The organism is Pseudomonas iranensis (assembly GCF_014268585.2).
In the GTDB taxonomy this organism is placed as follows: domain Bacteria; phylum Pseudomonadota; class Gammaproteobacteria; order Pseudomonadales; family Pseudomonadaceae; genus Aquipseudomonas; species Aquipseudomonas iranensis.
Window position 1 is genome coordinate 2,913,742 of the sequence record NZ_CP077092.1, and the last position, 57,671, is coordinate 2,971,412.

General features: G+C 59.2%; 49 protein-coding genes and 3 tRNA genes (2 of these 52 only partly in view). 23 read left to right on the forward strand and 29 right to left on the reverse strand.

The annotated features are described in order from the left end of the window. Both HU724_RS13055 and HU724_RS13060 read left to right on the forward strand, forming a co-directional pair. On the forward strand, positions 1–919 hold the 3' portion of the coding sequence (locus HU724_RS13055) for a PilT/PilU family type 4a pilus ATPase (protein ID WP_186567153.1). It extends 191 nt beyond the left edge of the window; 919 of the gene's 1,110 nt are visible here — the last part of the coding sequence; the start codon falls outside the window, past its left edge; its stop codon occupies positions 917–919. Positions 920–1,050: 131 nt separating this feature from the next. Next, positions 1,051–4,806, forward strand: a complete 3,756-nt coding sequence (locus HU724_RS13060) for a hypothetical protein (RefSeq protein ID WP_186567151.1) — start codon at positions 1,051–1,053, stop codon at positions 4,804–4,806. A 48-nt stretch (positions 4,807–4,854) separates the two neighbouring features. Here HU724_RS13060 and HU724_RS13065 read toward each other — a convergent pair whose 3' ends face one another. The 10 genes from HU724_RS13065 to HU724_RS13110 all read right to left on the reverse strand — a co-directional run bounded on the left by HU724_RS13065 (position 4,855) and on the right by HU724_RS13110 (position 17,872). Then, positions 4,855–6,810 carry an acetoacetate--CoA ligase gene (locus tag HU724_RS13065; RefSeq protein ID WP_186567149.1) on the reverse strand — a complete coding sequence of 652 codons (1,956 nt, stop codon included), beginning with the start codon at positions 6,808–6,810 and terminating at the stop codon, positions 4,855–4,857. A gap of 150 nt (positions 6,811–6,960) precedes the next feature. Next, positions 6,961–7,734 carry a 3-hydroxybutyrate dehydrogenase gene (gene hbdH, locus HU724_RS13070; RefSeq protein WP_186567147.1) on the reverse strand — a complete coding sequence of 258 codons (774 nt, stop codon included), beginning with the start codon at positions 7,732–7,734 and terminating at the stop codon, positions 6,961–6,963. 7 nt (positions 7,735–7,741) lie between these two features. Then, positions 7,742–9,133, reverse strand: coding sequence for a GntP family permease (locus HU724_RS13075; protein WP_016774505.1), 1,392 nt, complete (start codon positions 9,131–9,133; stop codon positions 7,742–7,744). 265 nt (positions 9,134–9,398) lie between these two features. Continuing rightward, entirely contained in the window at positions 9,399–10,826 is a 1,428-nt protein-coding gene (locus HU724_RS13080; RefSeq protein WP_186567145.1) for a sigma-54 interaction domain-containing protein, read from the reverse strand. A 132-nt stretch (positions 10,827–10,958) separates the two neighbouring features. Then, positions 10,959–12,533, reverse strand: coding sequence for an ABC transporter ATP-binding protein (locus HU724_RS13085; protein WP_186567143.1), 1,575 nt, complete (start codon positions 12,531–12,533; stop codon positions 10,959–10,961). A 9-nt stretch (positions 12,534–12,542) separates the two neighbouring features. After that, positions 12,543–13,565: an ABC transporter permease gene (locus HU724_RS13090; RefSeq protein WP_122610514.1), complete on the reverse strand. Its 1,023-nt coding sequence runs from the start codon at positions 13,563–13,565 to the stop codon at positions 12,543–12,545. Beyond that, positions 13,565–14,626, reverse strand: coding sequence for a microcin C ABC transporter permease YejB (locus HU724_RS13095; RefSeq protein WP_071172270.1), 1,062 nt, complete (start codon positions 14,624–14,626; stop codon positions 13,565–13,567). Before HU724_RS13095 ends, HU724_RS13090 begins: the two co-directional genes overlap by 1 nt. Further along, positions 14,626–16,494: an extracellular solute-binding protein gene (locus HU724_RS13100; RefSeq protein WP_125926814.1), complete on the reverse strand. Its 1,869-nt coding sequence runs from the start codon at positions 16,492–16,494 to the stop codon at positions 14,626–14,628. The genes HU724_RS13095 and HU724_RS13100 overlap by 1 nt, the downstream gene beginning before the upstream one ends. A 131-nt stretch (positions 16,495–16,625) precedes the next feature. Further along, the gene (locus HU724_RS13105) at positions 16,626–16,907 is read right to left on the reverse strand and encodes a peptidylprolyl isomerase (protein ID WP_016774509.1); all 282 of its coding nucleotides are present in this window, start codon (positions 16,905–16,907) and stop codon (positions 16,626–16,628) included. A 95-nt stretch (positions 16,908–17,002) separates the two neighbouring features. Further along, positions 17,003–17,872, reverse strand: a complete 870-nt coding sequence (locus HU724_RS13110; RefSeq protein ID WP_186567231.1) for an esterase/lipase family protein — start codon at positions 17,870–17,872, stop codon at positions 17,003–17,005. A 334-nt stretch (positions 17,873–18,206) separates the two neighbouring features. Between HU724_RS13110 and HU724_RS13115 the strand changes: the two genes are divergently transcribed. Then, positions 18,207–19,319, forward strand: a complete 1,113-nt coding sequence (locus tag HU724_RS13115) for a hypothetical protein (protein WP_186567141.1) — start codon at positions 18,207–18,209, stop codon at positions 19,317–19,319. A gap of 17 nt (positions 19,320–19,336) precedes the next feature. Here the strand turns inward: HU724_RS13115 and HU724_RS13120 are convergent, their stop codons facing one another. Beyond that, the gene (locus tag HU724_RS13120) at positions 19,337–20,410 is read right to left on the reverse strand and encodes a 3-deoxy-7-phosphoheptulonate synthase (RefSeq protein WP_186567139.1); all 1,074 of its coding nucleotides are present in this window, start codon (positions 20,408–20,410) and stop codon (positions 19,337–19,339) included. A 605-nt stretch (positions 20,411–21,015) separates the two neighbouring features. On the opposite strand from HU724_RS13120, the gene HU724_RS13125 reads away from it, so the two are divergent. From HU724_RS13125 to HU724_RS13150, 6 genes are all read left to right on the forward strand, one after another. Beyond that, on the forward strand, positions 21,016–21,459 hold the full coding sequence (locus tag HU724_RS13125) for a GNAT family N-acetyltransferase (protein ID WP_186567137.1): 444 nt from the start codon (positions 21,016–21,018) through the stop codon (positions 21,457–21,459). 127 nt (positions 21,460–21,586) lie between these two features. Beyond that, a complete protein-coding gene (gacA, locus tag HU724_RS13130) occupies positions 21,587–22,228 on the forward strand; it encodes a response regulator transcription factor GacA (protein WP_024012761.1) in 642 nt (213 codons plus the stop codon). A 2-nt stretch (positions 22,229–22,230) separates the two neighbouring features. Further along, on the forward strand, positions 22,231–24,054 hold the full coding sequence (gene uvrC / locus HU724_RS13135; protein WP_186567135.1) for an excinuclease ABC subunit UvrC: 1,824 nt from the start codon (positions 22,231–22,233) through the stop codon (positions 24,052–24,054). A gap of 32 nt (positions 24,055–24,086) precedes the next feature. Then, positions 24,087–24,647: a CDP-diacylglycerol--glycerol-3-phosphate 3-phosphatidyltransferase gene (gene pgsA, locus HU724_RS13140; RefSeq protein ID WP_016774513.1), complete on the forward strand. Its 561-nt coding sequence runs from the start codon at positions 24,087–24,089 to the stop codon at positions 24,645–24,647. Positions 24,648–24,707: 60 nt separating this feature from the next. After that, positions 24,708–24,783: transfer RNA gene (locus HU724_RS13145), tRNA-Gly, on the forward strand. Between the two features lie 46 nt (positions 24,784–24,829). Continuing rightward, a tRNA-Cys gene (locus HU724_RS13150) sits at positions 24,830–24,903 on the forward strand. An 83-nt stretch (positions 24,904–24,986) separates the two neighbouring features. Here HU724_RS13150 and HU724_RS13155 read toward each other — a convergent pair. Next, positions 24,987–25,520 (reverse strand): GAF domain-containing protein, encoded by a 534-nt coding sequence (locus HU724_RS13155; protein ID WP_163012213.1) that lies wholly within the window; start codon positions 25,518–25,520, stop codon positions 24,987–24,989. 493 nt (positions 25,521–26,013) lie between these two features. On the opposite strand from HU724_RS13155, the gene HU724_RS13160 reads away from it, so the two are divergent. After that, positions 26,014–26,100: transfer RNA gene (locus HU724_RS13160), tRNA-Leu, on the forward strand. A 163-nt stretch (positions 26,101–26,263) separates the two neighbouring features. Continuing rightward, on the forward strand, positions 26,264–26,392 hold the full coding sequence (locus tag HU724_RS27765) for a hypothetical protein (protein ID WP_024012797.1): 129 nt from the start codon (positions 26,264–26,266) through the stop codon (positions 26,390–26,392). A gap of 7 nt (positions 26,393–26,399) precedes the next feature. On the opposite strand, the gene HU724_RS13165 is transcribed toward HU724_RS27765, so the two are convergent. The 5 genes from HU724_RS13165 to HU724_RS13185 all read right to left on the reverse strand — a co-directional run bounded on the left by HU724_RS13165 (position 26,400) and on the right by HU724_RS13185 (position 32,950). Beyond that, on the reverse strand, positions 26,400–27,737 hold the full coding sequence (locus tag HU724_RS13165) for an MFS transporter (RefSeq protein ID WP_367617205.1): 1,338 nt from the start codon (positions 27,735–27,737) through the stop codon (positions 26,400–26,402). Positions 27,738–27,944: 207 nt separating this feature from the next. Next, positions 27,945–29,096, reverse strand: coding sequence for an MFS transporter (locus HU724_RS13170; protein WP_186567131.1), 1,152 nt, complete (start codon positions 29,094–29,096; stop codon positions 27,945–27,947). Positions 29,097–29,111: 15 nt separating this feature from the next. Continuing rightward, complete coding sequence (locus HU724_RS13175; protein WP_186567129.1) at positions 29,112–30,347, reverse strand: aromatic ring-hydroxylating oxygenase subunit alpha; 1,236 nt, start codon at positions 30,345–30,347, stop codon at positions 29,112–29,114. Positions 30,348–30,502: 155 nt separating this feature from the next. After that, positions 30,503–31,849, reverse strand: coding sequence for an MmgE/PrpD family protein (locus HU724_RS13180; protein ID WP_186567127.1), 1,347 nt, complete (start codon positions 31,847–31,849; stop codon positions 30,503–30,505). Between the two features lie 141 nt (positions 31,850–31,990). Beyond that, on the reverse strand, positions 31,991–32,950 hold the full coding sequence (locus HU724_RS13185) for a LysR family transcriptional regulator (protein WP_122602018.1): 960 nt from the start codon (positions 32,948–32,950) through the stop codon (positions 31,991–31,993). 368 nt (positions 32,951–33,318) lie between these two features. Between HU724_RS13185 and HU724_RS13190 the strand changes: the two genes are divergently transcribed. The 7 genes from HU724_RS13190 (at position 33,319) to HU724_RS13220 (ending at position 41,444) form a co-directional block, all read left to right on the forward strand. Further along, positions 33,319–34,353 carry a quaternary amine ABC transporter ATP-binding protein gene (locus tag HU724_RS13190; protein WP_122602017.1) on the forward strand — a complete coding sequence of 345 codons (1,035 nt, stop codon included), beginning with the start codon at positions 33,319–33,321 and terminating at the stop codon, positions 34,351–34,353. 51 nt (positions 34,354–34,404) lie between these two features. Continuing rightward, positions 34,405–35,358, forward strand: a complete 954-nt coding sequence (gene proW / locus HU724_RS13195; protein ID WP_122610471.1) for a glycine betaine/L-proline ABC transporter permease ProW — start codon at positions 34,405–34,407, stop codon at positions 35,356–35,358. Positions 35,359–35,430: 72 nt separating this feature from the next. Next, positions 35,431–36,411: a glycine betaine/L-proline ABC transporter substrate-binding protein ProX gene (gene proX, locus HU724_RS13200; RefSeq protein ID WP_437180358.1), complete on the forward strand. Its 981-nt coding sequence runs from the start codon at positions 35,431–35,433 to the stop codon at positions 36,409–36,411. 87 nt (positions 36,412–36,498) lie between these two features. Further along, positions 36,499–37,560, forward strand: coding sequence for a GlxA family transcriptional regulator (locus HU724_RS13205; RefSeq protein ID WP_186567123.1), 1,062 nt, complete (start codon positions 36,499–36,501; stop codon positions 37,558–37,560). Positions 37,561–37,684: 124 nt separating this feature from the next. Then, the gene (locus HU724_RS13210; RefSeq protein WP_122610469.1) at positions 37,685–39,001 is read left to right on the forward strand and encodes an NAD(P)/FAD-dependent oxidoreductase; all 1,317 of its coding nucleotides are present in this window, start codon (positions 37,685–37,687) and stop codon (positions 38,999–39,001) included. Between the two features lie 48 nt (positions 39,002–39,049). Further along, a complete protein-coding gene (locus HU724_RS13215) occupies positions 39,050–39,952 on the forward strand; it encodes a dihydrodipicolinate synthase family protein (protein WP_186567121.1) in 903 nt (300 codons plus the stop codon). Position 39,953: 1 nt separating this feature from the next. Then, on the forward strand, positions 39,954–41,444 hold the full coding sequence (locus HU724_RS13220; protein WP_186567119.1) for an aldehyde dehydrogenase: 1,491 nt from the start codon (positions 39,954–39,956) through the stop codon (positions 41,442–41,444). 67 nt (positions 41,445–41,511) lie between these two features. On the opposite strand, the gene HU724_RS13225 is transcribed toward HU724_RS13220, so the two are convergent. Genes HU724_RS13225 through cyoA form a run of 9 tightly spaced genes read right to left on the reverse strand, consistent with a single transcriptional unit; the run spans position 41,512 to position 48,818 of the window. Then, on the reverse strand, positions 41,512–42,186 hold the full coding sequence (locus HU724_RS13225; RefSeq protein WP_122699293.1) for a polysaccharide lyase family 7 protein: 675 nt from the start codon (positions 42,184–42,186) through the stop codon (positions 41,512–41,514). Between the two features lie 27 nt (positions 42,187–42,213). Further along, a complete protein-coding gene (locus HU724_RS13230; protein WP_186567117.1) occupies positions 42,214–43,389 on the reverse strand; it encodes an MFS transporter in 1,176 nt (391 codons plus the stop codon). A 40-nt stretch (positions 43,390–43,429) separates the two neighbouring features. Next, positions 43,430–43,672: a DUF2934 domain-containing protein gene (locus tag HU724_RS13235; protein ID WP_130888087.1), complete on the reverse strand. Its 243-nt coding sequence runs from the start codon at positions 43,670–43,672 to the stop codon at positions 43,430–43,432. A 46-nt stretch (positions 43,673–43,718) separates the two neighbouring features. Continuing rightward, entirely contained in the window at positions 43,719–43,979 is a 261-nt protein-coding gene (locus tag HU724_RS13240; RefSeq protein WP_186567115.1) for a metallothionein, read from the reverse strand. Beyond that, positions 43,972–44,997 carry a heme o synthase gene (gene cyoE / locus HU724_RS13245; RefSeq protein WP_186567113.1) on the reverse strand — a complete coding sequence of 342 codons (1,026 nt, stop codon included), beginning with the start codon at positions 44,995–44,997 and terminating at the stop codon, positions 43,972–43,974. Before cyoE ends, HU724_RS13240 begins: the two co-directional genes overlap by 8 nt. Continuing rightward, on the reverse strand, positions 44,955–45,293 hold the full coding sequence (gene cyoD / locus HU724_RS13250; protein WP_130926569.1) for a cytochrome o ubiquinol oxidase subunit IV: 339 nt from the start codon (positions 45,291–45,293) through the stop codon (positions 44,955–44,957). The genes cyoE and cyoD overlap by 43 nt, the downstream gene beginning before the upstream one ends. A gap of 1 nt (position 45,294) precedes the next feature. Next, positions 45,295–45,909 (reverse strand): cytochrome o ubiquinol oxidase subunit III, encoded by a 615-nt coding sequence (locus tag HU724_RS13255; protein WP_186567111.1) that lies wholly within the window; start codon positions 45,907–45,909, stop codon positions 45,295–45,297. 2 nt (positions 45,910–45,911) lie between these two features. Then, the gene (gene cyoB, locus HU724_RS13260) at positions 45,912–47,885 is read right to left on the reverse strand and encodes a cytochrome o ubiquinol oxidase subunit I (RefSeq protein ID WP_039760284.1); all 1,974 of its coding nucleotides are present in this window, start codon (positions 47,883–47,885) and stop codon (positions 45,912–45,914) included. A 3-nt stretch (positions 47,886–47,888) separates the two neighbouring features. Further along, a complete protein-coding gene (gene cyoA / locus HU724_RS13265; RefSeq protein ID WP_186567109.1) occupies positions 47,889–48,818 on the reverse strand; it encodes a ubiquinol oxidase subunit II in 930 nt (309 codons plus the stop codon). Positions 48,819–49,138: 320 nt separating this feature from the next. On the opposite strand from cyoA, the gene HU724_RS13270 reads away from it, so the two are divergent. Then, a complete protein-coding gene (locus tag HU724_RS13270; protein ID WP_016774554.1) occupies positions 49,139–49,453 on the forward strand; it encodes a hypothetical protein in 315 nt (104 codons plus the stop codon). 13 nt (positions 49,454–49,466) lie between these two features. Here the strand turns inward: HU724_RS13270 and galE (HU724_RS13275) are convergent, their stop codons facing one another. Beyond that, entirely contained in the window at positions 49,467–50,492 is a 1,026-nt protein-coding gene (galE, locus tag HU724_RS13275) for a UDP-glucose 4-epimerase GalE (protein WP_186567229.1), read from the reverse strand. 318 nt (positions 50,493–50,810) lie between these two features. On the opposite strand from galE (HU724_RS13275), the gene HU724_RS13280 reads away from it, so the two are divergent. Genes HU724_RS13280 through HU724_RS13295 form a run of 4 tightly spaced genes read left to right on the forward strand, consistent with a single transcriptional unit; the run spans position 50,811 to position 56,087 of the window. After that, positions 50,811–51,980: a glycosyltransferase family 1 protein gene (locus tag HU724_RS13280; protein WP_186567107.1), complete on the forward strand. Its 1,170-nt coding sequence runs from the start codon at positions 50,811–50,813 to the stop codon at positions 51,978–51,980. Further along, on the forward strand, positions 51,968–53,140 hold the full coding sequence (gene glf, locus HU724_RS13285; protein ID WP_186567105.1) for a UDP-galactopyranose mutase: 1,173 nt from the start codon (positions 51,968–51,970) through the stop codon (positions 53,138–53,140). The genes HU724_RS13280 and glf overlap by 13 nt, the downstream gene beginning before the upstream one ends. Next, a complete protein-coding gene (locus HU724_RS13290; RefSeq protein ID WP_186567103.1) occupies positions 53,137–54,330 on the forward strand; it encodes a glycoside hydrolase family 1 protein in 1,194 nt (397 codons plus the stop codon). The genes glf and HU724_RS13290 overlap by 4 nt, the downstream gene beginning before the upstream one ends. Next, the gene (locus tag HU724_RS13295; RefSeq protein WP_186567101.1) at positions 54,327–56,087 is read left to right on the forward strand and encodes an ABC transporter ATP-binding protein; all 1,761 of its coding nucleotides are present in this window, start codon (positions 54,327–54,329) and stop codon (positions 56,085–56,087) included. Before HU724_RS13290 ends, HU724_RS13295 begins: the two co-directional genes overlap by 4 nt. Before the next feature lie 8 nt (positions 56,088–56,095). Here the strand turns inward: HU724_RS13295 and HU724_RS13300 are convergent, their stop codons facing one another. Continuing rightward, a complete protein-coding gene (locus tag HU724_RS13300; protein ID WP_186567099.1) occupies positions 56,096–57,571 on the reverse strand; it encodes a family 16 glycosylhydrolase in 1,476 nt (491 codons plus the stop codon). 30 nt (positions 57,572–57,601) lie between these two features. Next, positions 57,602–57,671 carry the final stretch of a UDP-glucose 4-epimerase GalE gene (galE, locus tag HU724_RS13305; RefSeq protein WP_186567097.1) on the reverse strand. The gene runs 986 nt beyond the window's last position, so the window shows 70 of its 1,056 coding nt (coding positions 987–1,056); the start codon falls outside the window, past its right edge; its stop codon occupies positions 57,602–57,604.

Consider the following 57,671-nt stretch of genomic DNA (forward strand, 5'->3'; position numbering starts at 1 on the left):
CCGGGATCTGGAAATGAACCTGGCAATCTCCCGAACGGGCGTCGGGCGGTTCCGGGTGAACATTTTCAAGCAGCGCAACGACGTTTCGATCGTGATCCGCAACGTCAAGGTCGACATCCCGCGATTCGAAGACCTGAAGCTGCCGCCGGTGCTGCTGGAAACGGTGATGCTCAAACGTGGCCTGATTCTTTTTGTCGGCGCGACCAGTTCAGGCAAGTCGACTTCACTGGCGGCGCTCATCGATCACCGTAACCGCCACAGCGCCGGACACATCGTGACGATCGAAGACCCGATCGAATATATCCATCGACACAAGCGCTCGATCATCAATCAGCGTGAAGTCGGCGTAGATACCCGAAGCTTTCATGCGGCTTTGAAGAACACTCTGCGCCAGGCTCCGGATGTTGTATTGATTGGTGAGATCCGTGACCGCGAAACCATGGAGCATGCGCTGTCATTCGCTGATACCGGCCATCTTGTGTTGTCGACGCTGCATGCGACCAACGCCAATCAGGCGCTGGATCGAATCATCAATATGTTTCCCGAGGAGAAGCGCGAACAGCTTTTGCAGACATTGGGCAACAACTTGAAAGCCTTTGTCTCGCAGCGCCTGGTGCGTACCGCTGATGGTCAAAGGCGGGCGGCAGTCGAAGTTCTCCTGGGCTCACCGACCATCGCTGATCTGGTCCGACGCGGTCAGTTCGAAGAGCTCAAGCCGATGATGGAAAAGTCAGCCGAACTCGGTATGCAGACATTTGACGCGGCACTGTTTGCGTTGTATGCAGAAGGCGCAATCAGCGAGCAGGAAGCCCTGAAGAATGCCGATTCGGTGAATAACCTCAAGTTGCGAATCAAACTTCAGGGCGATCAAAAAGGGGCAGGCGATTCAACTTCAGGAGAATGGGGTTTGATCGACTGACGAGTAGCTTGCAGCGATTCAAGTTGCATGTCGCAACACTGCTTTATATTTATTCTATGGATCGCTAGCGTCGAACTGGATAAAACCTCATCAGGCTGAATGGTCAGCCAGTTGGTTTGATGAGGCTTTTAATGATTGACTTGAAGAAAGACAAGATATTCCGCCCTGCAAAAGTTACTTTGGCAGGCTGGCAATATCAATCCGCAGCAGATGCGATTGAGCGTGAACAGGTATTGATGCATCTTGAGCAAGCGCTGGATGAACATAGCGATGATCAAATAATCAACTGGTATGCGCGAGAAGTAGAACTGCAGCCGGGCTCTTCACTTCAGGATATCTATAACCCCGGCAGGCTTCTGCTTGCGGAGTTGCTCGAAACTGGCCCGGTCGTCGGTGCACTTGCCCGCGAAGAGGCGCGCGATCATGACGGACTGATACGAGTATCGGCAGAGGGCAAGATGGAAGTCCGCGCCGAAAGAGGTTGGGTAGATCTGGTCGCGGCGCGTCACTTTGAATTCAGTCAGCCGACACAATCTGCATTGGCGGTAATTTCGGATATAGCAAAAGTAGCCGGCGGTTTTATATGGCCCGACTTGGCTGTAACTCTCGATCAATGGTTCAAGTTTCACGAGATCGACTTGCCTGAAAACAACGCCAAGGTCAGGAATCTGATCGGCCTGTTCAGATTCGCACCTGAAGTCAAAGAGCCGGGAGATTACTGGGAATACTTTCAAAAGACTAATGATGTGTTGGCGGCATTAACCGAAGAGCAGTTCGCGGAAATTCGCAAGGCTACGACGAAGTTGATGCCAAAGCGCAAACTGCTGACGGCTTTATACAATGTGTCCGGCCGCCCCGTTATATCGCCTGATAATGCAGCGCAGCGAATTGCTGAATGCGTGGAACATCCGATCGCGCTCAGACTGGCTGGAAGTTATCTTGAAGCGCTGGGTTGGTATGGCGTCAATGAGGGGCAGTCGGTCTCCGAAGATACCCTTCGCCAGTTGTTGATAACCGCGGTGTTGCTCGACCTCGACCCATCCATTGGCAACAACCAATTGATCAACCGCCGTGATCTGTATTCGCCTGCCAACCTTGAACGTCATCCGTCAGAGATTCGCAACGAATACGCCGAATTTGTAAGGAACAAGCGCTGGGTTGATCGGGGCCTGGCGCCCTTGGTCGCACACCTGCTTCTGGCTCGGAGCGCGCCGGAGTTTCTCGTCAGGGAGGTGCCGGCCACGGTCACGCTCGGCTCGATTGCCTGGATCAACCTTACTCGTGCGGTGGTGCTGGTTGAAGCAGCGAAGGCCGGAGCTTCGCGGGTCATGACCCATGCGCAGATCATTGCCTATGGCGAGCTGGAGGCAGTCAGTGAAGCGCAGAAACATTTGCGGGATCTGGCGATGATCGACCCGGTTGTCGATTGGGCATTGCTGAACCGGATTATTGCCCGGGCTGAACTCGAACAATCAGAAGAGGCCTGTACAAAGCTTGCACTGCAGGCCTTCGAGCAACATTCGGAGCAATTCGCCCAGGTAGCCCGGGCATTCTCAGCACCGTTGCCCAATCGTGCAGAAATAGCCCGGACTCAACTGAAAAAAGCCGCGCCAGGTTGCGCCACCCTCGACGAGAAAGCGCTTTCCGAGCAAGGCGGGCAGCAAATCATGTCGATGGTCGATCTGCATCAATCGGGCGACATGGTGACTGGCCTGTGGGACAGACGCACTGTGCGACTGATCGTCAACGGATTGCCGCAACCGGCCATCAACTACAATCCTTCAGGTGTCAGTCTTTATCAGCGTTATCCGGGGCTGCTAACGCTTGAATCCTGTGAAGAAGAAATGGAGCGCCAACTGGCGGCGCATTTCAAAGAGCTGAACAGCGGGATGCTGACTGCCGTCAAACTGGCGTTGGCGCACATGCCGGAAGCAGATCTGCAGGTGTTCATGAATGCCGACATACATTTTTTCACCGTGCGCGGATCTGCATCCTATGTCACTACGCGTCGAGCCGGCGGCCCTTTGAGTTTGGGGCTCGAACAAGAAACACAACACAGCAGAGATGCCGCCACAGGACGCTTCGGCATTGTGATGTATGCGTCCCATGAAAACGCTGAGCTCTGTTATGAGTTATTCACCTCGCGTGCGGAAACCCGAAAAAATGACGCCCTGGGAGCTCTCATCAAACGCGAGCGCAAGCTCCTGCAGCGCTCGCGGATGAGTGCCAGCGCCAACATGATGCTGCCCCTGAGTCGCACCGCAACTCAAAGCCTGCCGTTGAACATCAAACGCTATACCCACGCAGCAGCCGAAGACACTTTGGCTACCAGCAGCATGGCGATCATCGATTACTTCGGTGAACTAGAAGCGCCGATGCATTTTTCGGCACCGAAGCCCGGCTTCTACCAGAAATTCAATGATCCGGCGATCGCGCGCATCGCAGGGTTTCTGGTGCATAACCGTCCGTTCCTGAAAAGCAGCGAACTAACAGAACTCGTGCGCATACCGACTGCACTCGAACTTTCCAAAGACGAGGGCGAGCGACTGTTGACGTACTTCATCGACCTGCTCGTACCGTTCAAGAAATGCATCGAGGACATTGTCTCGGGCGACCACAACAAAATGGTCGACGGGTTTTACGGTTGTCTGATGGATGGCATCGGGCTGGTGGGAACTGTCGCTGGCGCCAGCTCGAAAGTGCTGAGTATTTCCGCCAAGGCCATTTCCACTACCGCCAGGGCCGCGCGCTTCACCCGCCTGGCGCTGACTTCGGCCATCTCGCTTTTCAATCCCTTCGACGGCGTGCCATCCGGCCTGCAGGCCGGCGGCAAACTGGTGCACAAAGGGTTGCTGCGGTTCAATAAAAACAGCCACGACCTTATCCTCAAAGCCAACGCGCAGTTGCACAAGATCAGTGGCCGCCGGCAATCCTGGGATCTGCTGGAGGCTGCCGATAATGTGCAACTGGGGCTCGGGAGCTGGCGACCCCGCGCAACCGCTGATGCCGTTGGCGTACTTGCTGCCCGCCGTGGTGACAAATGGTATGCACTGAACCGACGCGGCAACCTCTGGGGCAAGCCTCTGAATGGTTTCGCGTATCACGCTCCCGTGCAGTTGCCCTATTCGCCACGCACATTGCCGCTCAGCTATACGCGCAAGTTCATCGAGCGAAGTCTGCCGCGCGCGCGGACCAAGATCGATAACGCGATCGAAGTCTTCAACCGTCATGATTTCAAACGCGATCGCGAGTCGCTGATGAAGATTGTGTTCGGCAGTGCCTCAGAGGTTTCCACTGATCGCCTGGTCAACTATCTGCGTTTGATCCGCTTCGACTTTGCGGGTTTTTCGATGAGTAACATGATTCTGGATGGCCTGAAAATCAACGATACGCTCGCCTCGTTCGATGCCGACAACTACCAGCGCTGGAAAGATGCCGATGCGGGCGACAAGTCTGAAATCGCCTTCGTCGAAATCTACACGCGAAACCTCAACAGACATTTCGTCAGCATGGGCTTCAACCACGACGTGATTGCCGACGACCTGATTCATGAGCTGTTCCACGCCAGTGCGCAAACCGATGATGTCGGCTATGCCAGCGATGCCGTGCACACAAGTGACGATGGCCAGCGCCTGGACGTGACGGCACTGCTGAATCTGGCTGCCGGCTGCCTGCGTGAGTCGGACACCGGGACAGACTGCCACGCGCCGTCCAGAGCCTTCGAAAACGCCGACTCGCTGGCCTTGGCGACCTCGCTGTTGAGTCAGTTGGCTACCGATAAAGCTACATTCGATCAAAACATGACGATCCTGCGCGGCGCGCTCGACGCCAGTGCAGGCAAAGCCATTGACGAGCCAGTCGTCATTACCCTGAACAAACCTCGCTGATGAAAAGCACTGCCGCCAACCTGTTGGATGGAGGCGCCAGTGCCGTTTTCAATCAACAAGCTCTGGCCGGTCCCGAAACTGTTCCAGCGCTTCGGGATTGGCCAGCGCATCGGTGTTCTTGACCTGTTCGCCGTGCACCACGTTACGCACGGCCAGTTCCACGACTTTGCCGCTGATGGTCCGCGGTATGTCCGTCACGGCAACGATCCGCGCCGGGACATGCCTCGGCGTGGTATTGGCGCGGATGACATCGCGGATGCGCTGCTCAAGCCTTTGATCGAGTTCGACGTTGTCGCGCAAACGCACGAACAGCACGACCCGCACATCATCCTGCCATAGCTGACCGATGGCGACGCTGTCCAGCACCTCGGTGATTTTCTCGACCTGACGATAGATTTCCGCCGTGCCGATGCGCACGCCGCCCGGGTTCAGTACCGCATCCGAGCGGCCATGGATCATCATCGCGCCGTGGGGCAACTGTTCGGCGTAATCACCTTGTGCCCAGACGCCGGGGAACAGGCTGAACCAGGACTGGCGGAGTTTTGAGCCGTCGGGATCATTCCACAAGCCGATCGGCATCGCCGGGAAATGCCGTATGCAGACCAGTTCACCTTTCTCACCGAACACCGGCTGGCCAGCGTCGTTCCAGACCTCAACGGCCATGCCCAGGCTCTTGCCCATGATTTCTCCGCGACGTACCGCTGACAGCGGGTTGCCATTGACGAAGCACGAGACGATGTCGGTACCACCGGACATTGAAGCCAGGCACACATCGGTTTTGAAGTCGCGGTAAACAAAATCGTAGCTTTGCGGTGACAAAGCAGAGCCTGTGCACAGCAGGGTTTTCAAACTGCCCAGTTCATGGCTTTCTCGGGGCTTGGTGCCGTTGCTTTCCAGAGTCGCGAGGAACTTGGGGCTGGTGCCAAACACGCTGATGCGCTCGTCGTCGATCAGGTCTAGCAAGCGCTGGTGATCCGGATGAAACGGCGAGCCGTCGTAGAGCACCACGGCGCTGCCCACTGCGAGCGCCGAAACCAGCCAGTTCCACATCATCCAGCCGCAGGTCGTGTAGTAGAACAAGCGGTCGCCGGGACCGAGGTCACAGTGCAATCCGTGCTCTTTGACGTGTTGCAGCAGCACACCGCCGGTGCTGTGGACGATGCATTTCGGCACGCCAGTGGTGCCGCTGGAGTACAGCACGTAGAGCGGATGATTGAACGGCACCGGGGTGAAATCCGGTTCGCCGCCGGGTTGATAAAATTCCTCCCAGAAGGAGACATCGGCTAAGGTTTGGTAATCCTCGATGCGCGCTTGCGGGCGAGCGTACGGGACGATGATCAACTGCTGCAGCGACGGCAGCTGTATCAGGATTTCGTTGAGCTTGGATGTCTGATCCAGGGTTTTTCCGGCGTATTGATAACCGGCACAGGTGAGCAGCACCTTCGGTTCGATCTGGCCAAAGCGATCGATCACGCCGTGAGTGCCGAAGTCCGGCGACGAGCAGGACCAGATCGCGCCGAGGCTGGTGGTGGCCAACATCGCCACCAGAGTTTGCCAGGTGTTGGGCATGCACGCGGCTACGCGATCACCCCGGCCAACGCCCGCCGCGCGCAGGCTCGCCTGAAAACCGGCGACGTGTTCGGCCAGTTCGGCCCAAGTCAATTGTTCGCGCTGGCCGTTTTCCGCCACAGCAACCACCGCCACGGCATCGTCGCGGCGGCGCAGCAGGTGTTCGGCGAAGTTCAGCGTCGCCCCCGGAAACCACTCGGCGCTGGGCATTTCTGCACCTTCACGCAAAACGGCGTCAGGCTGAGTATGAAAGCGGATGTCGAAGAAATCGACGATCGCCTGCCAGAACGCCGGGCGCTGATCGATGCTCCATTGGTGCAGGGCCGGGTAGCCGTCGAGCTCAAGCGAATGCCGCTGATTGATTTCGCGCCGGAAAATGTCCATCCGCGAACGGTCGATACGCTGGGCGTCGGGTTGCCAGAGGATGTCGGACATGGGTTTGCCTCTTCTTATCTGATTCGTACAGGCCAGGGAGATCATTCCCTGCGGGAGCGAGCCTGCTCGTGAAAGCGTTGTGTCAGTACCCCGAACTGTGTCTGATAAACCGCATTCTCGAGCAGGCTCGCTCCCACAATGGCCAGGTGTTTATTGCGCCAGCCACCCACCATCAATATTCCACGCCGCGCCGCGCACCTGGCTGCCGGCTTCACTGCACAAGAACAACACCAGCTCACCCAGATGCTGCGGTGTGACGAACTCCAGCGACGGCTGTTTCTCGGCGAGCAGATCATGCTGCGCCTGCTGCGGGTCGACGCCTTTGCCCGCGCGATCATCGATCTGCTTCTGCACCAGCGGCGTCAACACCCAGCCGGGGCAGATTGCGTTACAAGTCACCTGACTGGTCGCAGTTTCCAGCCCGACCACTTTGGTCAGGCCGATCACGCCATGCTTGGCGGCGACATACGCGGCTTTGCCGGTAGAGCCGACCTGGCCATGCACCGAGGCGATATTGATGATGCGCCCCCAGTTCTTGCGGCGCATGCCCGGCAGGCTCAACCGCGTGCTGTGGAATACCGATGACAGGTTGATCGCGATGATCGAATCCCAGCGCTCAACAGGAAACTCTTCTACGGCCGCAACGTGCTGAATGCCGGCGTTGTTGACCAGAATGTCGACGCCGCCAAACTCGCGCTCGGCGTAGGCGACCATGTCGGCAATCTGTGCCGGGTCGCTGACATCGGCGGGATGATGGCCGACCTTGCCGCCGTACTGAGCGACGTCGGCGGTCACCTTCGAGGAGTCGCCGAAGCCATTGAGAATCAGGTTGGCGCCCGCTTTCGCGAGAGTCAGCGCGATGCCCAGGCCGATGCCGCTGGTGGAGCCGGTTACCAACGCTGTCTTGCCGGAAAGAGTGGTCATGAATACCTCACACAATGCCAGTGGCGTAGAAAGTGCCGATCACCACGAAAACCGCGAGGGTCTTGATCAGCGTAATACAGAAAATGTCTTTGTAGGCTTCGCGGTGGGTCAACCCGGTCACCGCCAGCAGGGTGATCACCGCGCCGTTGTGCGGCAGGGTGTCCATGCCGCCGCTGGCCATCGCGGCCACGCGGTGCAGCACTTCCAGCGGGATATTCGCCGCGTGCGCTGCACTGATGAACTGCTCGGACATCGCCGCCAGCGCGATGCTCATGCCGCCCGACGCCGATCCGGTAATGCCGGCGAGCAGTGTCACGGTAATCGCTTCGTTGACCAACGGATTGGGAATCTGCTTGAGCCAGTCGGCCAGCACCAAAAAGCCCGGCAGCGAAGCGATTACCGCACCAAAGCCGTATTCAGACGCGGTGTTCATGGCCGCGAGCAACGCACCGCTGACCGCACTTTTGCTGCCTTCGGCGAGCTTGCTTTTAATCGCCTTGAAGCCGAACGCCAGCACCATGAGGATGCCGACCAGCAACGCCGCCTGCACCGCCCAGATCGCCGTGAGCTTGGCGATTTCGGTAGTGACCGGCGCGGCCATGCCCGGCAGCGCTAGGCTGTGGGTCTTGCCGTACCACTGCGGAATCCACTGGGTGAAGAGCAGGTTCATGATGCCCACCGCCAGCAATGGCGACAGGGCAATCCACGGGTTGGGCAGCTTCAGGTCTTCGGCGGTTTCCGGTTCGTTGCGCAGTTCAGTGCCGTAACCTTCGCCGGCACGTTGCGCCTTGTTGCGTTGGCGCTGCAGAAACAGCATGCCGGCGCAGAACACGAAAATCGTGCCGATCACCCCCAGCCACGGCGCCGCCCATGCGGTGGTGTTGAAGAAGGTGCTGGGGATGATGTTCTGGATCTGCGGCGTGCCGGGCAGGGCGTCCATGGTGAACGAGAATGCGCCGAGGGCAATGGTCGCCGGGATCAGGCGTTTGGGAATATTGCTCTGGCGGAACATCTCCGCTGCAAACGGGTAAACAGCGAAGACGACGACGAACAACGACACGCCGCCGTAGGTGAGCAGGGCACACACCAGCACGATCACCAGCATCGCTTGTTTGGTGCCAAGCAGGCGAATCGCAGCGGCGACGATCGAGCGCGAGAAACCGGACAGTTCGATGAGCTTGCCGAACACCGCGCCGAGCAGGAATACCGGGAAATAGAGCTTGATGAAACCGACCATTTTGTCCATGAACACCCCGGTGAAAGCAGGGGCAACGGCGGACGGATCGGTGAGCAGGACCGCGCCGAGGGCGGCGATCGGGGCAAAGAGGATGACGCTGTAGCCACGGTAGGCGGCGAGCATCAGCAGCGTCAGGGCTGCCAAGGCAATGATCACACTCATGGTGTGTCTCTCCAGGATTGTTATTTTTGTGCGTGGAACGGGTGCGGAGAGTGGGTTAGCGAGATTTGTGCCAATCTTCTAACTGTTTGAAATATAAGGAAATTAGATCAGAGTCGCCTACCGGGAGCTGTTTTTGTCTCTTAGTTGAGATTTTCTTTGAATGGGCCGGCGCCTTCGCGAGCAGGCTCGCTCCCACATTGGTCATGCATTCCCCTGTGGGAGCGAGCCTGCTCGCGAAGCTTTTGCTCTAGTCTTAAAATGGAGATCAGATGTCTCTATATGTAGACTCTGCGATCCCCAGCGCAGCCATTTTCTTGTACAGCGTCGACCGCCCCAGCCCCAGCCGAACCGCCGCCTCCGGCACTTTCCCCGCGCACTGCGCCAGGGTCGACTCGATCAACTGCCGATCAAACCGCGCCCGCGCCTGTGCAAATGTCTCCCCAGCGGAGGCTTGCATGCTCGGCTCGGACGTCCGCTCAACCGGAGTAAAGGTGCCAATCGCGCCGCGAATATCCTGCTCGGTCAGCATCAGATCATCACTGAGCAACGCCGCCCGCTCCAGCACGTTGCGCAACTCACGGATGTTGCCCGGCCAGGCATGCTGGCCGAGCAACGCCAGCGCATCGCGGTGCAATTCATGCTGGCTGCGCAGTTCTTCGAGAATCGCCTCGCTCAGCGCCGGCAGATCATCGAGACGTTCACGCAGCGGCGGCACCTGGATTGGCAATACGTTGAGGCGGTAGTACAAATCGGCGCGAAATTCGCCGCGCTTGATCGCAGCCTGCAAATCCGTCGACGTCGCGGCGATTACCCGCACATCGCTCTGAATCACTTCATTGGAGCCGACCGGCTCGAACTCCTTTTCCTGCAACACGCGCAGCAGTTTGCTTTGCAGCGGCAGCGGCATATCGCCGATCTCATCGAGAAACAGCGTGCCGCCCTGAGCGATTTGTAATTTACCGGTGCGGCCCTTGCGATCAGCGCCGGTAAATGCGCCGGGTGCCGTGCCAAAGAACTCGGCTTCCAGCAGCGCCTCGGGAATCGCTGCGCTGTTGATACTGACGAAAGCCTTGTGCGCGCGTGGCGAGGCGCTGTGGATCGCTTGGGCAAGCAACTCTTTACCGGTGCCGGTTTCTCCCAGCAGCAAAACCGGCGAATCAGCGCTGGCACTGCGCCTGGCGCGGCGTTTGACTTCGAGGCTGGCGGCGCTGGTGCCGATGAAATGGGCGAAGTTGTATTTGGTCTGCCGCGCACGCAGCAGCGAGCGGGTCGAGGCCAGTTCTTCCTGCATGCTCAGGTAACGCTTGAGCATCGGCGACAGCGTACGCAACTCGTCGAACAGAGCGAAACCGATGGCGCCGATTACGCTGCCGGCATCGTCGTGGATCGGCAGGCGCATCACCACCAGCGGTTCCTTTGGCGTGTCCTGCATATCCAGCAGAATCGGCCGACCGGTGCGTACCACCTCGCGCAGCAGGCTGCCGGGGATCACGCTTTCGCAGGGTTTGCCGATAGCGCCGGCCGCTGAATCGAGACCGAAGCGCCGGGCGTAGCGTTCGTTCATCCAGACGATATTCGCATCGCGGTCAACAATCACCGTGCCCTCACTGGATTGCTCGATGATCTCGAACAGCGAACGGATCGCCAGAGTGCGGACTCGTTGGTAGTCCTTGAGGCTTTCGGTGGTGTTCATGGAGGCTGATCCTGATTGTTTGTTTCCGGTACCGATCCCTTCGCGAGCAGGCTCGCTCCCACAGGGGGCTGCATTCCAATGTGGGAGTGAGCCTGCTCGCGAATGCCGCGCCGCGGATTTACAGAAAAAAACCTACCCCGGATGCGCCGCCGCCAACAGCTCTTTGGTGTAGGGATGCTGCGGGTTGTCAAACACGTCGTGACTGGCACCACGCTCGACCACCTGGCCGTCCTTGATCACGATCATGTCGTGGGCCAACGCGCGCACCACGGCCAGATCATGGCTGATGAACAGGTAGGTCAAACCGTATTTTTCCTGCAAATCACGGAGCAGGGCGACCACCTGTTTCTGTACGGTGCGGTCGAGGGCCGAGGTCGGTTCATCGAGCAGGATCAGCGCCGGTTTCAGCACCAAGGCCCGGGCGATGGCGATGCGCTGGCGTTGGCCGCCGGAAAATTCATGCGGGTAGCGATGGCGGCTTTCCGGATCGAGCCCCACTTCCCTGAGCACGCGAATCACTTGCTCATCACACTCATTGGCCGTCGACTCGCAATGCACTTCGAGACCTTCGCTGATGATCTGTGCCACCGACATGCGCGGGCTGAGGCTGCCAAACGGGTCCTGAAACACCACCTGCATCTGCCGCCGCCACGGCCGCAGCTGCTTTTGATTGAGGCCGTCCAGCGCTTCGCCCTGAAAACGAATGCTGCCCTCGGAGTCCAGCAAACGCAGGATCGCCTGACCCAGCGTCGACTTGCCCGAACCAGACTCGCCAACAATGCCCAAGGTCTTGCCGCGCTGAATATTCAGACTGATGCCATCGACAGCGCGCAGATACTGCTTGCGCCTGAACAATCCGCCGCCGACCTGGAAATCGACGTGCAGGTCAGCGACTTCCAGCACATTTTCACGTTCGTCACGGGGCAGGGCTTCACCTTCCGGCTCTGCGTTCAACAGCACGCAGCTGTAAGGGTGTTTGGGTTCGGTAAACAGGGTTTCGCAGGGCGCCTGCTCGACGATCTCACCTGCTTTCATTACGCACACCCGCTGCGCGATGCTGCGCACCAGATTGAGATCGTGACTGATCAGCAGAAGCGACATGCCGAGCCGCTGTTGCAAGGACTTGAGCAGCAGGAGAATCTTGCGCTGCACGGTGACATCCAGCGCCGTGGTCGGCTCGTCGGCAATCAACAACTCCGGTTCGCAGGCCAGGGCCATCGCGATCATCACCCGTTGCCGTTGCCCGCCAGAGAGCTGATGCGGATAGGCTTTCAACCGTTCCTTGGGCTTTTGAATGCCGACCAGTCCGAGCAATTCGAGAATGCGCTGCTGCGCTTGTTTGCCGCCGAGGCCACGGTGCAGCAACAGGGTTTCGCCAATCTGCTTTTCGATGGTGTGCAACGGATTGAGCGAAGTCATCGGCTCCTGAAAGATCATGGCGATGCGATTGCCGCGCAGTTCTCGCAAGACCTTCGGATCAGCACCGAGCAATTCTTGCCCGCGATAGCGGATGCTGCCACGGGTTTGCGCTTCACTCTCGGGCAGCAGTTGCAGGATCGAATGCGCGGTCACCGATTTCCCCGAGCCCGATTCGCCGACCAGCGCCAGGCACTCACCGGGGCGGATATCCAGGCACAGGTCACGCACCACGGTCTGGCCATGGAAGGCGACATTGAGGTTGCGGATTTCAATCAGGTTTTCAGTCATGGTCACGCTTCAGGATCGAGGGTCAAAAGCGTCGCGCAACGCTTCGCCAATGAATACCAATAACGAAAGGATCAACGCCAGGGTGAAGAACGCTGTCAAACCCAGCCACGGCGCTTGCAGGTTCTGCTTGCCCTGACCGATCAGTTCACCCAGCGAGGCACTGCCGGCCGGCATGCCGAAGCCGAGGAAATCCAGCGCGGTCAGCGTTGAAATCGCCCCGGTCAGAATGAACGGCAGGTAGCTGAGCGTCGCGTTCATTGCGTTGGGCAGAATGTGCCGGAAGATCACCTTGCGGTCAGTCAGGCCCAGGGCGCGTGCGGCTTTGACGTATTCCAGATTGCGCCCGCGCAGGAACTCGGCGCGCACCACGTCCACCAGCGCCAACCAGGAAAACAGCGCCATGATCCCCAGCAGCCACCAGAAATTCGGCTCGACGAACCCGGAAAGGATGATCAGCAGATACAACACCGGCAGCCCCGACCAGACTTCCAGCACGCGCTGCCCGAGCAAATCGACCCAGCCGCCGTAATAGCCCTGCAACGCGCCGGCGGCGATGCCGATCAGCGCGCTGACAAAGGTCAGCATCAGGGCAAACAGAATCGACACTCGAGCACCAAAGATGACCCGCGCCAGCACATCGCGCGCCTGATCATCGGTGCCCAGCCAGTTGACCGATGTTGGTGGGCTCGGTGCCGGTTTGTTCAGGTCATAGTTGGGCGTGTCATCGCTGAACGGAATCGGCGGGAACAGCAACCAGCCGCCGTCCTTGCGAATCAGATTCTGCACGTAATCGCTGCGGTAATCGGCCTGGAACGGCAGTTGCCCGCCGAATTCCTGTTCGGTATGGCGCTTGAACACCGGGAAGTACCATTGGCCCTGATAACTGACCATCAACGGTTTGTCGTTGGCGATCAATTCGCCACCCAGCGTCAGCAGGAACAGGCCGATGAACAGCCACAGCGACCACCAGCCACGACGGTTTTTCTTGAAGCGTTCGAAACGGCGACGACCCAAAGGCGAGAGCTTGAACATCAGGCATTCCTCGCGGCAAAGTCGATACGCGGGTCGACCAGGGTGTAGCAGAGGTCGCCGATCAGTTTTATCAGCAGGCCGAACAGGGTGAAGATGAACAGTGAACCGAACACCACTGGATAGTCCCGCGATACCGCTGCTTCGTAACTCATGCGCCCAAGGCCATCGAGGGAGAAGATCACTTCGATCAGCAGTGAGCCAGCGAAGAACACACTGATGAACGCCTGAGGTATCCCCGAAACCACCAACAGCATGGCGTTGCGAAACACGTGTCCGTACAGCACGCGGCGTTCGCTCAAGCCTTTGGCGCGGGCCGTCACTACGTACTGTCGGGTGATTTCATTGAGGAACGAGTTTTTTGTAAGGATCGTCAAGGTCGCGAATCCACCGATCACCAGCGCGGTGACCGGCAGCACCAGATGCCAGAAGTAATCGGCGATCTTGCCCAGGGTCGATAGCGATTCGAAGTTGTCCGAAACCAGTCCGCGCACCGGAAACCAGTTCAACGAAGTACCGCCGGCGAATACCACGATCAGGAACATCGCGAACAGAAACGCCGGCATGGCGTAACCGATGATGATCGCCGTGCTGCTCCAGATATCGAAATGGCTGCCGTGGTGCACAGCCTTGCGGATGCCCAGCGGGATCGACACCAGATAGGTGATCAGTGTCGCCCACAGTCCGAGCGAAATCGTCACCGGCATCTTTTCCAGAATCAGGTCGGTGACTGTTGCGCCACGGAAGAAGCTCTTGCCGAAGTCCAGTTGCGCGTAATTCTTCAGCATCAGCCACAGACGCTCGTGGGCCGGTTTGTCGAAGCCGTACTGTTTTTCGATGTCCTTGATCAGTTGCGGGTCGAGACCACGGCTGGCGCGCGAAGCGTTGCTCGATGTCTCGCCGGCTCCGCCGCCGACACTGGCGCCGCCAATGCCTTGCAGATGGGCGATGGCTTGTTCCACTGGTCCGCCGGGCGCGGCTTGGATGATGACGAAATTGACCAGCAGGATGATCACGAGCGTCGGAATGATCAGCAGCAGGCGCCGCAGTATGTAACCCCACATCAGTGCGGCCCTCCGGGTCTGCCGCGACTGATTTTCTCGGCGGTCATCTGCTGATTGGTCAGTGGCGTGCGGCTGATTTCCCACCAGCTCTCGATGGCTTCGTCATTGCTCGCCTGCACCGTGGGAATGCCGAAGCGGTTCCACCACACGGTCGAGGTGCCCGGCGGGTAATAGTTGGGAATCCAGTAGTAATTCCATTGCAGCACCCGGTCCAGCGCATGGGCGTAATGCAGCATGTCCGACTGAGTAGAGGCGCGGATCAGGCCGTTGATCAAGGTGTCGACCGCCGGGTTTTTCAACACCATGTAATTGTTCGCGCCGGGATCGTTGGCCGCTGCCGAGCCGAAATAGTTGAGCAACTCACCGCCCGGAGACGTGGTAACGGGATAGCCGGTGACGATCATGTCATAGTCGCGACTCATCAGGCGATTGACGTATTGCGAGGCGTCGATGCGACGGATATTCAGCTCGATGCCGATCTGCTTCAGCGTGCGCTTGTAGGGCAACAGCAGGCGGTCCATGCCGTTCTGGCTGACCAGAAAAGTGAAGCTCAGCGGCTCGCCGGCGCCGTTGACCAGTTGATCGCCATCCGGTTTCCAGCCGGCCTGCTCAAGCAGTTGCAGGGCTTGCAACTGCTTGTCACGGATGATGCCGCTGCCGTCGGTCTTCGGCGCCTCGAAGACTTTGCTGAACACTTCCTCAGGCACCTGACCGCGCAGCGGTTCGAGAATCTTCAGCTCTTGAGCGTCGGGCAACTGCCGGGCGGCGAGATCGGTATTGGAAAAGTAGCTCTGCTGGCGGATATAGACGTTGCGCATCATCTGCCGGTTGCTCCATTCGAAGTCCCAGAGCATCGCCAGTGCCTGGCGTACCCGGCGGTCCTGGAACATCGGCTTTTGCAGATTGAACACGAAACCCTGGGCCGATTGCGGCGCTTCAGTGGCGAGGTGGGCCTTCTGTAAACGGCCATCGCTGAGGGCGGGACTGTCGTAGCCGATCGAATAGCCGGTCGCGGAAAACTCGCGGTTGTAGTCATAGGCACCGCCACGCAGCACCTGACGGGCGACGTCGGTGTCGCCGAAGTACTCGATACTGAAATGGTCGAAGTTGTACAGGCCGCGACTGACCGGCAGGTCCTTGCCCCACCAGTCGCCATTGCGTTCGAAAGTGATGCTGCGCCCGGAGTCGACCTTGCCAACACGGTACGGCCCGCTGCCCAGCGGCGGCTCATAACCACCGCCGCCGGCGAAATCGCGACTCTTCCACCAGTGTTCGGGGAACACCGGCAGGGTCGCGATATCCAGGGGCAGGGTGCGGTTTTCGTTGCTTTTGAAGTCGAAGCGCACGGTCAGCGGCGCCTCGATCTCGACGCCTTTGACGTCGGCAAACTGGGTGCGATAACGCAGGCTGCCCTGGGTCATCAGCAGGTTGTAGGTGTAGCGAACGTCCTCGGCGGTGATCGGTTTGCCATCGGCAAAACGCGCCTTCGGATTGATGAAGAAACGCAGCGACAGACCGTCGTCCGAGCGTTCCATTTTCTCCGCCACCAGACCGTACACCGTGTAGGGCTCATCCAGCGAGCGCTGGGCCAGCGGCGAATACAGCAGGCCGTCGATCTGCGTCACGCCGATGCCTTTGTCTATATAGGGCAGCAGATGATCGAAGTGGCCGATTTCGATTGCCGAGCGCCGCATCGTCCCACCCTTCGGCGCCTGCGGATTGGTGTAGTCGAAATGGCCGAAGCCGGCGGGGTATTTGGCCGGTTCGCCGTAAACGGTCAGTGCGTGTTGCGGGGCAGCGGTCGCACCGGCGGCGCCCGTGAGCAGGGCGAGGGCGGTGAGCATCAGTGTGGGAAAAACCAGTCGCATCGTCAGCCTTGGAACGCAAAATCGATAAGCGCAAGTTGTACGCGAGCGGCGCGCCACTCGCCAGCCGTATATGTAACCGAAACACAACGGCCCACCAAAGGGTGGGCCGTTGTCAGCAACAGGACGACGAATCAGTCCTGACGGCTGGTGACTTCCAGCAGGTGGTAACCGAACTGGGTCTTCACCGGGCCTTGCACGACGTTGATCGGCGCGCTGAACACCACGGTGTCGAATTCCTTGACCATCTGGCCAGGACCGAACGAACCCAGGTCACCGCCCTGACGGCTGGATGGGCAGCTGGAGTTGGCTTTGGCGACTTCAGCAAAATCGGCGCCGGCTTCGATCTGAGCCTTGAGTTCGTTGCACTTGTCTTCGCTGGAAACCAGGATGTGGCGGGCAGTGGCTTTGGCCATGGGGAATTCTCCGAACTGTTTCAATAAAAGGTGGAGCGTACCGGAATCAGTCGGTGAATTCTCGGCAAAGTTCCATTCTGCTTCCCTGACTCTACTCAAAGATCCGCCGCACGCAGGCGCTGGGCATGCTCGACGTACAGCTCGATAGGGTCCGGTGAAGACGCGGTTGCGCCCGGGCTGCGCCGCAAGCTCGCCAGGTGATCCATTGGATAATCAGAGCGGATCACTTGGCCGAGATGGCTACTGAAGCGTCCGACGAAGCCGTCATTCTGCTGGGGTTCGGTGGTGAAATATTGCGACAGGGCGCGGCAGGTTGCTTGAACCGGATCCAGCGTCGGCAGCCTGGATTGCGCAACAACCCCGCTCCACGAGTAGTAACGCACGCCGTTGACTTGCTCCGGGCCGTGACCGCCCCAGGTGTGTGGCAGTCCTTGTGGGAATTTGTCATTGAATTGCCCGACGCCGACGGTGGTCAGTGCGTTGAGTGCAGCCACCGCATTCTGTGGCAGTGCCACGCTGCCACTGAGCAGCGACAACAAATCGGCAAATTGCGTCGCCACGTTTTGTGCAACGACCTCCGGCAGCTTGCCCGGGACCAGTGCCTTGCGCAGGAAGTCGGCGAGCTCCGAACCATGGTTCGGACCACTGACGGAGGTGACTGAAGCGACGACGTTTGGTGCAAGCGCTGCCGCATAGCGTGCAGCGAGTGCACCTTGACTGTGTCCTATAAGGTTGACTTTCTTCGCGCCTGTGCCTCGCAGCACGCAGGCCATCTGTGACAGCAATTGCTCACCCCGCATTTCATTGTCATGGGTGGCCGAAAGGTGTGGAACAAACAATCGACAGCCAGCCGCTTTCATAGCGGATTTGACGTCATGGAACAGCTCGAAATGACCGATACGCTCGAACCCGAACAGACCGTGGACCAACAGGATGGGATAACGAGTTGTAGCATTCCGTTGCATGTTCTTACCTTTTTCGTAGAAGTTCATCGGGAAATCACCGAGCCACTCTAAAACACCACTGTCGCTGAGGAAGTACGAAGAGGCTTCGCGTTGTGTTTGAAAATGGACTACGAGGCGTACGAAATTTCGGAGAGCTGTGAAATCCGAATCGGAAGTTCAGTGGGTCGTTTGTCGGCATAACAGCGCGAACGCCCCGGTTGCCTGCCTTGCGAGTAGCGCTTACGCCGTCGTCGCGGTGTATTCGGCTGACATCAAGAACATTCGAAGAAGTCCTCAATGTAGATGTCAGTGTCGCCATTCGGGGCGGCACGTTTTCCAGGGAGTGGAAACGAAAATGAATAGCCATGAAGTCGAGTTTTGCTGGCGGATGCGTCAGCCGATGGTTGCCGAAGTGTCCATCGAACCTCTTGTCGCGCCGATGATTGACGGGCTCAGTGGGAGCGTGTTGGATCCTTCACTGGTCAAAGCCATCGTTCGCATTTCTCCTTATGCCAACATGAGCTGCGGCGATCAGTTGACGCTGTATTGGGAGGGGCTGGATATCGAAGGCTTCACCTATCAATACGAGAGTGTTCGATTCATCAGCCAGGCTCAGGTCGGCAGGGACGTAATCTTCGTCATCAAGGCCATGCATGTGGCTGCGCTGGATGGAGGCTCGCTGGAGGTTTACTGGACACTGCAAAGTGCGTCCGCGCCCAAGGCAGTGGAATCTGCACGCCTGCAACTGTCTGTGGGCGATATGCGCACGCAATTGTTGGCTCCACAGATCGAAGGCTCGGTAAACGGAGCGCTGGAGCCATCGCGAGTGGCAGAGGGCACCCTGGTGACTCTGCAGCCTTACGCGAGGATGTCGGCGGGTGATCGGGTGATGTTGTCCTGGCACGGCGATACCTCGCCCGAGATCTTTACCGACTCATTGAACGTGGAGGCCTACTCCGTCGCGCAATGCCTGTCGTTCTGGGTGCCGGGGAGCTACATCGAAGCTCACCGAGGTGGTGAAGTGGTCGTCGCCTACCGTGTCGAACAGCGCTGTGGAACGGTTCGAGCGTCCGAGCCTGCCACGGTTTTCCTCGGGCCTGCAGTGCGTGCGCAATTGCCTGCGCCGGATGTCGTTGAGGCAGTTGAAAACGTGTTGTCACTGAAGGATTCGGTCGACGGCGTTTCCGTTCTCATCGAAGGGGCGCAGGTGCAAGAGGATGAGTTGGTCTATCTCAAGTGTGACGGTGAGTTCTTCAGTCACCGGGATGATCTTGAAATTACGCGGGAGACGGCTGGTCAAGCGGTGTGTTTCATCGTCCCTCACCGGTTCTGGCGTGAGCATCACGGCACAACGGTGCAGATCGCCTACACCGTGGAGCGTCTGGACGATGTCAGTCAGCAATCCCCCGTTAGGCAAATCAGCGTGGAGGCTTTGCCAGTGAATGCCGGCCCTCCGCGCTTTGAATGAGCGGGAGGGCGGTTCGATCAACGTTCGGCTTGCGCGACGCGTCGTGCGGCATCGGTCAGCAATCGCTCAGTTGCATCGAAGCCGAGGCAGCCGTCGGTGATCGATACGCCGTAGCGCAGAGAGCTGCTCAGCGGCTGGCAGCCTTCGAACAGGTGAGATTCCAGCATCATGCCGATCAGCGAGTGGTTTCCCCGCAGGCGTTGTTCAAGGACGTCATTGAAGACTGCTGGCTGGCGCAGTGGATCCTTGCCGCTGTTGGCATGGCTGCAATCGACCATGATCCGGCTGGGGATCTTCAGTCTGCTGAGCTCGGCGCTGATGTTGGCCACGCTGGTTGCATCGTAGTTCGGCCCTTGATGGCCACCGCGCAGCACGATGTGGGTGTCAGCGTTGCCGGCTGTCTGCACGATCGCCGGATGCCCTTGGCTGTCGACGCCGAAGTGCCGATGCGGATGGGCTGCCGAGCGCATGGCGTCGACAGCAACGGCGGCGCCGCCGTCGGTGCCGTTCTTGAAGCCCACCGGCATGTTCAGGCCGCTGGCCATTTCGCGGTGGATTTGCGATTCGGTGGTGCGGGCACCAATGGCCACCCAGCTCAGCAGGTCATCAAAGTAGTTGGCGGCCATGGGTTGCAGGAGTTCGGTAGCGACCGGTAGTCCGAGCTGGATCATTTCCAGCATCAGTTCGCGCGACAGCGTCAGACCGGCAGCCATGTCGTCAGTGCCGTCCAGATGCGGATCGTAGGCCAGACCTTTCCAGCCGATCGTCGTTCGCGGCTTTTCGACGTAGGCACGCATGACCAGCAGCATTTCACCGCTGACATCTTCGGCCAGGCGAGCGAGTTTGCTGGCGTATTCGATTGCCGACTGCGGATCATGGATAGAGCAGGGGCCAACGATGACCAGCAGGCGCGGGTCTTCACCGTCGAGGATGGCGCGCACCGCCTGGCGATGCGCATTGACCTGCTGATGCAGGGAGTGGCTGAGCGGCAATTGCTGCTTGAGTTGCAACGAGCTGGGCAGGCGCAGGGTCAGCGCTTCGTTGGCAGAATCGAGGGTGGACAGCGGCAAAGCGGAAACTGAAGAGTTCATGTTCGGTCTTCCTGGGCGGATGGCGGGTTTTTCCCGCGCACTCGGCCCTACTGGGGTGTTCGACAAATGGCCGTACTGGCTAGGCGTGTGTGTTTGCCACCTGTAGGTGACCGATCGGAGGCGGCAGGCTGTCCCGAGCGGAGGCTGGTAAATCGCCAGGCGCTAAAGCTGTCGTAACGGTAATAAGTGGCGTAGTTCATGGTGCATTCCTCAAAGTGTCTGGTGTGGTGCTGAAAGTTGTTGGCCTGAAAAAACAAAACCCCCGGTCGGGAGGCCGACCGGGGGTTGAGAAATCTCTGGTAGGCGACCCGTTATCATGGGCGCCGTGTGGGTATCAGGCGCGCCAGTGGCTAAACCAATACCCAAAATAAAAGTTGCCTGGAGCGCACATGTCATTCACCCGGACAGCCGCAACCGAGCGCGGGGCGCTGGCGATGCATGGCTGTGAAGGGGCGTTGAACATGGTCTGTCTCCGATGAATACGCCGAGCTTACTCGACGCTGATACGCGTCAGCAATCAGAAAATGCTATTTCGTGCCGAGCGAAACGGCTATCACTGGCAAACGATCTGGTTAAAGTACATTTTTACGATTGGAGAGAGCTGAATGAGTTATCGAATTCGGCATGCCACCCATGATGATCTTGCCTTTGCGCGGGATCTGACCTGTCGCAACATGCTGCGCTATTACATTGACCACGATCTGTTGTGGCAGGACGAGGCATTCGACGCAGGCTGGCAGTATCGTGAGAACTGGATGATCCTCCAGGATGAACTGCTGATCGGCTTTGTCAGTCTGAGCGAGGATTCGCGGGCGCTGTACATACGCGAATTGCAGATTGATCAGACCTGGCGAGGGCAGGGCGCCGGCTCCTGGGCTATCGATCAGGTTATTGACATGGCCCGTCAGGCGCGACGTCCTGCACTGCGACTGACGGTCTTCGATAACAATCGTGCGCAAGCACTGTATGTCCGCAAAGGACTGCGTATCGTAGGCAGGGATGAGTGTTTCCTGAGGATGCAGCTCGATTTGAGTACAGCTGTGCTCTGAAACCCACAGCCGGCAAGCTCTGAATGATGAATTGAAACTTTTTAAATACGGCTTTCCGCTAGGTCTGTCTGGCACTTTTTGCTAAGGTGTCCGGCATCCCAATAAGACCATATCGCGAGGTGTCTGCTTGATTAGGGTGCTAGTGGTCGACGACCATGATCTCGTTCGTACAGGCATTACACGAATGCTGGCCGATATCGATGGCCTGCAGGTGGTAGGCCAGGCCGAGTCAGGCGAAGAGTCCCTGATCAAGGCCCGTGAGTTGAAGCCTGACGTTGTGCTCATGGACGTCAAGATGCCCGGCATCGGCGGCCTCGAAGCCACACGAAAACTGCTGCGCAGCCACCCGGACATCAAGGTGGTTGCCGTTACGGTGTGCGAGGAAGACCCTTTCCCGACGCGTTTGCTGCAGGCCGGTGCGGCTGGTTACCTGACCAAGGGCGCGGGTCTGCCGGAGATGGTTCAGGCCATTCGGCTGGTTTTCGCCGGGCAGCGTTACATCAGTCCGCAGATCGCTCAGCAGTTGGCAATCAAATCTTTCCAGCCCACCAATGATTCGCCGTTCGACGCGTTGTCCGAGCGGGAAATCCAGATTGCCTTGATGATTGTCGGCTGCCAGAAGGTCCAGATCATTTCCGACAAGTTGTGCCTGTCGCCGAAAACCGTGAACACCTACCGCTACCGCATTTTCGAGAAGCTTTCGATCAGCAGCGATGTCGAGTTGACCCTGCTCGCAGTGCGTCACGGCATGGTGGACGCCAGCGCCTGACCATGACCGAGACATTTGATTCCAGTGCTTTCCTGTCGACCGTCAGCGGTCGTCCGGGCGTCTATCGCATGTTCGACAGCGAGGCGCGCCTGCTGTATGTCGGCAAAGCCAAAAACCTGAAGAAACGTCTGGCGAGCTACTTTCGCAAGACCGGGCTGGCGCCGAAAACGGCTACACTGGTCGGGCGTATCGCTCAGGTCGAGACGACCATCACCGCCAACGAAACCGAAGCGCTGCTGCTGGAACAGACGCTGATCAAGGAGTGGCGTCCGCCGTATAACATCCTGCTGCGCGACGATAAATCCTATCCGTACGTGTTCCTCTCCGACGGACAGTTTCCGCGCCTGAGCATCCATCGCGGTGCCAAAAAGGCCAAGGGCAAGTATTTCGGTCCGTATCCAAGTGCTGGGGCCATCCGCGAAAGCCTGAGCATTCTGCAGAAAACCTTCTTCGTCCGTCAGTGCGAAGACAGCTACTACAAAAACCGTACCCGTCCGTGCCTGCAATATCAAATCAAACGCTGCAAGGCGCCATGCGTGGGCCTGGTCGAGCCTGACGTCTACGCCGAAGACGTACGCCACTCGGTGATGTTCCTCGAAGGTCGCAGCCACGCGCTGACCAACGAGCTGTCCACCGCGATGGAAGAGGCAGCGATCAATCTCGAATTCGAACGCGCGGCCGAATTGCGTGACCAGATTGCCTTGCTGCGTCGGGTGCAGGACCAGCAAAGCATGGAAGGCGGAACCGGCGATATCGACGTTATTGCCGCATTCGTCAACCCCGGCGGCGCCTGTGTCCACCTGATCAGCGTGCGCGGCGGGCGAGTGCTGGGCAGCAAGAATTTCTTCCCGCAGGTCGGCATCGAGGAAGACGTTTCCGAGGTCATGGCAGCGTTCCTCGGTCAGTACTACATCAGCAGCCCCGAACGCGATCTGCCGAGCGAACTGATCGTCAACGTGGTTCACGAAGACTTCCCTGCGTTGATCGAAGGGATTCACACGTTGCGCGGCCGTGAGTTGGCCATCAGTCATCGGGTGCGCGGCACCCGTGCGCGCTGGCAGCAACTGGCCGTGACCAACGCTGAGCAAGCGTTGGGCGCGCGTCTGGCCAACCGTCAGCACACCGCCGCGCGATTCGACGCGCTGGCTGAAGTGCTGAATCTGGATGAGCCGCCGCAGCGCCTGGAATGCTATGACATCAGTCATTCCAGCGGCGAAGCCACTGTGGCCTCCTGCGTGGTGTTCGGGCCGGAAGGCGCGATCAAGTCGGATTACCGCCGCTACAACATCGAAGGCGTCACCGCCGGCGACGATTACGCGGCCATGCACCAGGCGTTGACTCGCCGCTTCAGCAAACTCAAGGACGGCGAGGGCAAGTTGCCGGACATCCTGTTGGTCGACGGTGGCAAGGGCCAATTGTCGATGGCCCGCGATGTGCTCAACGAACTGGCCGTGCCGGATCTGATCCTGTTGGGCGTCGCCAAGGGCGCCACGCGCAAGGCCGGTTTCGAAACGTTGTATCTGAATGATGCAGCGCACGAGTTCACCTTGCGTGGCGATTCACCTGCCTTGCACCTGATCCAGCAGATCCGCGATGAGGCGCACCGCTTCGCAATTACGGGGCATCGCGCCCGTCGCGGCAAGACCCGCCGAACCTCAACGCTGGAAGGCGTGGCAGGGGTAGGGCCGACACGCCGCCGTGACCTGTTGAAACATTTTGGTGGATTGCAGGAGCTGTCTCGTGCAAGCATCGAAGAGATCGCCAAAGCCCCGGGGATCAGTAAAAAGCTCGCTGAGTCGATTTATGCGAACCTGCATAGTGAGTAGAATGCCCCTTCACCTCGTAGCCAGTTGTGCCGATGAATATCCCTAATCTGATTACCGTTCTACGCGTCCTGCTCATCCCAATCTTTATTTTGCTGTTCTATCTGCCCTACGAGTGGAGTTACATGGCCTCCGCTTCGGTGTTCGCCTTTGCGGCCGCAACCGACTGGCTCGATGGTTACCTGGCGCGCCGATTGGAGCAAAGCACACCGTTCGGGGCGTTTCTCGATCCGGTCGCCGACAAGCTGATGGTCGCTGTTGCCCTGGTCCTGCTGGTGCAGGAACACGGCAATCTCTGGCTGACGCTGCCAGCGGCGGTCATCATCGGTCGTGAGATCGTGATTTCGGCACTGCGCGAATGGATGGCAGAACTCGGCGCACGAGCGCAGGTAGCCGTTTCCAATCTCGGCAAATGGAAAACCGCTGCGCAGATGCTCGCGCTGGTGATTCTGCTGGCTCATCCAAAGGCATTCAGCTTCTGGGTCGTGCTCGGATATACACTGCTGATTGTATCGGCAGGGCTGACCCTGTGGTCGATGGTTCAATACCTTCGCGCCGCTTGGCCGCACCTGAAGACCGATGTCGAAAAGAAATAAAAGTTTTTTGAATCAAGGGGTTGACGGGGCATCTTAATTCTATAGAATGCGCCACACCAAGCGGGAATAGCTCAGTTGGTAGAGCACGACCTTGCCAAGGTCGGGGTCGCGAGTTCGAGTCTCGTTTCCCGCTCCAATTTGTACAGTGTTTGTTGTTGTGCTACTGACAGCGAATACTTTGAGGCCGAGTAGCAAAATGGTTATGCAGTGGATTGCAAATCCACCTACGCCGGTTCGATTCCGACCTCGGCCTCCACTATCAAAAACCCCGTAGATCAATGATCTACGGGGTTTTTTGTTGTCTGCAGAAAAGTGTGGTGCTCACCTGTTTGCGGAGGGTCAATCAGTCAAGCACGATCCGGTCTGGATGTGGCTGGCACCTTCCACCGTGAGATTCGAGAAAAAGATGCAGCCAATGAGCCGCGCGAACAGCGTCAATGTCTCTGCAAGATCGGGGTTGTCAAACAGAACAGCCCTTGAGTCCAGAGCACATAAGGCACCCCAGAGTCTCCCGTCCGGCAGGAAAACAGGCGCGCCTGCGTAGCTTTCAATCGAATATTGCTTCACCACAGGACGTGACGAAAGTCGTCCATCCTGGCTGATTTGTGGAAGGAAGAGGGCTTGCGGATTTCGTCGAAACTCACTGCAAAGGGTGGTTTCCAGATCCAGCGTATCGCCGACATTTATTCCCAGTTCAATCGGATCGTACGCCGAACAAACGATCCACTCTGTTTCAGTGAATTTTGCGATGCCGGCAAAGCGTGTACCGGTCAGACGGGTGACAAGTTGCAGGATATTGGTGGTCGCTTCGATCTCGGCGATCGCCGAGCGCTCCTCTTGGCTTAAAGACGCTTTTAGAACGGTGTCACTCATTTGCATGGAATCAATCTCCTGATTGCTTGTACATCCCTGAGCACTGCTCTGGTGACGTTCTGTGAGGCGTGATCGTGGTTGAAGGGGGGGGCGTGCTGATTACCCTTTGATTATTGATTTCGGCGCCATCCTTTAGCGTAGACATCCCGTCCAGTCCTGGGTTGCCTGCTCATAATCTCAATCGATGAAACATCTGTCACCCGTGCAGCTAAGGTGATGGTGAGCGTCTGAATCTTTTGAGTTTATCGTCTCAATTTCCAGTCGGGTTGCTGCGATTTGCCAGTAACCTCGGCGTCTACTTCAAGCAAACTCCGTAGCTCCCTGATTTCTGAGGCTTTTTGATTTTCCTTGGTCAGCGATATTTAGTTCTCAAATCGCGCACTCCAAACTTGCTTCACCGGGACGTGATGTATATATTCCCCGCTCGGCTTTTCAAGCGGCCATCCTGTCAGGATCGCAACCGCAAGGCTGAGCAAAGCAACACCGCGCTACCGCCCGAATGGCGAAACTGGTAGACGCATGGGACTTAAAATCCCCCGCTCGTAAGGGCGTGCCGGTTCGATTCCGGCTTCGGGCACCATCTTTCAACAAAGGCCTGCTAGCGAAAGCCAAGCAGGCCTTTGTGCGTTTACGCTTCGAGATATTCCTGGTTTTTGCCGCGTCGATGGCTTGGGCAAGGTGCGAAATCCGGAACTGCCAGCCCTCGCCGATGCCGAAATAGCATCAACAACGAGGGCAAAGCCATGACTGAAGAAAAAACCGAAGTGCCGCAAGAAGTACCGGATCAAACCACCCCGGCGCATTCCACCGAAGAAGAGCGCGAGCGCTTGAAGGACTTCAACAAGGACGGCATCCCGCCGGGCAGTTGCTGATCACCTGTCACCGTGGCTGCGTCACCAGTTCCCCGCTGATCGCATCCATCATCGCCGGATGCTCCTCAGCGGCGACGCGCAAATCCTCGGTGACCCGCAACTCCGCACCCGTCGGCGAATAGGTGGCTGCGGCCGTGAACGGTGCGGGGTTGGCCGGCACCGGGCGTTTGCCGCGGCGCCAGAAGAAAAAGCTGACCATGCTCAAATTAACCACTGCGAAGACCCAGAACAGGCCGTTGGCGCCGAACGAGTTCATCACCGGCGAGATCATCATCGGGCTGATGGCCGAGCCCAGCGAGTTGATCAGCAGCAAACCCTGAATCATCGGCACCAGCGCTTCGGCCGGGGCGCGGTCGGCCGCGTGGCTGACGGCCACCGGGTATAGCGCGAAGACGCCGCCACCGAGCAGAAACAGCATCGCCGCGAGCATTGTCGCAGACAGCGGCAGCAGCACAATCACCAGTGATAACGCGGTGCACGCCACCGTCAGCAGCGTCAGCACCTGCAAGCGATCGGTGCGGTCGGACCAGCGTCCGACCGGATACTGCAGCAGCATCGCGCCGAGAATCGTCCAGGCCATCATGCTGCCGACTTCACCGACGTCCAGACCTCTGCGTTGCAGATACAGCGGCAACAAGGTGTAGATCGCCGCGATGGTCACCCCCGAGCCGAAACAGCCGACCAGCCCGGTCGGCGTCACGCCCAGCAGTTGCCGGGGCTTGAGCGGCTCGACCTGATCGAGCAGCGGCGACACGCGCGGCAGGATCACGATCGGCAGCACCGACAACGCAGCGAGCATGCCGGCGACCATGAACGGCGCGCTGTCGCTCATGCCGGTGATGGTCCCCAGCGTGGCCTGGCCCAAAACACCAGCGCCATAAAGGACGATCATGTACAGCGCGAGCAAGCGCCCGCGAATCTTCTCGTCACCGGCCAGCAGCAGCCAGCTTTCGATCACCAGAAACACACCGACCGTGGCCCAGCCGTTGATCAGGCGCAGGACCAACCAGCCCCAAGTGTCATAAAACAGACCTTGCAACAGGATCGTCACGGCGATCAGCGAGGCGAAGCTGCCGTAGGCACGAATATGGCCGATGCGCAGAATCAGCCGGTCATTGAACACCGCGCCCAGCGTCAGGCCGATGAAATAGGCCGACGAAACAATTCCGATCATCGTCGCCGAGGCGCCGGCGGCGTCCAGGCGAAGGGTGGTCAGGGAAGACAGAAAACCGTTGCCCAGAGCAATAATGAACAGCCCGAGCAGGGGCGCCAGCGCCATGGCCAGCAAACGCGGAGACATAAAAACCTCAGGAAATCGTACAGCGCAACGTGCGCCTCTGCGCATGCGGTTGCCAGGCTGGAACAGGTGTTGTGCAAATGTCTGCCGATCGGGCAGGGCGGTGGCGTCGGACGACATGGCCAGCCCTGCAAGTTCGCGTCTGTGACCAGACGCGCGATTGCAAGAGCGCGCGGGATTCTACGGCTTGCGCAGGATTTGCCAATAGCCGAAGGCTGCGACGTTAGGACGCAGGCTTGTCAGAGTCCGCCGCGCTCAGGCCTTGAGCAACCTCGCGGCACAGCTGACAAACAACAACAGCACGACCACGCCACCCAAAGCGATCGTCAACGAGCTGAAATGGGCGATCATGCCTATGAACGCCGGCCCCATCAGAATCCCGGCATAACCCATGGAAATGATTGCCGGAATAGCGGTGCGCTGCGGCATGCGCTGTTGTCGACCTGCGGCGCTGAACAACACCGGAACGATGTTCGAGCATCCGGCGCCGACCAGCGCATAGCCCAGCAATGACGCCGGCCAGCCATCGAAAACCAGCGAAACCAGCAGTCCGACTGCCGCGCAGACTCCGCCCAGCGTCACCACGCAAATGCCACCCAATCGGCTGACAATCGCGTCGCCGGTCAGCCGTCCAAGCGTCATGGCTGCAGCGAAACAGGCGTAGCCCAATCCTGCGTAGCTCGATGGCATATCGCGTTGCGAGGCAAGAAACACCGCGCTCCAGTCCAGCATTGCGCCTTCGGTCAGGAACACGATGAAGCAGAGGACACCCAGCATCAGGACGATTCCGCGCGGAACCGCAAAGATCGGACCGTCGCGCTCGGTACCGTAAGGCAGCAGGTCTGGTGCAGCCTTATATAGCGAGGCGAGAATGATCGCCACCAGACACAGCACCGATGGCAGCGGATCGAGCCCAAGACTGAGCATCGCTGTCATCGCCCCGGCACCGGCGATCCCGCCCACGCTATAGAGCCCGTGGAAACCCGATTGCAGGGTTTCGCCACTGTTCTTTTCGACGATGATCGACTGGATATTGATCGCGCAATCGAGCATGCCCATGCTGGCGCCGAACAACAGCACCGTCAGGGCCAGCCCGGGCAGCCACGTCAAATGGCTCAACATTGGCAGCACCGCACACAAGACCAGAGTTGAGGCGATGATCACCGGCCGGCAGCCAAATCGCGCGGTCAGGTAACCGGCGAACGGCATGGCCACGATCGAGCCGATGCCAAAGCCCAGCAACAACAGGCCCAGGCCACCTTCGTCCAGCCCGGTGCGCGCTTTTACCAAAGGAACCAGCGGCGCCCAGGCCGACATGACAATGCCGGTGATCAGGAAAATGATCCGGGTGGATGCGCGTTCGCCGTAGTTTTCGCGAATCGTCAATGATGATGTGCAACCGGTCATGGACAGAAGTACCTATCAACCAACCGACTTCAACGGAATCGGCCCTTTGAGCCGATCCATCATCGTCGCGCAGTACCAGTCATCGAACTGACAGACGCCAGTCTCGGCGGTTTCCGAATACGGGCCGGGTTCGTAGGACGGCGAAGTCACACCGCGTTGGGTGCCTTCAACCAGCGTGCGGTCCTGATCGTTGGTGGCAATCCACACTTTGGTCAGGCGCTCGATGTCGTAATCCACGCCTTCCACTGCTGTGTTGGGCACCAGCCATTTGGTGGTCACCAGTGTTTCGGTAGCGCTGATCGGCAGCACGCGGAAACTCAGCGCATGGTCGCCGAGGAAGTGGTTCCAGGTGGACGGGTAGTGGAAGTACAGCAGCGCGCCGATGTCGGCTTCGGAGGTCTTGTCGAGGCGACCATTAACCGCCGGCTTGCCGTCCATGGTGTAGCTGACTGCACCGGATGAAAGAGGGATGCGCGTCATGCGGAACTGGCCATTGATGTCCATCACCAGGCGGCTGGGCAATCCGGCCTTTTCGCATTTGGCCCAGTATGCCGACAGCTCGGGATCGTCTTCGCCGCTGACGCCACCGACTGAAAGGTTATCGACAAACGAGTGCAGCAGTTCCGGGTGTGAGCCGTCGCAGTGGTAGCACTCGCGATTGTTTTCGAAGACCAGTTTCCAGTTGCCTTTCTCGACGATGTTCGACTCGAACGCGACTTTGCAGTCTTCGAGGTAATGCGGCGCGATGAAAGGGCTGACGGCTTTGCGGAAACCTTCAAAGTCGGGTGCCTTGGCGGCAACGCAGACGTAGATGTAGGTGTCGACGATTTCGCAGTGCACGCTTTTCAGGTTGTACTGCGCTTTGTCGAAGTCCTGGCCCATGTTGCCGGCGAACAACAGGTTGCCGTCCAGCTCGTATGTCCATTTGTGATACGGGCAGACCATCTTCGCTACTTTGCCGTGATCGGCCTCGCAGATTTTCGCGCCACGGTGCCGGCACGCATTGTGGAAAGCGCGAACCTCACCATCCTTGCCGCGAACGACGGCCACCGGGTAGTCACCGATCTGCAGCGTGAAATATTGCCCCGGCTTGGTGATTTCAAAGGTGTGGCCGGCGAAGATCCAGTCCTTGTGCCAGATCTGCTCAAGATCCTGACGGTAAACCTCCTCACTGCGGTAAAGCGCGCCCGGCAGCGAATGCCACGGTTTGCGTTGTGCGATCAGGTCATAAACGCTTTGCTTGTTGTTCATTGTTATCCTCCCAGGACTTCGATCTTGAGCGGTCACCTTTAACCGTGACTTTCTAAATAAGCGAACGATAAGCCTCAGCCTATCCGGCACAGAACAAACGTCACAACCGACATTTGCTGAGGGCAATTAATGATTTGCGGTTATGAGTGACAGAGTCAGGGTGAAGTCGGCACCGCTTGAAAAACCGCTTGCAGTGCAGTGATGGCGCAGTCGGCTTTAGCGATGTTTCTGATTGCCATCTTCACAGCGGTACTGCGTTCAAGGCCGAGCCCCTGAGCGAACAGATCGAACTTTTGCTCCAGCTCTTCAACGCTCAAAGGCGTCTGCGGATCGCCGCGCGCAGCGGTGACCGGGCTCACCAGCACCTCGCCATTCTTCAGAGTAATGCTCAACCGCGAGAGGATTTCCTCGGGGAATCTGGCCGAGATATCGGCGGCTTCGACGATTTCGATGCGGGCGCAGAGGGCCAGGATATCCGGCGCAGTAATCGCCATACCGGTGACTTCCTCAGGCCCGACCTTGCCCCTGACAACCAGCGCTGCGAGTGGAAACGCCAAGGCGTATTGCGCTTGATCGGCGTCCTTCGGTGAATGTCCCTGCAGGCACATCGACTCATAGAACGTTTCCACACGTATGGTTTCGATCGAATCGGCAGCGAGCAACGGATGTTGTCGTTGCAGCTCAAGCATTGCGGTCAGCGCCGGTTGCGCCCAGCGGCAGACGGGCCAGGGTTTGAAGTACTGACTGTCGATTTCCCAACGCTGACCGAGGTCGCGCCAATGCTCTGAAACGGCGATGTCTTCGACTGTTTCCGCTGGCGCGCCGGTAATGCCTTCCAAGGCCATGAACAAAGCGTTCAGACCGGTGAATGCGCCCGCACCATGTGCATCACGCAGCATCGTCGGCGCTTGCACCACGCGCATCATCGGGCAGCGCGCGCTGAAGTATTCGGCAATGCCCAAGGCGTGGCGGAACGTTGTCTCATCCAGACGTAACAATCGCGCGCCAGCGCAGACCACGCCCAGGGCTGAAAAGCCACCGGAAGCGTGATACGTAGGTGAGGTCGCCATCAATGCCGAACCTGCGCGCAACGCGGTTTCGTAACCAATGCATAAAGCGCTCAGCAGATCATGCCCGCTAATGGATTGGCCCTGATGATGCAGTGCATCGGCGAGGGCGAGCACGGCGGGTACCACGGTCGCCCCCGCGTGGCCCTTGGATTTGAAATGGCCTTCATGGGCGTCGAGGCTGTCGGCGCTGAAGCCGCCGGCCCACGCTGCGCCGAGCACGTTGACGCGCTGCCCGGAGAAAATCAGGCGACTGCTGTAGAGACCTGCCGGATAGTGCCGTTCGGCAAACCGGCGCATCGCGACACTGGTGTCGTTGCTCGCCGCGCCGGCCATGACTCCGATAATGTCGAGCAGACTGTTTTGTACGATCGCGCGGGTTTTCTGCGGAGCGTCGAGAAAATCAAAATCGCAAGAAAATTCGAAGAGTGACATGCAACAAGCCCTTCCTGTGTGTTGAGCGCGACCGTGCTTGGTCGGCGTCGCTCAACAATGGGTCAGGGACGGCGAGCTGCTCCAGCGACATTTTCGTCGGGCTATTGATAACCAAAACGACCGACGCTGACGCAGAGCAGATCAACGGCGGGGAAACTTCCCCAGAATCCATTCACGGAAGCGCTGCAATTCGTCTTCATTGTCCGAATTTTCGCGGCAACTCAAGTAGTGCCAACTGTTGCGCAGCTGTACCTGCTGCTCGATCGGTCGCACCAGCAAGCCTCGCTGCACCAGCGACGTGACCAAGTGATTCCAGCCCAGAGCGATGCCTTGATGAGTCAGCACCATGCTGATCAGCAGGTTGTAGTCGTTGGCGTTGAAAATCTGTGGACTGTTGGCCGGGCGGTCGTCGATATCGATTGCCTGAAACGCCAGCCACACGCCCCAGTCGACGTGCTCGGCAACTTGCGAACGGCCGTAAGGGCTGAGGTTGAGCAGCGCCGAATCGCGCACGCCCTCGATGGTGGAAATCTCCGGATGCTGCTCCAGATATTGCGGCGTGCACACCGGGTAGATCACGTCGTGGCAAAGCGGATAGCTTCTATAGCCTTCGCGGATGCGCGAAATCTTGGTGATGAAGATATCCGGCTGCACGCCGGGTTCCATGGTCAGAAAGTTCTGCGTGGTGATCAGGTTCAGTTCAATGTCAGGACACTGAGCGAAGAACTCCTGCAGGTGATCGGATAACCACAGCGCGGAAAAGGCCGGGGAGCAGCAGATGGTCAGCACTTTCTTGCTCGACTGGCTGTTGCGAATGCGTTCGGCGGCTTGGGCGATGTTGACGAACGACAGTTGCGCGGCATCAAAGAACACCGCACCGGCAGCGGTCAGTTCTACCGCACGACCCACCCGGGTAAACAGTTGCGCGCCCAGGTAGCTTTCCAGCTCGCGGATCTGCCGGCTGATCGCCGCTTGCGAAACGCACAACGCCTCGGCGGCACGGGTGAAGCTTTCGTATTTGGCGGCGGCGACAAATGCCTTCACAGCCCTCAAGGACGGCATTTTCAGCAGGATGGTGTCAGGGTCGACATGCTTGGTCATTCGTACACTCTCCTAACGATACAGCTCCCCAACGAAGCGCGTGGAGGGTAACGGAACGCTCCTCGCAGGGCCACGCCAGCGTCGCTTTGGGAATAGACCCGGTCGCTCATGGTGCGAAGCCGAACGGTCAGCCATGCCCGAGCCCGCAACCGATAACCCGACGTTATCAAATTGTCCCTGTAAATGTAGTTGGATTAAGCGCGATGATGCTAATAGATTTGCAACATCCCTCTTTCCTGGGCACCCAAAAATAATAAAAGGAAACCCGTCGTGAAAACATTCATTGATTACCGCTGCCGTTCAAAAACAGTTTCGCTCGATGGCTTGTCGTTTAAAGCGATCGAAGTGCAACACGAAGGAGGCATGGTATGACAAGTTCCGACGAGATCATCTGCGTAAAGAATGTATTCAAAGTCTTCGGCAGCCAGCCAGCGCTGGCCATGAAGATGATTGAAGAGGGCGCCTCGAAAGCTGAAGTATTCAAAAAGACCGGTCAGGCAATTGGTGTATTCGATGCCAACTTTTCCGTTCGCCGAGGCGAAATCTTTGTGATCATGGGTTTGTCCGGCTCCGGCAAATCGACCATGGTCCGCTTGTTCAACCGGTTGATCGAACCGACCTCCGGCAAGATCTTTCTCAACGGCAAGGAAATTACCGGTCTGGGCGACAAGGATCTGTTGCAAGTGCGGCGCAAGGACATGGGCATGGTCTTCCAGTCGTTCGCCCTGATGCCGCACATGAGCGTCATCGATAACGTCAGTTTCGGACTGGAAATCAGCGGTGTCAGCGAGAAAGAACGCTACTGCCGGGCCATGGGCGCACTAGAACAGGTCGGGCTTTCCGGCCAGGAATTCAGCTTTCCCCATCAACTCTCCGGCGGCATGCAGCAGCGCGTAGGCCTGGCCCGCGCCCTGGCCAACGACCCCGCCATTCTGCTGATGGACGAAGCCTTCTCCGCACTCGACCCGATGATCCGCAGCGAAATGCAGGGCGAGCTGATCAAGCTCCAGGCCGAGCAGGATCGCACGATCATTTTCATCTCTCACGATATCGAAGAAGCGGTTCGCATCGGTCATCGCATTGCAATCATGGAGGGCGGGCGCGTGGTGCAGATCGGCACTCCGCGTGAACTGCTGTGCAACCCGGTGAATAAATATGTGCGCGACTTCTTCAATGGTTTCGACACCAGTCGAATATTGAAGGCCGGGGATATCGCCCAGCAGGATTCGAATGTTGTTTATCTGCCGGGCAGTCAAGTAACGATCAAGGCTGAGGCCTCATTGCGAGACATCTTTCATATTGTTGCCGCGTCGGCAACTCCAATGCCGGTGGTCGATGAAGTTGGACTTTATAAAGGTTCGATTTCCCAAGGACACTTACTGAGCTGCCTAAGTAACAGCTGAACTCCGAAAAGTCAGAATTGATAAAGCAGTTTCTGCGGGCGAGGTAGCACCATGTCAGATTTCAATATTCTGGATCCTTTCCAGAGCATCAACATTCCTTTGGGTTCGTGGGTCGAAACCGCGCTCAAATATCTGGTCAGCAACTTTCGTGAAGTGTTCCGCTCGATTCGCTGGCCGGTCGACCAGGTCCTGGACGGTGTGCAGTGGAGCCTGCTGTCGGTACCTCCCACCGTCTTCATCATCATTGCCGGTCTGATCAGTTGGCAGATCGGCGGTAGACGCATCGCCATTTTCAGTGTCGCCACGCTCACCGGCCTCGGCCTGATCGGCGTGTGGAACGACGCGATGGTCACCCTGGCTCTGGTGCTGACATCGCTATTGTTCTGCGCGGTCATCGGCATCCCGCTGGGCATCTTCTGTGCGCGCAGTGATCGCACGGAAATGATCATCCGCCCGGTTCTCGACGCCATGCAGACGCTGCCGGCATTCGTGTACCTGGTGCCGGTGGTCATGCTGTTCGGCATCGGCAACGTACCCGGGGTGATCGTCACCATCATCTTTTCCGTCGCGCCGCTGGTGCGGCTGACCAACCTCGGCATCCGGCAGGTGCCCGCCGACAAGGTCGAGGCGGCGCGGGCGTTCGGCTGCACGGCCACGCAGATGCTGCTGAAGGTGCAATTGCCGCTGGCGGCGCCAACGATGATGGCCGGGCTCAACCAGACCTTGATGTTGTCGCTGTCGATGGTGGTGGTTGCCTCGATGATCTCGGTGGGTGGTCTCGGTCTGATGGTGTTGAGCGGCATCGGCCGCCTCGACATGGGCCTGGCCAGTGTCGGCGGCGCCGGTCTGGTGTTGCTGGCGGTGTTTCTCGACCGATTGACCCAGGCCATGGGCGAACGCAGCAGCGATCTGGCTACCGGTCAGCGCTGGTATGACACCGGCCCGGTAGGGCTGCTGATGAAACTGAAAAAAAAGAAAACTCTTGCACGTCCCGTGACCAACTGAATTTGCCTGCTCACCCATAAACACTTTCAAGCGTGGTGAAACATGAAACTGACAACTTTCAAGAAAGGCCTGATGGCTTCGTTGTTCGGCACTCTGTTGTGCTCGGCAGTCTACGCAGCCGATGCCAACAAACCGGGCGCCGGTGTGTCGATCACGCCGATTTTCCCGAGCATCGCCGAAGAGCGTTTTCGCGGTGAAGTGGTGATCGCCGGCCTCAAGGAATTGGGCTACGACGTGAAAGCGCCAAAAGAGGTCGACTATCCGGCGATGTTTCTCGCGCTGTCCTACGGCGATGCGGATTTCACCGTGCATGAATGGGAAATCCTGCACCAGGCATTTTATGAGAAGGCGGGCGGCGATGACGTGATGGTCAAGGTCGGGCAGGTCATGAAAGGCGTGCTGCAGGGCTACATGATCGACAAGAAAACCGCCGAGGCTTACCAGATCAAGGATCTGTCCGATCTGAAAAAACCGGAGATCGCCAAACTGTTCGACAGCAACGGCGATGGCAAGGCCGACCTGACCGGCTGCAACCCGGGCTGGGGCTGCGAAATCATGATCGAACATCACATGAAGGCCTATGGTCTCGGTCCGACCGTGGTGAATAACCGCGGCTCGTATTTCGCCTTGATGGCCGACACCATCGCGCGCTTTCAACAGGGTAAACCAGTGCTGTTCTTCACTTGGGTACCGCAGTGGATTGCCGGCGTGCTGGTGGAAGGACGCGATGTGGTCTGGTTGCCAGTGCCGTTCACCTCGCTGCCAGACGGCAAGGAAAGCAAAGACACCTTCCATGACGGCAAGAACCTCGGTTTCCCGGTAGACACAGTCAATGCCGTGATGAACAAGGAATTCGCCGAGAGGAACCCGGTGGCGCGCAAATTCCTCTCCGAGGTCAGCATTCCGACCAGCGCGGAAAGCGAACAGAACCTGCGCATGCAAAAGGGTGAAAAATCCCTCGCCGACATCAAGCGTCACGCCGCTGAATGGATCAAGGCTAATCAGCAGGCTTATGACGGTTGGTTGAGCGACGCACGCGCGGCGGCGAAGTAATCGGTTCGAGTGCACTTGGCGACGGTTCAGCCCGTCGCCAACGTTGCGGTCGCAGGTGTCAGTGAACGGCAAGTGAGTGAGGCGAAGATGGAAACCTTTCAGAGTCCGTTGAAGCAGCAGAACATCGGCTTTCGCCAGTCCGCGTCGGTGGCCGGACAGGCCCGAGTGGTGCGAGTGGCCTTCGTGCTGCTCGAGCATTTCTCCCTGACGACCCTGTCCACGGCGATGGACGCGCTGGCTACCGGCAACCTCATCAACGGCGAAACGCTGTACACCGTCTCGACCTGGTCGCTCAAGGGCGGACGTGTCGAAAGCGATATTGGCGTGCCGGTCGATTCGCAACGACTGGTCGCAGAGGGCTTCAACCATGACGTGCTGATTGTGATCGGCGGTCAGCGCGTCCGCCTGGCGCCGCAACCGCTGCTGCGCCGAGTGCTGAAGAAAACCGCTGGCAAGGGCATCGTCGCCGGGTGCTGGAATGCAGCGTTCCATCTGGCTGATGCGGGATTGCTCGGCGCTGAGGAATTCGCCTGTCACCGCGACAGCTGCGGTTTGCTCAGCGAGTACTTCCCGCAGTTGAAAGCCTCCAGTCGTGAATTCATCGTCGCTCAGCGCCGAGCCACGTGTGCCAACGCTCATGCGGCACTGGATATGACCCTGGCGGTCATGCATGAACTGGGCTCGCACAACGATGCGGCGCTGCTCGATGAAATCAAACGGGTCCATCAGCCGGCACAGGGCAAACCTGCGGGAGCTGCCGACGGTGATCGGCCTGCAGCGATTCCCAGGCCGCTGAACGTCGCCATCGACCTGATGGAAAACAACATCGAGGAGCCGATGGAAATCGATGCCATCGCCAGTTACGTCGGAGTGTCGCGCCGACAATTGGAACGCCGGTTCGCGCGCTATCTGAACGCTGCGCCCAATCGCTATTACCTGGAGTTGCGCCTGACCCGCGCACGGCAATTGATCGTGCAAAGTGATCGCTCGATGACAGACGTGGCACTGGCGACCGGATTTGTCAGTTATCCGCACTTCTACAAGCGCTTCAAGGATCTGTTCGGCTTACCGCCGATGACGTTCAGGGATTACCACTACGCCAGCGACTCTGCCAGCAACGGGCGCTATGCCTTAGCCGCCAGCTACTGAATCAGCCGCGCGAACTGACGGTTTGCGCCAGTCACGGTTTTACCAGTTCCCGATCAACGCCACTGCGTGCGTTCGCTTTGTGCCGCGTGCGTTTTGCAACTTCAACGATTAACGGTTCAACACTATGAAAGTCAGTTCATTACCCGCCGATGATGACAGTTGTGGCTGGTTTCATCTGAGCAAACCGCGTAGCCCCGAGCCTGCGCACCGTGGGCAGCGCTCGGCGCGGTGGGTGATCATCGGCGCCGGTTTCACCGGACTCGCCTGTGCGCGGCAACTGGCGTTGAATTTTCCCGATGACGAAGTAGTACTGGTCGAAGCACAGGAAGTTGGATTAGGGCCATCGGGGCGCAATGCCGGTTTCGCGATTGACCTGCCGCACGATATCGGCGCCGACGATTACATCGGTGACATTGCACTGGCGCGCACCAGTCTGAAACTCAATCTGGCCGGCCAGTCGATCCTGCGTGATCTGGTCGATCAGTACCGCATCGACTGTCAGATGAAGGCGTGCGGCAAATATCAGGCTGCCGTGGAGAATCGCGGTATCGCCGTGCTTGATGCCTATCGTCGCGGTCTGGAGAAACTCGATCAGCCGTTTCAAATGATCGACGCCGATGAGTTGCCTGAACATCTGGGCACGCATTTCTACCGCAAGGCATTGTTCACGCCGGGCGCGGTGTTGCTGCAGCCATCCGGGCTGGTCAAAGGCCTGGCCGACAATCTGCCTGCCAACGTCACGCTATACGAGCGCACGCCAATTCTCGAAGTCGAGTACGGCGCCAAGACGGTTCTTAAACATGCCCACGGCAGCATCACGGCCGACAAACTGATTCTGGCGAACAATTCCTTCGGCATGCGTTTCGGTTTCCTCCAAGGGCGCATGTTGCCGATCTACACCTACGCCAGCATCACCCGGCCATTGACCGAGGAAGAGCAGGCGCGCCTCGGTGGCAAGCCGTTCTGGGGCGCCATTCCCGCTGATCCGTTCGGCACCACGGTGCGCCGCACGCCGGACAACCGCTTGCTGATCCGCAACAGCTTCACCTTTAACCCCGATGGCCGCAGCAACCGCAAATACAACGAGCGTTTCGTGCGCCGGCACAAGGCCTCGTTCGACCAGCGTTTCCCGATGCTGCCCAACGTCACGTTCGACTACACCTGGGGCGGCGCGCTGGCGATGTCGCGCAATCACAACGGCTTTTTCGGTGAGCTGGCGCCCAACGTCTACGGCGCGCTGGGCTGCAACGGCCTCGGTGTCACTCGCGGCACTGTCACTGGCAAGTTGCTGGCCGACTGGCTGGCCGGGCAGCGCGACGGGCTGATCGATTTCCTCCTGCAAACCCCCGGTCCCAACAGCAACCCGCCAGAACCGTTCCTCTCGCTGGGGGTGAACATGAACCTCAAGTGGGGGCAGTACCGCGCCGGCAGAGAAAGCTGAATTACCTGAAGTCCGAAATCCTGAATATTGAACCCTGGAGAAAACCCGATGAACTTTGATGGAATCTTTACCCCGGCCATTACCCCGTTGTCCGCCGATGGCCAGATCGACTATGCGGCGTTCTCCGAAGTAATTGAATACCTGATCGAGTCCGGGGTGCACGGCATCGTGATCGGCGGTTCGACCGGCGAGTATTACGCGCACACCGCAGAGGAGCGGGTCGCTGTGGCCCAGCGCGCGAAAGAGGTCATTCGCGGGCGCTTGCCTCTGGTGATCGGCACTGGCGGCATCCGTACCGAGGACTCGGTGTACTTCGCCGAGAAGGCCAAGGCACTGCAAGCAGACGCGATTCTGGTCGGCTCGCCACCCTATGCCTTGCCGACGCAGAAAGAAATCGCTGCCCACGTGCTCGCCGTGGACAAGGCCGCCGGTCTGCCGATCATGCTTTACAACTATCCGTCGCGGATGGGCGTAGCGATGGGCGATGAATTCTTCACTGCCATTGCCGATTGCAAGAACATCGCCGCGATCAAGGAAAGTTCGGGCGAGACCGCCCGGCTGCATCGTCTGGCTCACTCGCACCCGCAGATCCAGTTGTCCTGCGGCTGGGATGATCAGGCGCTGGAGTTCTTTGCCTGGGGCGCACGCAGCTGGGTCTGCGCTGGTTCCAACTTCATCCCGCGTGAACACATTGCGCTGTACGAAACCTGCGTACTCGAGAAGAACTTCGACAAGGGCCGGCGGATCATGTCGGCGATGTTGCCGCTGATGGACGTCCTCGAAAGCGGCAAGTTCGTGCAGTCGATCAAGCATGGCAGCGAACTCAGCGGCCTGCGTGCCGGCGGTGTACGCGCACCATTGCAAGCGCTGGAGCCCGCCGAAAAAGAGCAACTGAAAAACGTCATCGAAACCCTGCAGAAGAACGTCGCGCGCATTGTCGAGGAGGCTTGAAATGGCAGATCTGCTGAGTAAAGAGCAATACCGTGAACTGGCGGGGAAGCTGGAATTTCGCCATCAGGCTTTTATCAACGGGCGTTTTTGTCCGGCAAAGTCCGGCAAGACGTTCACCACGACCAATCCGGCCACCGAGCAAGTGCTGACCGAGATTGCCGCGTGTGATGCCGACGATATCGATCAGGCCGTTGCAGCAGCGAAAGCAGCGTTTGATGACGGCCGCTGGCAGTCACTCGCACCGTCGGCGCGCAAGTCGGTGTTGCTGCGCTTTGCCCAATTGCTGGAAGACAACGCTCATGAACTGGCGGTGCTGGAAAGCCTGGACAGTGGCAAGCCAATTCGTGAGTGCCAGACCATCGACGTGCCGGAAACCATCCATACCTTGCGCTGGCACGCCGAGCTGATCGACAAGATTTACGACGCCACGGCGCCGGTCGGTTCCGGCGCGGTGACCATGGTCGTGCGCGAGCCGATAGGCGTGGTCGGGCTGGTGTTGCCATGGAATTTCCCGCTGCTGATGCTCGCCTGGAAAGTCGGCCCGTCACTGGCCGCAGGCTGTTCGATCGTGGTCAAACCGGCCAAGGAAACTACGCTGAGCACCTTGCGTGTCGCCGAACTGGCGCATCAGGCAGGTATTCCTGCCGGTGTGTTCAACGTCGTGCCCGGCGGCGGCAAGGAGGCGGGCGAGCCGCTGGGGCGTCATCCCGATGTGGCAATGGTCAGCTTCACCGGCTCGACCGACACCGGCCGGCTTTTCCTCAAATACTCCAGCGAATCCAACCTGAAACGCATCGTGCTCGAGTGCGGCGGCAAGAACCCGGCGGTGGTCATGAACGATGTCGAAGACATCGATGTGGTCGCGCAGCATGTGGTCAATGGCGCGTTCTGGAACATGGGCGAGAACTGCTCAGCCTCATCGCGCCTGATCGTCCACGCCGACATCAAGGACGAACTCCTGGAGCGCATTCAGGCACACCTCGGCGACTGGAAAATGGGTGACCCGCTGGACCCGGAGAACCGTTTGGGCTCGATGATCAGCAAGGCACATTTCGACAAGGTGCGTTCGTATCTTGATCTCGCTAGAGATGAAAAGCTGAGCGTGATGGTGGGCGGTCAGACCCGCAACGATATCTTCGTCGAGCCGACCATCGTCGATGGGGTCAGCCGCAATAGTCGCCTGTTCCAGGAGGAAATCTTTGGCCCGGTGCTGAGCGTCACGACCTTCCAGACAGTCGATGAAGCCATCGCTCTGGCCAACGACACCGCTTATGGCCTGGCCGCTTCGGCCTACACAGGCAACCTGCGCCACGCGCTGAAGCTGTCACGCGGCATTCGCGCGGGGATCGTCACGGTCAACTGCTTCGGCGAAGGCGATGCCTCGACGCCGTTCGGCGGTTACAAGGAATCGGGATTCGGTGGACGTGACAAGTCGATCTGGGCGCACGACCAATACACTGAACTGAAAACCATCTGGATCGACGCGTCGTAACTGGCGTCTGGACCTGCACAAGGGCCTGCCAGCGAAAGCTGACGCAGGCCCTTGCTCGTTTCAGCGCCTAAGTATGCGAAATCAACAAGTCACTGATGATGCAGATCGAACCATCCTCAGGCGGCGTGGCGTCGGTGTAGTCGATCTGGTTGTAGACCCCGCCGTGGAAATTGAACACCTGCGAATTCCAGGTTGAGTCGAGCTGCAAGTCACCTGATGTGCCGACAACGCCGTTGTAGTCGACAGTGACTCTAGCCACGCCGGCAGAGTTGGCGCGAATGGTGATCTTGAACTTCGCCCCCAACGGTACGCCCTTGAGCACCGTGGTGTTGACCGGGGTGGGCTGGTTGAAGCTCTGGCGGAAGCCCATGGTGATATTGCCTTTCTGCCAGAACACTTTGATGACCGGGCCGTCGTCGTTTTTCACATGCATCTGCGAGATAACGACTTTCTGCGCAGAGTTGACCTTGGTCACGGTCATTTCCTGATAGTTGAGGTGATCAGCGGCGCTGCCCAGCGACCAATAAAAGGATTCTTTCCATTCGCAGCGGGTGCGGTGAGTGCTTTTGCTTGAGGCGCCTTTGGTCGGCGCGGACAGTTGCAGCGAACCGTCCGGTAGCACCGTGACGATGCTAGGGAACTGCGCAATGGCCTCGGCGCCGTTGAGCTCAAGTGCGACCGGATTGGTTGCCGAAACGGCCACCGGGGTGGACAGGGTGAGATTGCTGATGTTTACGGCCATGGTTTGTACTCCTGACGATAAAAATCATTAGCGACCCAAGCCTTCGGTGGATTGGCACATCTGTCTGCGCGGACTTTCACCATCTCTTGGGCACAGCACCATGGCGGCGCAAGCGGCCGCCGCGAAAACACAGAGGGCAACGATTACGCCGGCAGCCTCCAGCACAGCGCCGAAAACCGGGGTGCCAGCGGTCTGACCGAGCGCCAGTACCAGAAACGGTATGCCCAGTCCCAAGTCCGGACGATCCGGAAACAGGCGGATGCCTTGCAGCAGATAAACGCCTGAAGAAACGATATAGGCCGCGCCAAACAGGCACATTGCGACGAGGCCAGACCCGGCTGATATCGAGGCGGCCGACAGGCCCAATGTCCCGAGGGCGATCCCAGCCAGTGCCAGATGCTGAATACGCACGACACCGAATCGGCCGGTGTACACGCCCGTCATGCATCCGCTGATTCCCGCCGCACCCAGGACTATCCACGCCCAAGCGATCGACTGATCACTGAATCCAGCCTCGCTGCGCAGGATATCGGCACCGAATGTCCAGATCGCCGTGCTCGCCAGGCCCATCAGGAAAGCACTGGCGCCCAAAGGCAGTACGCCGGGTCGACGCAGCATTGCCAGCGAGAAGTTCTGCGCGACGTCACGCTCTACCCGGCGCGGTAGCGCAAACCAGAGCCAGATCGTGACGCCGATGCCGATCAAGGCAAACAAGGCATACAGCTGGCGCCATTGCCCGGCTGCCAATATCGCCGCCAAACCGGAAAAAACGATGCCCGCCGCTGTCCCGGCATTGATAAATCCATTGGCCCGCGGGCGATCCGCATCATCAAGACGCGCCGCTACCGCGCTGGCCAATGGCGGCGAGGTCAAACCGGTGCTCAATCCCGCCAGCGCCACGCCGCAGCCCAACGTCAGCCCCGACGAAGCGACAACCACCAGTCCCATGCCCAGCGTCGCAGCGGCGCCGGCCATCACCGTCAACCCACGCGGACTCACTTTGCCGTTGCACACAAACGTCGCGACGATGCCCACGCAATACGCCGCAAATGCACTGCCGCCGATCCATCCAGCGGCGGAAACACTCAGTGCCAGATCCTGACGAATCTGTGGCAGCAGCAGGCCATAGGCGAAGCGTGCCAGACCGTAGGACAACGCCGTCAACGCGAAGGCCGCCAGCACCAGATTGATGCCGCGCTTCACGAGCCCATTCCTCCCGCAAGCGCGCGCCTTTGAAGATCGGTCATTTAGCAGCAGACGTGGTTTTTTTGCGGGTTCTGGTCGCGGGAGCAGCGGTCCCAGGCTTGGCCTTTTTCCGTGGTGCCGGCGGCGCTACGCTGCTGGCGACCGAACCCGGCAAGCCATCGGAATCGAACGCATCCAGTTCTGCGCGCGCCTGCAACCAGTGCTCGAAATCATTGCCGTGCGGCCGACCTTGTTCCTCCCAAAGCCTGTAGGCGATCTTGCGGATGGTTTCCTCGTCCATTTCATTTCTCCTGCAGATGAAAAAATCAGTGCTTTCAGGCAAAGGGTCAAGGCGAAATCGGATCGCTGGCGGGAAACGTTTCCTCAACCGCTTCATCCAGTTTCGAGTCACTCACATTGCGCTCATAAGTCCCAAGGTTTTGCTCGCAATGACAGGAGGACGAGGGGCAGGGTTGGCCCTTTGGATGCAGATCCGCACAAGCCTGGCTGCAATAGTGTTTGCCGTCGCGCTCGATGGTTTGCTCACCGCTGCACTTGCAGGTGCAGCCCGGGCAGGCGCAATCGGATGTTGAAGGATCGTTAGCCATGGGTTTCCTCCAGGGTGTCTGTTGTTGAAGCCGTTATCGATTCTGATAACCCGCCACGCACCTGCGTTTGATGATTTTCCGCCACGCCCGATGAGCGGTAGAGCGCAGAGGGCGAGGGCAGTACGGCGTTCAGTGCCAGGGAAAGATTCAGCGCCAGGATCAGCAGGATCGACACGCTGAAGATGCGCCGCGCCCAGACTTTCGCATTGGCATTTCGCACCGGTCGCAACGTCAGATAAAACCAGTAGCCGCCCAGCCCGAGCACCACCAGCGGATAGGAAATATTGATAGCCGCTACCCAGCCCAATATCGCTGCGCTGATCAGGAAGGCGACCATGTAGAGGTTGATCTCGCGTCGGGCCTGTCTGAGCGTCAGGGTTGGCAATCCGGCGGCACGAAAATCTTCGTGGCGCATGACAGTGATCGCGTGGGAATGGGGCATCTGCCAGCAGCAAAACACCACGATGAGCATCAGCGCCGTGGCATCGAAGCTGCCGGTGACCGCGCAATAACCGACCACCGGCGGCATGGCCCCGGACAGGCTGCCGACCAGCGTGCCCCAGTGCGAACGGCGTTTCATCAGGCAGGTATAGACGCCCGCATAAACCATCAGACCGACTGCCGCCATGGCGCAGGCCAGTGCTGTGGTGCCGACCCACAACAAGCCGAAGCCGATCACACCCAGCACCGCCGCGTAGCAAAACGCACTGGGCAACGACACAGCACGAACCGCCAAGGCCCGATGACAGGTGCGCACCATGCGCCGGTCGATATCGCGGTCGACGCAGTTGTTGATCACGCAACCGCAAGCGATGACCAGCGCGGTGCCGAGGAGGGCGGCCAAGAAATGCGCCAGGGACACCGGGCGGCCACCGGCGGCAAGCAGATAGCCGCCGAACACCGAAGCCAGGTTGCCGACGATGATGCCGGGCTTGGTCAGTTCCAGCCCGACATTCAGCGACAGCCGCCATTGCTTCAGTGCGCCAGCATGTTGTGGTGAATGCTGTCCATGATCCATAGCGAAAGCCCAACCAGCAGAAGAATGATCACCACCGAGAAGATCAGCGCTCTGAGGTTCCAGCGTTGCTCCTTGGCGGTGTCCAGATGCAGGAAATATTTGAGGTGGGCGAAGATCTGCACCACACCGAGCGCGACCACCACCCAAGCGGTGACGCTGCGTGGCAACGTCGGGTACATGACCAGGCCAAAGGGAATCACCGTCAGAATCACCGAAATGATAAAACCGACCATGTATGAACGACTGGTGCCATGGCTGGTGCCGGCACTGCTATGAATCGGACTCTGGTTATACATGTCACACCACCCCCAGCAGATAAACCACGGTAAACACGCAGATCCACACCACATCGAGGAAGTGCCAGAACAGACTCAGGCAACTCAGGCGCGTGGTGTTGGTGTTGGTCAGGCCCCGGCTGCGCACCTGCAGCATCAACACCGCCATCCACACCAGACCACTGAGCACGTGGGCGCCATGGGTGCCGACGAGGGTGAAGAACGCGGTCAGGAATCCGCTGCGATCCGGCCCGTAGCCTTCTGCGATCAGATGATGGAATTCGTTGATCTCCATGGCGATGAAGCCGCAACCCAGCACGAAAGTGACGCCTAGCCAGCGCAGCACGTGGGCTTTGTCATTGCGGTTCATCGCCAGCATGGCGTAGCCGTAGGTGATGCTGCTCAACAACAGCAACGCAGTTTCGGCAAGGACGTAGGGCAATTCGAAAATGTCGACGGTCGACGGACCGCCAGCCACGCTGTCACGCAGTACGGCATAGCCTGCGAACAGCGTCGCAAACAGGATGCAGTCGGTCATCAGGTAGATCCAGAAACCGAAAATGCGCATCGAGCCCGCGTCTTCATGGCCATGTTCATGGCTGTGCGCGATGTCTTTTTCCAGAACGATATTGGACATGTTCAAGCCTCCGCCAAGTCTTTGAGACGCGCTTTTTCAATTCGCGCCACTTCCTGCGCCGGGACGAAATAATCGATGTCTTCGTCGTAGCTGCGCACGATCATCGCTACCACAGAAGCGACCAGGCCGAAGATCGCCAGCCACCAGATATGCCACACCAGGGCGAAGCTGCAGATCAGCGCGAAGACACTGATCACCAGGCCGGCGGAGGTGTTGCGCGGCATATGGATGGCGCGGTAGTCGGTGTGGCTGAGGGTGCTGACGCCGCGCTCCTTCATGCCCCAATAGGCGTCGAGGTCGTTGACTTTCGGTTGCTCGGCGAAGTTGTAGAATGGTGGCGGCGAGGCCGTGGCCCATTCCAGCGTGCGACCGTCCCACGGGTCGCCGGTAAGGTCGCGCAGTTTCGCGCGGTTGCGGATGCTCACGTAGAGCTGCAACGCCTGCGCGGACACGCCGCAGAGAATGATGCCGACGCCAAACAGTTCCAGCAGCAGCCACGGTTGCCAGGCCGGGTTGTCGAAATGGTTCAGGCGCCGGGTCATGCCCATGAAACCGAGCACGTAGGACGGCATGAACGCGAAGTAGAAACCCACCAGCCAGCACCAGAACGCAATGCGCCCGAGGCGGTCGTTGAGGCGGAAACCGAACGCCTTGGGGAACCAGTAAGTCAGCCCGGCCATGTAGCCGAACACCGCGCCGCCGATGATCACGTTATGGAAGTGCGCGATCAGGAACAGGCTGTTGTGCAGCAGGAAGTCGGCCCCGGGCACCGCCAGCAGCACGCCGGTCATGCCGCCGATACTGAACGTGACGATAAAGCCCAGCGTCCACAGCATCGGCGTTTCGAAGCGCACGCGGCCGCGATACATGGTGAACAGCCAGGTGAAGATCTTCACCCCGGTCGGCACTGCAATGATCATCGTCATGATGCCGAAGAACGCATTGACGTTGGCCCCCGCGCCCATGGTGAAGAAGTGGTGCAGCCAGACGATGAACGACAGGATCGTGATCGCAATCGTCGCCCACACCAGCGAGACATAGCCGAACAGGCGCTTGCTGCTGAAGGTCGCGGCGATCTCCGAGAAGATCCCGAACGCAGGGAGGATCAGGATGTACACCTCCGGATGGCCCCACGCCCAGATGAGGTTGACGTACATCATCGGGTTGCCGCCGGCCTCGTTGGTAAAAAAGTGCATGCCCAGATAACGATCGAGGGTCAGCATCAACAGGGTGGCGGTAAGGATCGGGAACGCAGCGAGAATCAGGATCGAGGTGCACAGTGCGTTCCAGGTGAACACCGGCATCTTGAACAGGGTCATGCCTTCGGTGCGCATCTTGAGAATGGTCACGAAGAAGTTAACCCCGGTTAACAGCGTCCCTATGCCGGATATCTGTAATGACCAGATGTAGTAATCCACCCCGACCCCGGGGCTGTAGCCAAGTTCGGACAGGGGCGGGTAGGCGACCCAGCCGGTGCGGGCAAACTCACCAACGCCCAGGGAAATATTCACCAGTGCCGCACCCACGACGAACAGCCAGAAACTCAGCGCGTTGAGGAACGGGTAGGCGACGTCGCGGGCGCCGATCTGCAGTGGCACGACGATGTTCATCAGGCCGACCACGAAGGGCATGGCCATGAAGAAAATCATGATCACGCCGTGGGCGGTGAAGATCTGGTCGTAGTGTTCCGGCGGCAGATAACCCGGCCCGCCACTGGATGCCATGGCCTGTTGGGTACGCATCATGATCGCGTCGGAGAAACCGCGCAGCAGCATGACCAACGCGACGATGATGTACATGCAGCCGATTTTCTTGTGATCCACCGAAGTGAACCACTCGCGCCACAGGTAGCCCCACTTGCGCTTCCAGGTGACGGTACCGACCAGGGCAAAACCCATCAGGCCGACGATAGCCAGGGTGTACATGACAATCGGCTCGTGCAATGGAACCGCGTCCCATGAAAGTTTCCCGAACATGATTTAACGCTCCTCGGCCAGCAGACTCGGTTGTTGATTGACGCGCACATCGTCACCGTTGCGTTGCACCTGGGTTTCCTTCTTGCGCGGTGCTTTGTTCATTCCTTCGTATTTGTCGACGATGTCGAGAAACAGTCGCTCCTGCACAGCCGAGTAATAAGTGATCCTGTGCGCCACTGAAGGCTTGGCCAACTCGGCATAACTGGCTTGATCAAGTTGCCCGGGCGCTGCTTTGACTTTGTTGACCCACGCCTCGTAATCAGCGCCACTGAGTACCAGGGTGCTGAAGTGCATGTCGGAAAAGCCGTGGCCGTTATAGTTCGCAGCAATTCCGCGATACTGGCCGATTTCATTGGCGATCAAATGCAACTTGGTCTGCATGCCAGCCATGGCATATATCTGCCCGCCCAGTGCCGGAATAAAGAATGAAGTCATGGCCGCGTCGGAAGTGACGGTAAAACTTACCGGCGTATTCACCGGTATCGCCAGTTCATTGACCGAGGCAATGCCCAGATCGGGGTAAATGAACAGCCATTTCCAGTCCGTTGCCACCACTTGCACATTGAGGTGCGGCACGTCGGAGTCCAACGGGCGATAGGGATCGAGTGCGTGGGTGGTTTCCCAGGTCACCCAGCCGAGTACGCAAATAATCAGGAACGGCACGCCCCAGACCACCGCCTCGATCTTGTGAGAACTGGCCCAACGCGGCGAATAACGGGCCTTCTTGTTGGTCGCGCGGTAGCGATAGGCGAACAGGAAGGTCATGACGATGACCGGGATCACCACCAACAGCATCAGGCCCGTGGCGAGAATGATCAGGTCGCGTTCATCTCGGGCAACATCGCCCTTGGGGTTGAACACCACCAGATTGCAACCGGCGAGCAGAACGCTGGTAGCGAGATAGACCAGGCAATAGCTGATTGTTCGCTTCATACATGCTCCTGTTCTTTATATCGATCCTTGTTTTCTTCGGGCAACAGTTGGCCATGGACAGAAAACCCTGTTTCTGTACCGGCTAATCACGCTGGGCTGAATAACGAGTTGTACTTGAGCTCGCCTGGGCCTCGAACTTTTTGAATGAGCATTGCGGCGTTGGTTTTACAGAATGTTACGCAAGCTGACGAACGGTTGAACTAGCGAAACGGCGGGCGCGAATCAACGCGCTATGCTGAAAATGCCTCTTGGCAATCCTTGGAATTATTCCGCCAAAGGAAAGATCTTTGACGTGAGCGAGTTGAGTTCAGGAGTACGACATGTTCAAACGCGGCGAAACCTACAACAAATGGAAGGCGACGGAAAAGGCGGAAAAGTGCCATACCGAAGAGGTTGAAAACGGCTGTCATATCGAGGTGCGGGCACGGGAAGCCGATGATGGCGACGTCGAAATGTTCATCAGCGTTTACACCGCAACCGGCGAGTGCGCCTACGAGCGCATCAGGAAATTGCCCGGCGTGGAATGGGAAGTCGAGGACGCGCTTAAACGTGGCATCGATCAGGCAGAACGAATTGCCGGCGGCGAGTCCGGACGATTGTCCTGTGCCGATGCGCACGGCCACGAGAATGAGTGACCGTGCGCAGCTTTCAATTGGCCTGGCGAACGTCAACCTGGCCGAGTTGATTGCACTGCCAGCGCCAGGCATCGGCGAGCATGCTGTGCAGTGAGCGGCTCGCCTGCCAGCCCAGTTCTTCGAGGGCTTTTTGCGGGTCCGCCCAGCAGCGCGCAATGTCGCCGGGGCGCCGCGCTTCAATACGCAACGGGATCTTGATGCCGGTGACCTGTTCGAAGGCGCTGATCACCTCCAGCACCGAATAGCCGCGCCCGGTACCGAGGTTCCAGATGCTCACACCATGGCGATCGCGCAAGGCGCCGAGCGCGCAGACGTGCCCGAGTGCAAGGTCGACGACGTGCAGATAATCGCGAATGCCGGTGCCGTCCGGGGTCGGGTAATCGTTGCCGAACACTGACAGCTGCGCGCGCTGGCCACTGGCAACTTCCAGCAGATAGGGCAGCAGGTTGTTGGGTGTGCTGGTGGGTGCCTCGCCGAGCAGGCCGGAAGGGTGCGCACCAATCGGATTGAAATAGCGCAGCAGGCCGATCGACCAGCGCGGGTCGGAACTGACGACACTCTTCATGATGTTTTCCGACATCAGTTTCGACATGCCGTAAGGATTGGTCGGCTGGCCAGTGGCGCAGTTTTCGTTGATTGGCAGGGTGGCACAGTCGCCATAAACAGTGGCCGATGAACTGAACACCAGATGGAAAACTCCGGCCTGGGCCATGGCTTGGCACAGCGTCAGGCTGCCGCCGACATTGGTGTCGAAATAGCGCAGAGGTTCACGCACGCTTTCGCCGACCGCTTTCAACCCGGCGCAATGCACCACGGCATCGATCGGGTAATCGTGCAGAAGATTGTCGAGCAGTCGTCGATTGCGCACATCACCCTGAATGAACTCCGGTCGTTTTCCGGCCAGCGTACTGATGCGCTCGATCGCCGCGCGCTGGCTGTTGCACAAGTTGTCGAGGATCACCACATCCTCGCCGTTGCCCAGCCATTGCAGTGCGACATGCGCACCAATGTATCCCGCACCACCCGTAATCAAGATCATGCGCCCGCCCTCACAAGTGACGCCATCGGCGATGGCTTCGTAGATGGTTTCGATGCGCCTGTGCGGCGGCAAAAACCATGGTTGTTCTGGACGGTAGGGGCTGGATTGATCGGCAAGTTCAACCTTGTTTGCCAGCCGGTATGTGCACTTCATCGGCTGCGCTCGAAGTTGGGCTGAACGTCGCGTGAACGCGGCTATTCCAACCTTCAAGAGCCTTACGGCCTCATCGAGAAATGCCCTGCACTTGCAGTGTCGACAAGTGTGACGGCCCGGTGGCTCGGCACTGAGTCGTCTTGTTTTTTTGATGAGGATCTGGCTATGAACCTGGCAGAACAACCCGAGGCGCTTGCACTGGCGAGCGCGCAAAATGCTGTCGAAGCATCCCTTCAGGTGCGACCCACGTTGGTGTGCCTGTCGCATCTGCGCTGGGGATTTGTTTATCAACGGCCGCAGCACGTCATGTCGCGATTGGCCAGACACTACGACGTGGTGTTTTTCGAAGAGCCGGTATTTGTCGAAGACGCCACGCCCAGACTCGAGCTTTCGAATCCGGCGGCGGGAATAGAAGTGGCGGTGCCGCAATTGCCGATCGGCATGAGTGGCGAGGCGATCGAGCAGGCGCAGAGGCAATTGCTCGATGAGCACCTCGCCGGACGCGTTCAGGGCGATCTTTTGCTGTGGTATTTCACGCCGATGAGCCTGCTGTTTACCGAGCACCTCGACGCTCGGGTTGCCGTCTATGACTGCATGGATGAACTGTCGGCGTTCATGGGCGCACCGGCGCGATTGATCGACATGGAGCAGCAACTGCTCGCCCGGGCTGACGTGGTGTTTACCGGCGGCTTCAGTCTGTGGGAGGTCAAGCAGCGCCAGCACGGTAATGCCTATCCGGTACCGAGCAGCGTCGACATCGCGCATTTCGCGGCGGCGCGGCAGGCACTGCCGGAACCGCCCGATCAAGCGTCCATAGCGCGGCCACGCCTGGGCTTTTTCGGCGTGATCGATGAACGCTTCGATATCGAATTGATTGACCGCGTGGCGGCGATGCGTCCCGACTGGCAGATCGTGCTGATCGGTCCGGTGGTGAAGATCGATCCGCAGACGCTGCCGCAACGGCCGAACCTTCATTATCTGGGCGGCAAGCAATATGCCGAGCTGCCGGACTACCTCGCTGGCTGGGACGTGGCACTGATGCCGTTCGCCCTCAACGCCTCCACGCGTTACATCAGCCCGACCAAGACTCCCGAATACCTCGCTGGCGGTTGCCCAGTGGTGTCGACGCCGATTCACGATGTGATCAGCGGCTACGGCGAGAGCGGCGCGGTGTTCATCGCCGACACTGCCGAGGCCTTCGTCGAGGCGATCGAAAAAGCTTTGCCACTCAAAGGCACCATCGAATTTCTGCAGCGCGCCGATGCCGCGATCGCCGGCATGTCGTGGGACAACACCAGCCGCTTCATGCAGGAGCAGATCGAATGCCTACGATAAGCCTTGAGCGCGCCAAGTCCGGCCACGCCTATGACTACCTGATCGTCGGTGCCGGGTTCGCCGGCAGTGTCATCGCCGAGCGTCTGGCCGAAGGATTGGGCCGCCGAGTGTTACTGATTGACCGGCGCCCGCATATCGCCGGCAATGCCTACGATCACTACGACGCCGCCGGCGTGCTGGTGCATCGTTATGGCCCGCACATCTTTCACACCAATGCCCAGCGCATTGTCGATTACCTGTCGCGCTTCACCGAATGGCGACCCTACGAGCATCGAGTTCTCGCCCAGGTCGACGGCCAACTGGTGCCGATTCCAATCAATCTGACCACATTGAATACGCTCTACGGCTTGTCGATGTCCTCCGCGGAAGCCGAGGTTTTCCTCGCCGAACGCGCCGAACCGGTGGCGACCATTCGCACCTCCGAAGACGTCGTGGTCAATCAGATCGGCCGTGAACTCTACGAGAAGTTTTTTCGTGGCTATACGCGCAAGCAATGGGGGCTGGATCCCTCGGCACTGGATAAATCGGTGACTTCGCGCATTCCGACGCGGACCAGCGAAGACGACCGCTATTTCGCCGACACTTTCCAGATCATGCCCCTGGGCGGCTACACGCAAATGTTCGAACGCATGCTCGATCACCCGAACATCGATCTGCTGCTCGGCACCGATTTCAAGGCAGTGCGCGACGAGGTGAAGTACGCGCATCTGATCTACTGCGGCCCGATTGACGAATACTTCGATTTCCAGTTGGGCCGTTTGCCGTATCGGTCCTTGCGCTTCGAACACCAGACCCTCGAGCAGGAGCTCTATCAGCCAGTGGCGGTGGTCAATTATCCGCACCCGGACGTGCCGTACACGCGCATCACCGAGTACAAACACCTCACAGGGCAAACCCACCCGTGCACCAGCATCACCTACGAATATCCGTGTGACGAGGGCGACCCGTATTACCCGGTGCCGCGCGCAGAAAATGCCGAGCTGTACAAACGCTATCGAGCGCTCGCCGAGCAGACGCCGAACGTGACGTTTCTCGGCCGACTGGGTACCTACAAGTACTACAACATGGATCAGGTGGTGGGCCAGGCGCTGGCCCTGTATCGGGATATTCAAGCGGCGCAGGCAGAGACCACGGCTGCAACCGAGATCGATGCTTCATGACCGCGCAGCCGAAAGGCGACGAGCCCGGCGCAGATGCGTCTTCGATCTTCAGCAGCTTCGTCATGGCCGGTTTCGAATGTTCCAGCCAGCGCCGCCAGGACGGTCGGCGCCTGGATCTGCTGGCCGACACCGGGCATGCGCGCTGGGTCGACAAGGACTACCTGCGACTCAGCGGATTGAACATCCGTTGCGCCCGCGACGGCTTGCGCTGGCACCTGATCGAGCGCAGCCCCGGGCGCTATGACTGGAGCAGTTTTCTGCCGATGCTCAAAGCGGCACAAGCGCAGCAAGTGCAGGTGGTCTGGGATCTGTGCCATTACGGCTACCCGGATGATCTGGATATCTGGCGCCCGGCATTTGTCGAGCGTTTCGCCCGCTTCGCCGCTGCTGCAGCGAAGCTGATGGCCGACGAGGGCGTGAGCGTTCCGTTCTACTCGCCGATCAACGAGATTTCCTTCTGGAGTTGGGCGGGAGGCGAGGTGGCGTATTTCAACCCGAACGCACGCGGACGCGCGCAGGAACTCAAGCATCAGCTGGTACGAGCGAGCATTGCTGCGATCGAAGCGATTCGCGAACAGGCGCCGAATGCGCGGTTTGTCCAGTGCGATCCGTTGATCCATGTGATCGCCGGCTCCCGGCGCATTGACGATATCGAAGCCGCTGAGGCCTATCGGCTGTCGCAATTTCAGGCGTGGGATCTGCTCACCGGCCGCGAATGGCCGGGTCTGGGTGGGCAGGAGCATTACCTGGATATCGTCGGCGCCAATTTCTATGCGCATAACCAGTGGTATTTCCACGGCCGGCGGATCCTTCGCGGCGAGCGCGACTTCCGGCCGTTGTCGGGCATGCTCAAGGAACTGCACCAGCGTTATCAGCGGCCAGTGCTGATCGCTGAAACCGGTGCCGAAGATGAAGAACGCCTGCCGTGGCTGGCTTACATCGTCGAGCAGACGCTGCTGGCCCTTGAACGCGGTGTGCCGGTGCAGGGGATTTGCTGGTACCCGTTTCTCGATTATCCGGGCTGGGATAACGGCCGTTATTGCCCCACCGGTGTGTTTGGCTACCCAGATGGCGAGGGCGAGCGCGCGGCGTTTCATCCGCTGCACGTCGAGCTGGCGCAAGTGCCCGAGCGGATTGCCGCAAGTCTGCGCCGGGTCAATGGCCGGCGTGTTGAGGGGCGGGGGAGATGAACTTCCAGCGCAGGCGCGATGAACCGTTGCCGGCGTCAGCCGCTGCATTTTTATGGCGTTATATAAGAATCCGCCCGGCGCATTTCATCGCCATGGTCGGCCTGGTGACCGGCGCGGCGTGCTGCGCGGTGGTGGTGCAGTACGGCATGAAACTGCTGGTCGATGCCATGGCCGCCGGGTCGGCGGCGGAACAGGTCTGGCACGCGTTCGGCCTGTTCATGGCGTTGATCGTGATGGAAAACCTGCTGTGGCGCCTCGGTGGTTGGGTCGGTTGCCACACCATCGTCGGCAGTTGTGCGGATCTGCGCGTCGACCTTTTCCATCACCTGACTGGCCACCCGATGCGTTATTTTCGGCGGCATTTCTCCGGCTCGCTGGCCAATCGCGTCTCGGCGATCGGCGCCGCTGCCGACAAGGTCTATGGCGGACTGACCTGGCGTATCGTGCCGCCATGCGTGGATTTTATCGGCGCCGTGGCCTTGCTGTTGGCGGTGCACGGTGCGATGGCGCTGGCGTTGGTCGGTTGCGTGATAGTCGTCGCCGCGCTGATTACCATATTCGGCGTGCGCGGTCGCAGCCGGCACATCGCGTTCGCGTCGCAGTCGGCGCGGGTCGGTGGCGAGATTGTCGATCTGGTTTCCAACGTATGGACGATCAAGGCTTTTTCCGGGCGGGAACGCGAGCGCTTGCGCCTGGAGCGCGAGATCGGCATCGAGGCCGATTCGCACCGCAGCAGCTGGATGTACATGGAAAAAGCCCGGGTACTGCACGACATCTGCCTGACCGTTATGGCCGGCGGCATGCTCGGCTGGGCGATTCTGCTCTGGCGAGCGGGACAGGTGACGGCGGGGGATGTGGTGATGGTCAGCGCGTTGACCTTCCGCATCCTGCACGGATCGCGCGAACTGGCGCTGGCCCTGGTGGAAACCAGCCAGCAGATGGGCGTCATCAGCGAAACCCTCGGCATCGTCGCCCAGCCCCACGAGCTCAGCGACGCCTTGGAGGAACTGGCGCCGACGCGCGGGCACATCAAAATGCTCGACGTCAGTTACGCCTACCCGGATGGGCGCAAGGTCTTCGAGCATTTCTTTCTCGATATTCCGGCCGGGCAAAGCGTCGGCATTGCCGGCACCTCGGGCTCGGGAAAATCGACCTTGCTCGGTTTGCTGCAACGTCTGGATGATGTGCGCAGCGGGGTGATCCTGATCGACGACCGCGACATCCGCTCCGTCAGCCAGGACAGCCTGCGCCGGCAGATCGCCGTGGTGCCGCAGGAACCGGCGCTGTTCAATCGCAGCATTCTGGAAAACATCGGCTATGGCCAACCGTACGCCACCGAGCAGCAGATTATCGAGGCGGCGCGCCAAGCGTTTTGCGATGAATTCATCCAGGCGTTGCCGCAGGGTTATCACACCCTGGTGGGTGAACGGGGAGTGACGTTGTCCGGCGGGCAACGCCAGCGCCTGGGGCTGGCGCGGGCGTTTTTGAAAGACGCACCGATCCTGATTCTCGACGAGGCGACCTCGGCACTGGATTCCGATTCCGAAGCGATCATCCAGCGCGCATTGAGCAACCTGATGCGCGGCCGCACGGTACTCGCCGTGGCCCACCGCCTCTCGACCATCGCCAACTTCGATCGGGTGCTGGTGCTGGAGGACGGCGAGATCGTCCAAGACGGCACTCCCGAAGAACTGCGCGAAAGCCAAGGGCGGTTCCGCACGCTGTGGCAGATGCAGGCGATGGTGCACAACCGTTGAACGCGCTGCTATTGCGCTGAGCGCGTCCAGACCCTGACGTAGTCGATGCGAAACACCGACGGCAGATCAGCATCGTCGACCACGCCGAACCAGTCCCACATCGCTTCACTGTCGAAGACGATTTGCATGGGGAAATGCCAGTAGTTGTTTTTCGCCTCTCGCACCAGCACGCCGTCGACGTACCAGCGCAAAGTCTCGGGTTGCCAGTCAAAGCCGTAGACATGAAAAGTATTGGCCAGCCGCCACGGTGCGATCCAGGTACTGCCGGAGCTCAGGTGTTGATCATTTTGCGGTCTGGCCCAGACATGGGCGTTCATGTTGTACCGGCGATCAAAGGCTTCGTTGCGGGTCTTGCCGCCGATTTCGAAGATGTCGATTTCCGTGGCGTTGTCCGGCAGCCCCGTCCAGGCCAGCCAGAAGGCACTGGAACCGGCAGAGTTCATCGGTTTTGCCCGGGCTTCGTAATAGCCGTACATCCCCCGTTCGTTGGTTCGGACCATCGCCGAGCTGTAATCCTTGTAGCCCAGGGCGACGTATTTCTCCGGGAGGGTCTGTTTGCGGAAAGTGATGTTCAGATTGCCGTTGCCGAGCTTGGCGTTCTCCGGCAAAAACAGCGCCGGTTTGCGCCCGAAGGAATCGGTGCCGGTGGCGTTGTTGACGTGCCAGCGCTCGGCGTCGAGGTTGCTGCCGTTGAACTCATCGGACAGACGCGTATCCAGCTTCCAGCCGCCGGCATTGGCCTGATCCGACAACGGCAGGTCAGGTGTGGCGTGAGTCGGTGTCGGTCCTAACGGACCAACGCGGGTCCAGGCATCGGCCTGTTGCGGAAGGGCGACCGCCCACTTTTGCGCCAGATACTCGAACACATTGCGGCGTTCTTCCTGGCTGCTGAATGGGCGGTCATAAACCAGTACTTCGGCAATGTCGCCACGCAGGATTTCCGAGGTGCCAACCACGTTGCGCGCCACCGCGAACGGGCCGATCGGCACGTCACTGGTTTCCAGCAAGGCCAGGGCTGGCTCGTAGGCGGTGGTCTGCTGCACGCTGATGCCGAAATTCGGCGCTACGTTATCGTTATCCGCCAGTTGCGGCCGCGAGCTGAACAGGCGCTGCCAGGCCTTGCCGCCGGCCTGCTCGGGCAGACGCCGCGAGACAACGAACACCGTCACCGGGCCTTTGCTTGTGCGGATCGCCTGGCCCATGAATGCCGCCGTGCCGCTGAACCGCACTACGCCGTGGCCGTTGAGGGCGTTGTCGACGCGCGTGGGCAATGTCGTCGCCGCGCGATTGTCGACGACCACGTCATTGCCCTTGCCGGATTTATCCAGCCAGCGCACGACCTGATTTTGTCCCTCCAGCGTCATCGAGGCCGGATCATTGCCGTCCAGCCACAGCACCAGTCCGTCAGCCACCGGTCGTGGAATATTGGCGTTGGCGCCAGCGCTCAACAGCAAAACCAACAGCAAGCAGCGTGATCTGTTCATGAGTCGTCCCTAACGTGGATTTGCCCCGGTTCAAGTGCCCACCGCTAGCAGCGGCGCCGGTTGCGGGCGGTAGCCCCATGGGTTGTGAGTCTGCCAGCGC

Bases quoted from the DNA above. Each gene is read 5' to 3' on its own strand.
- HU724_RS13300 (WP_186567099.1), bottom strand. From the start codon at position 57,571: ATGAACAGATCACGCTGCTTGCTGTTGGTTTTGCTGTTGAGCGCTGGC.
- HU724_RS13110 (WP_186567231.1), bottom strand. From the start codon at position 17,872: ATGCAACGGAATGCTACAACTCGTTATCCCATCCTGTTGGTCCACGGT.
- proX (WP_437180358.1), top strand. From the start codon at position 35,431: ATGGCTTCGTTGTTCGGCACTCTGTTGTGCTCGGCAGTCTACGCAGCC.
- HU724_RS13125 (WP_186567137.1), top strand. From the start codon at position 21,016: ATGAGTTATCGAATTCGGCATGCCACCCATGATGATCTTGCCTTTGCG.
- HU724_RS13100 (WP_125926814.1), bottom strand. From the start codon at position 16,494: ATGCGACTGGTTTTTCCCACACTGATGCTCACCGCCCTCGCCCTGCTC.
- HU724_RS13085 (WP_186567143.1), bottom strand. From the start codon at position 12,533: ATGACTGAAAACCTGATTGAAATCCGCAACCTCAATGTCGCCTTCCAT.
- HU724_RS13105 (WP_016774509.1), bottom strand. From the start codon at position 16,907: ATGGCCAAAGCCACTGCCCGCCACATCCTGGTTTCCAGCGAAGACAAG.
- HU724_RS13190 (WP_122602017.1), top strand. From the start codon at position 33,319: ATGACAAGTTCCGACGAGATCATCTGCGTAAAGAATGTATTCAAAGTC.
- HU724_RS13225 (WP_122699293.1), bottom strand. From the start codon at position 42,186: ATGGCCGTAAACATCAGCAATCTCACCCTGTCCACCCCGGTGGCCGTT.
- HU724_RS13180 (WP_186567127.1), bottom strand. From the start codon at position 31,849: ATGTCACTCTTCGAATTTTCTTGCGATTTTGATTTTCTCGACGCTCCG.
- HU724_RS13155 (WP_163012213.1), bottom strand. From the start codon at position 25,520: ATGAGTGACACCGTTCTAAAAGCGTCTTTAAGCCAAGAGGAGCGCTCG.
- HU724_RS13115 (WP_186567141.1), top strand. From the start codon at position 18,207: ATGAATAGCCATGAAGTCGAGTTTTGCTGGCGGATGCGTCAGCCGATG.
- HU724_RS13220 (WP_186567119.1), top strand. From the start codon at position 39,954: ATGGCAGATCTGCTGAGTAAAGAGCAATACCGTGAACTGGCGGGGAAG.
- galE (WP_186567229.1), bottom strand. From the start codon at position 50,492: ATGATCTTGATTACGGGTGGTGCGGGATACATTGGTGCGCATGTCGCA.
- HU724_RS13075 (WP_016774505.1), bottom strand. From the start codon at position 9,133: ATGAGTGTGATCATTGCCTTGGCAGCCCTGACGCTGCTGATGCTCGCC.
- HU724_RS13280 (WP_186567107.1), top strand. From the start codon at position 50,811: ATGAACCTGGCAGAACAACCCGAGGCGCTTGCACTGGCGAGCGCGCAA.
- HU724_RS13255 (WP_186567111.1), bottom strand. From the start codon at position 45,909: ATGTCCAATATCGTTCTGGAAAAAGACATCGCGCACAGCCATGAACAT.
- HU724_RS13065 (WP_186567149.1), bottom strand. From the start codon at position 6,810: ATGTCCGACATCCTCTGGCAACCCGACGCCCAGCGTATCGACCGTTCG.
- HU724_RS13270 (WP_016774554.1), top strand. From the start codon at position 49,139: ATGTTCAAACGCGGCGAAACCTACAACAAATGGAAGGCGACGGAAAAG.
- hbdH (WP_186567147.1), bottom strand. From the start codon at position 7,734: ATGACCACTCTTTCCGGCAAGACAGCGTTGGTAACCGGCTCCACCAGC.
- HU724_RS13210 (WP_122610469.1), top strand. From the start codon at position 37,685: ATGAAAGTCAGTTCATTACCCGCCGATGATGACAGTTGTGGCTGGTTT.
- HU724_RS27765 (WP_024012797.1), top strand. From the start codon at position 26,264: ATGACTGAAGAAAAAACCGAAGTGCCGCAAGAAGTACCGGATCAAACC.
- uvrC (WP_186567135.1), top strand. From the start codon at position 22,231: ATGACCGAGACATTTGATTCCAGTGCTTTCCTGTCGACCGTCAGCGGT.
- HU724_RS13295 (WP_186567101.1), top strand. From the start codon at position 54,327: ATGAACTTCCAGCGCAGGCGCGATGAACCGTTGCCGGCGTCAGCCGCT.
- HU724_RS13215 (WP_186567121.1), top strand. From the start codon at position 39,050: ATGAACTTTGATGGAATCTTTACCCCGGCCATTACCCCGTTGTCCGCC.
- HU724_RS13235 (WP_130888087.1), bottom strand. From the start codon at position 43,672: ATGGACGAGGAAACCATCCGCAAGATCGCCTACAGGCTTTGGGAGGAA.
- glf (WP_186567105.1), top strand. From the start codon at position 51,968: ATGCCTACGATAAGCCTTGAGCGCGCCAAGTCCGGCCACGCCTATGAC.
- cyoB (WP_039760284.1), bottom strand. From the start codon at position 47,885: ATGTTCGGGAAACTTTCATGGGACGCGGTTCCATTGCACGAGCCGATT.
- HU724_RS13090 (WP_122610514.1), bottom strand. From the start codon at position 13,565: ATGTTCAAGCTCTCGCCTTTGGGTCGTCGCCGTTTCGAACGCTTCAAG.
- cyoA (WP_186567109.1), bottom strand. From the start codon at position 48,818: ATGAAGCGAACAATCAGCTATTGCCTGGTCTATCTCGCTACCAGCGTT.
- cyoD (WP_130926569.1), bottom strand. From the start codon at position 45,293: ATGTATAACCAGAGTCCGATTCATAGCAGTGCCGGCACCAGCCATGGC.
- HU724_RS13175 (WP_186567129.1), bottom strand. From the start codon at position 30,347: ATGAACAACAAGCAAAGCGTTTATGACCTGATCGCACAACGCAAACCG.
- pgsA (WP_016774513.1), top strand. From the start codon at position 24,087: ATGAATATCCCTAATCTGATTACCGTTCTACGCGTCCTGCTCATCCCA.
- HU724_RS13060 (WP_186567151.1), top strand. From the start codon at position 1,051: ATGATTGACTTGAAGAAAGACAAGATATTCCGCCCTGCAAAAGTTACT.
- HU724_RS13240 (WP_186567115.1), bottom strand. From the start codon at position 43,979: ATGGCTAACGATCCTTCAACATCCGATTGCGCCTGCCCGGGCTGCACC.
- HU724_RS13120 (WP_186567139.1), bottom strand. From the start codon at position 20,410: ATGAACTCTTCAGTTTCCGCTTTGCCGCTGTCCACCCTCGATTCTGCC.
- HU724_RS13170 (WP_186567131.1), bottom strand. From the start codon at position 29,096: ATGACCGGTTGCACATCATCATTGACGATTCGCGAAAACTACGGCGAA.
- proW (WP_122610471.1), top strand. From the start codon at position 34,405: ATGTCAGATTTCAATATTCTGGATCCTTTCCAGAGCATCAACATTCCT.
- HU724_RS13095 (WP_071172270.1), bottom strand. From the start codon at position 14,626: ATGTGGGGTTACATACTGCGGCGCCTGCTGCTGATCATTCCGACGCTC.
- HU724_RS13165 (WP_367617205.1), bottom strand. From the start codon at position 27,737: ATGCGCAGAGGCGCACGTTGCGCTGTACGATTTCCTGAGGTTTTTATG.
- HU724_RS13205 (WP_186567123.1), top strand. From the start codon at position 36,499: ATGGAAACCTTTCAGAGTCCGTTGAAGCAGCAGAACATCGGCTTTCGC.
- cyoE (WP_186567113.1), bottom strand. From the start codon at position 44,997: ATGGATCATGGACAGCATTCACCACAACATGCTGGCGCACTGAAGCAA.
- HU724_RS13185 (WP_122602018.1), bottom strand. From the start codon at position 32,950: ATGACCAAGCATGTCGACCCTGACACCATCCTGCTGAAAATGCCGTCC.
- HU724_RS13290 (WP_186567103.1), top strand. From the start codon at position 53,137: ATGACCGCGCAGCCGAAAGGCGACGAGCCCGGCGCAGATGCGTCTTCG.
- HU724_RS13080 (WP_186567145.1), bottom strand. From the start codon at position 10,826: ATGAACACCACCGAAAGCCTCAAGGACTACCAACGAGTCCGCACTCTG.